At 64.0% G+C, this 53,876-nt stretch carries 56 protein-coding genes, 3 tRNA genes and 1 other RNA gene; 30 read left to right on the forward strand and 30 right to left on the reverse strand.

Annotation, left to right across the window (positions count from 1 at the left end):
• Positions 1 to 75 precede the first annotated feature (75 nt).
• Together AC0CMF_RS20300 and AC0CMF_RS20305 are read right to left on the reverse strand one after the other, a co-directional pair.
• Positions 76 to 150, reverse strand: a tRNA-Gly gene (locus tag AC0CMF_RS20300).
• A 66-nt stretch (positions 151 to 216) separates the two neighbouring features.
• Positions 217 to 291: transfer RNA gene (locus tag AC0CMF_RS20305), tRNA-Gly, on the reverse strand.
• A gap of 259 nt (positions 292 to 550) precedes the next feature.
• Here AC0CMF_RS20305 and AC0CMF_RS20310 point away from each other — a divergent pair.
• The 4 genes from AC0CMF_RS20310 (at position 551) to AC0CMF_RS20325 (ending at position 3,122) form a co-directional block, all read left to right on the forward strand.
• A complete protein-coding gene (locus tag AC0CMF_RS20310; RefSeq protein ID WP_019965362.1) occupies positions 551 to 1,072 on the forward strand; it encodes a prolyl-tRNA synthetase associated domain-containing protein in 522 nt (173 codons plus the stop codon).
• A gap of 98 nt (positions 1,073 to 1,170) precedes the next feature.
• Complete coding sequence (gene trxA / locus AC0CMF_RS20315; protein WP_206110725.1) at positions 1,171 to 2,157, forward strand: thioredoxin; 987 nt, start codon at positions 1,171 to 1,173, stop codon at positions 2,155 to 2,157.
• 59 nt (positions 2,158 to 2,216) lie between these two features.
• On the forward strand, positions 2,217 to 2,894 hold the full coding sequence (locus AC0CMF_RS20320) for an LON peptidase substrate-binding domain-containing protein (RefSeq protein ID WP_122522814.1): 678 nt from the start codon (positions 2,217 to 2,219) through the stop codon (positions 2,892 to 2,894).
• 24 nt (positions 2,895 to 2,918) lie between these two features.
• The gene (locus tag AC0CMF_RS20325; protein ID WP_019965359.1) at positions 2,919 to 3,122 is read left to right on the forward strand and encodes a Trm112 family protein; all 204 of its coding nucleotides are present in this window, start codon (positions 2,919 to 2,921) and stop codon (positions 3,120 to 3,122) included.
• 21 nt (positions 3,123 to 3,143) lie between these two features.
• Here AC0CMF_RS20325 and AC0CMF_RS20330 read toward each other — a convergent pair whose 3' ends face one another.
• Both AC0CMF_RS20330 and AC0CMF_RS20335 read right to left on the reverse strand, forming a co-directional pair.
• Positions 3,144 to 3,467, reverse strand: a complete 324-nt coding sequence (locus AC0CMF_RS20330) for a DUF167 family protein (RefSeq protein WP_122522812.1) — start codon at positions 3,465 to 3,467, stop codon at positions 3,144 to 3,146.
• Positions 3,467 to 3,757: a YggT family protein gene (locus tag AC0CMF_RS20335; protein WP_055455798.1), complete on the reverse strand. Its 291-nt coding sequence runs from the start codon at positions 3,755 to 3,757 to the stop codon at positions 3,467 to 3,469. The genes AC0CMF_RS20330 and AC0CMF_RS20335 overlap by 1 nt, the downstream gene beginning before the upstream one ends.
• A gap of 238 nt (positions 3,758 to 3,995) precedes the next feature.
• Here AC0CMF_RS20335 and AC0CMF_RS20340 point away from each other — a divergent pair.
• From AC0CMF_RS20340 to AC0CMF_RS20365, 6 genes are all read left to right on the forward strand, one after another.
• Positions 3,996 to 4,071, forward strand: a tRNA-Ala gene (locus tag AC0CMF_RS20340).
• Positions 4,072 to 4,292: 221 nt separating this feature from the next.
• Entirely contained in the window at positions 4,293 to 4,775 is a 483-nt protein-coding gene (locus tag AC0CMF_RS20345; RefSeq protein WP_058898561.1) for a mobile mystery protein A, read from the forward strand.
• Entirely contained in the window at positions 4,775 to 5,362 is a 588-nt protein-coding gene (locus tag AC0CMF_RS20350; protein ID WP_374629114.1) for a mobile mystery protein B, read from the forward strand. Before AC0CMF_RS20345 ends, AC0CMF_RS20350 begins: the two co-directional genes overlap by 1 nt.
• 76 nt (positions 5,363 to 5,438) lie before the next feature.
• Entirely contained in the window at positions 5,439 to 5,843 is a 405-nt protein-coding gene (locus AC0CMF_RS20355; RefSeq protein ID WP_374629113.1) for a YchJ family protein, read from the forward strand.
• Positions 5,844 to 5,934: 91 nt separating this feature from the next.
• Entirely contained in the window at positions 5,935 to 6,396 is a 462-nt protein-coding gene (locus tag AC0CMF_RS20360) for a TspO/MBR family protein (RefSeq protein WP_374629112.1), read from the forward strand.
• A gap of 100 nt (positions 6,397 to 6,496) precedes the next feature.
• Complete coding sequence (locus AC0CMF_RS20365) at positions 6,497 to 8,125, forward strand: AMP-binding protein (protein WP_374629111.1); 1,629 nt, start codon at positions 6,497 to 6,499, stop codon at positions 8,123 to 8,125.
• Positions 8,126 to 8,168: 43 nt separating this feature from the next.
• Here AC0CMF_RS20365 and AC0CMF_RS20370 read toward each other — a convergent pair whose 3' ends face one another.
• From AC0CMF_RS20370 to AC0CMF_RS20380, 3 genes are all read right to left on the reverse strand, one after another.
• A complete protein-coding gene (locus AC0CMF_RS20370; RefSeq protein WP_374629110.1) occupies positions 8,169 to 9,050 on the reverse strand; it encodes an MBL fold metallo-hydrolase in 882 nt (293 codons plus the stop codon).
• 24 nt (positions 9,051 to 9,074) lie between these two features.
• Positions 9,075 to 9,512, reverse strand: coding sequence for a protein tyrosine phosphatase family protein (locus AC0CMF_RS20375; RefSeq protein ID WP_374629109.1), 438 nt, complete (start codon positions 9,510 to 9,512; stop codon positions 9,075 to 9,077).
• Between the two features lie 61 nt (positions 9,513 to 9,573).
• Positions 9,574 to 10,221 carry a peroxiredoxin gene (locus AC0CMF_RS20380; protein ID WP_374629108.1) on the reverse strand — a complete coding sequence of 216 codons (648 nt, stop codon included), beginning with the start codon at positions 10,219 to 10,221 and terminating at the stop codon, positions 9,574 to 9,576.
• 105 nt (positions 10,222 to 10,326) lie between these two features.
• Here AC0CMF_RS20380 and AC0CMF_RS20385 point away from each other — a divergent pair, with 105 nt between their 5' ends.
• Positions 10,327 to 11,229 carry a hydrogen peroxide-inducible genes activator gene (locus tag AC0CMF_RS20385; RefSeq protein ID WP_186392388.1) on the forward strand — a complete coding sequence of 301 codons (903 nt, stop codon included), beginning with the start codon at positions 10,327 to 10,329 and terminating at the stop codon, positions 11,227 to 11,229.
• A 62-nt stretch (positions 11,230 to 11,291) separates the two neighbouring features.
• Here the strand turns inward: AC0CMF_RS20385 and AC0CMF_RS20390 are convergent, their stop codons facing one another.
• From AC0CMF_RS20390 to xth, 3 genes are all read right to left on the reverse strand, one after another.
• Positions 11,292 to 12,401 carry a GNAT family N-acetyltransferase gene (locus AC0CMF_RS20390; RefSeq protein ID WP_374629106.1) on the reverse strand — a complete coding sequence of 370 codons (1,110 nt, stop codon included), beginning with the start codon at positions 12,399 to 12,401 and terminating at the stop codon, positions 11,292 to 11,294.
• A complete protein-coding gene (locus tag AC0CMF_RS20395) occupies positions 12,394 to 13,839 on the reverse strand; it encodes a lipopolysaccharide biosynthesis protein (RefSeq protein ID WP_374629105.1) in 1,446 nt (481 codons plus the stop codon). The genes AC0CMF_RS20390 and AC0CMF_RS20395 overlap by 8 nt, the downstream gene beginning before the upstream one ends.
• 63 nt (positions 13,840 to 13,902) lie before the next feature.
• Positions 13,903 to 14,712 carry an exodeoxyribonuclease III gene (gene xth, locus AC0CMF_RS20400; RefSeq protein ID WP_374629104.1) on the reverse strand — a complete coding sequence of 270 codons (810 nt, stop codon included), beginning with the start codon at positions 14,710 to 14,712 and terminating at the stop codon, positions 13,903 to 13,905.
• Positions 14,713 to 14,948: 236 nt separating this feature from the next.
• Here xth and AC0CMF_RS20405 point away from each other — a divergent pair, with 236 nt between their 5' ends.
• The 3 genes from AC0CMF_RS20405 to AC0CMF_RS20415 are packed head-to-tail and all read left to right on the forward strand — an operon-like array spanning position 14,949 to position 16,308.
• A complete protein-coding gene (locus AC0CMF_RS20405; RefSeq protein WP_082206042.1) occupies positions 14,949 to 15,683 on the forward strand; it encodes a glycoside hydrolase family 25 protein in 735 nt (244 codons plus the stop codon).
• A 54-nt stretch (positions 15,684 to 15,737) separates the two neighbouring features.
• Complete coding sequence (locus tag AC0CMF_RS20410) at positions 15,738 to 16,022, forward strand: type II toxin-antitoxin system RelE/ParE family toxin (protein WP_374629103.1); 285 nt, start codon at positions 15,738 to 15,740, stop codon at positions 16,020 to 16,022.
• Positions 15,994 to 16,308 (forward strand): HigA family addiction module antitoxin, encoded by a 315-nt coding sequence (locus AC0CMF_RS20415; protein ID WP_374629102.1) that lies wholly within the window; start codon positions 15,994 to 15,996, stop codon positions 16,306 to 16,308. The genes AC0CMF_RS20410 and AC0CMF_RS20415 overlap by 29 nt, the downstream gene beginning before the upstream one ends.
• A gap of 2 nt (positions 16,309 to 16,310) precedes the next feature.
• Here the strand turns inward: AC0CMF_RS20415 and folK are convergent, their stop codons facing one another.
• The 4 genes from folK to AC0CMF_RS20435 form a co-directional block, all read right to left on the reverse strand.
• Positions 16,311 to 16,814: a 2-amino-4-hydroxy-6-hydroxymethyldihydropteridine diphosphokinase gene (gene folK / locus AC0CMF_RS20420; protein WP_374629101.1), complete on the reverse strand. Its 504-nt coding sequence runs from the start codon at positions 16,812 to 16,814 to the stop codon at positions 16,311 to 16,313.
• The gene (gene folP, locus AC0CMF_RS20425; protein ID WP_374629100.1) at positions 16,815 to 17,636 is read right to left on the reverse strand and encodes a dihydropteroate synthase; all 822 of its coding nucleotides are present in this window, start codon (positions 17,634 to 17,636) and stop codon (positions 16,815 to 16,817) included. It lies immediately after the preceding gene.
• A gap of 102 nt (positions 17,637 to 17,738) precedes the next feature.
• Positions 17,739 to 18,935 carry a multidrug effflux MFS transporter gene (locus AC0CMF_RS20430; RefSeq protein WP_374629099.1) on the reverse strand — a complete coding sequence of 399 codons (1,197 nt, stop codon included), beginning with the start codon at positions 18,933 to 18,935 and terminating at the stop codon, positions 17,739 to 17,741.
• 149 nt (positions 18,936 to 19,084) lie between these two features.
• Positions 19,085 to 19,525: a MarR family winged helix-turn-helix transcriptional regulator gene (locus AC0CMF_RS20435; RefSeq protein ID WP_374629098.1), complete on the reverse strand. Its 441-nt coding sequence runs from the start codon at positions 19,523 to 19,525 to the stop codon at positions 19,085 to 19,087.
• A gap of 221 nt (positions 19,526 to 19,746) precedes the next feature.
• On the opposite strand from AC0CMF_RS20435, the gene typA reads away from it, so the two are divergent.
• Positions 19,747 to 21,567 (forward strand): translational GTPase TypA, encoded by a 1,821-nt coding sequence (gene typA, locus AC0CMF_RS20440; protein WP_374629097.1) that lies wholly within the window; start codon positions 19,747 to 19,749, stop codon positions 21,565 to 21,567.
• Between the two features lie 83 nt (positions 21,568 to 21,650).
• On the opposite strand, the gene AC0CMF_RS20445 is transcribed toward typA, so the two are convergent.
• The 5 genes from AC0CMF_RS20445 to AC0CMF_RS20465 form a co-directional block, all read right to left on the reverse strand.
• A complete protein-coding gene (locus tag AC0CMF_RS20445) occupies positions 21,651 to 22,199 on the reverse strand; it encodes a YbhB/YbcL family Raf kinase inhibitor-like protein (protein ID WP_374629096.1) in 549 nt (182 codons plus the stop codon).
• A gap of 99 nt (positions 22,200 to 22,298) precedes the next feature.
• Positions 22,299 to 23,114 carry a helix-turn-helix transcriptional regulator gene (locus tag AC0CMF_RS20450; protein WP_374629094.1) on the reverse strand — a complete coding sequence of 272 codons (816 nt, stop codon included), beginning with the start codon at positions 23,112 to 23,114 and terminating at the stop codon, positions 22,299 to 22,301.
• A gap of 17 nt (positions 23,115 to 23,131) precedes the next feature.
• The gene (locus AC0CMF_RS20455; protein WP_472482446.1) at positions 23,132 to 25,057 is read right to left on the reverse strand and encodes a DNA polymerase III subunit gamma/tau; all 1,926 of its coding nucleotides are present in this window, start codon (positions 25,055 to 25,057) and stop codon (positions 23,132 to 23,134) included.
• A gap of 206 nt (positions 25,058 to 25,263) precedes the next feature.
• Positions 25,264 to 25,361, reverse strand: an RNA gene (ffs, locus tag AC0CMF_RS20460) — signal recognition particle sRNA small type.
• A 121-nt stretch (positions 25,362 to 25,482) separates the two neighbouring features.
• Positions 25,483 to 26,673, reverse strand: coding sequence for a pyridoxal-phosphate-dependent aminotransferase family protein (locus AC0CMF_RS20465; protein WP_374629091.1), 1,191 nt, complete (start codon positions 26,671 to 26,673; stop codon positions 25,483 to 25,485).
• A 286-nt stretch (positions 26,674 to 26,959) separates the two neighbouring features.
• On the opposite strand from AC0CMF_RS20465, the gene AC0CMF_RS20470 reads away from it, so the two are divergent.
• On the forward strand, positions 26,960 to 27,805 hold the full coding sequence (locus AC0CMF_RS20470; RefSeq protein WP_374629090.1) for an N-formylglutamate amidohydrolase: 846 nt from the start codon (positions 26,960 to 26,962) through the stop codon (positions 27,803 to 27,805).
• Between the two features lie 147 nt (positions 27,806 to 27,952).
• Here AC0CMF_RS20470 and AC0CMF_RS20475 read toward each other — a convergent pair whose 3' ends face one another.
• On the reverse strand, positions 27,953 to 29,161 hold the full coding sequence (locus AC0CMF_RS20475; protein ID WP_374629089.1) for an acyl-CoA dehydrogenase: 1,209 nt from the start codon (positions 29,159 to 29,161) through the stop codon (positions 27,953 to 27,955).
• Between the two features lie 135 nt (positions 29,162 to 29,296).
• Between AC0CMF_RS20475 and AC0CMF_RS20480 the strand changes: the two genes are divergently transcribed.
• On the forward strand, positions 29,297 to 30,232 hold the full coding sequence (locus tag AC0CMF_RS20480; protein ID WP_374629088.1) for a LysR substrate-binding domain-containing protein: 936 nt from the start codon (positions 29,297 to 29,299) through the stop codon (positions 30,230 to 30,232).
• A 3-nt stretch (positions 30,233 to 30,235) separates the two neighbouring features.
• Here AC0CMF_RS20480 and AC0CMF_RS20485 read toward each other — a convergent pair whose 3' ends face one another.
• On the reverse strand, positions 30,236 to 31,162 hold the full coding sequence (locus tag AC0CMF_RS20485; protein WP_374629087.1) for an EamA family transporter: 927 nt from the start codon (positions 31,160 to 31,162) through the stop codon (positions 30,236 to 30,238).
• 125 nt (positions 31,163 to 31,287) lie between these two features.
• Here AC0CMF_RS20485 and AC0CMF_RS20490 point away from each other — a divergent pair, with 125 nt between their 5' ends.
• The 4 genes from AC0CMF_RS20490 to recQ all read left to right on the forward strand — a co-directional run bounded on the left by AC0CMF_RS20490 (position 31,288) and on the right by recQ (position 35,688).
• A complete protein-coding gene (locus AC0CMF_RS20490) occupies positions 31,288 to 32,187 on the forward strand; it encodes a LysR family transcriptional regulator (RefSeq protein WP_094463641.1) in 900 nt (299 codons plus the stop codon).
• A 64-nt stretch (positions 32,188 to 32,251) separates the two neighbouring features.
• The gene (locus AC0CMF_RS20495) at positions 32,252 to 32,629 is read left to right on the forward strand and encodes an MAPEG family protein (protein WP_374629086.1); all 378 of its coding nucleotides are present in this window, start codon (positions 32,252 to 32,254) and stop codon (positions 32,627 to 32,629) included.
• Between the two features lie 164 nt (positions 32,630 to 32,793).
• Positions 32,794 to 33,690 (forward strand): GNAT family N-acetyltransferase, encoded by an 897-nt coding sequence (locus tag AC0CMF_RS20500; RefSeq protein ID WP_122522758.1) that lies wholly within the window; start codon positions 32,794 to 32,796, stop codon positions 33,688 to 33,690.
• A gap of 111 nt (positions 33,691 to 33,801) precedes the next feature.
• Positions 33,802 to 35,688 carry a DNA helicase RecQ gene (gene recQ, locus AC0CMF_RS20505; protein ID WP_374629085.1) on the forward strand — a complete coding sequence of 629 codons (1,887 nt, stop codon included), beginning with the start codon at positions 33,802 to 33,804 and terminating at the stop codon, positions 35,686 to 35,688.
• Positions 35,689 to 35,902: 214 nt separating this feature from the next.
• Here the strand turns inward: recQ and AC0CMF_RS20510 are convergent, their stop codons facing one another.
• A complete protein-coding gene (locus tag AC0CMF_RS20510; protein ID WP_374629084.1) occupies positions 35,903 to 36,340 on the reverse strand; it encodes a cupin domain-containing protein in 438 nt (145 codons plus the stop codon).
• A gap of 3 nt (positions 36,341 to 36,343) precedes the next feature.
• The gene (gene gloB / locus AC0CMF_RS20515; RefSeq protein ID WP_163001455.1) at positions 36,344 to 37,117 is read right to left on the reverse strand and encodes a hydroxyacylglutathione hydrolase; all 774 of its coding nucleotides are present in this window, start codon (positions 37,115 to 37,117) and stop codon (positions 36,344 to 36,346) included.
• 135 nt (positions 37,118 to 37,252) lie between these two features.
• Between gloB and AC0CMF_RS20520 the strand changes: the two genes are divergently transcribed.
• Entirely contained in the window at positions 37,253 to 38,035 is a 783-nt protein-coding gene (locus AC0CMF_RS20520) for a class I SAM-dependent methyltransferase (protein ID WP_374629082.1), read from the forward strand.
• A 3-nt stretch (positions 38,036 to 38,038) separates the two neighbouring features.
• Here AC0CMF_RS20520 and metW read toward each other — a convergent pair whose 3' ends face one another.
• Both metW and metX read right to left on the reverse strand, forming a co-directional pair.
• The gene (gene metW / locus AC0CMF_RS20525) at positions 38,039 to 38,671 is read right to left on the reverse strand and encodes a methionine biosynthesis protein MetW (protein ID WP_058898539.1); all 633 of its coding nucleotides are present in this window, start codon (positions 38,669 to 38,671) and stop codon (positions 38,039 to 38,041) included.
• 1 nt (position 38,672) lies between these two features.
• Complete coding sequence (metX, locus tag AC0CMF_RS20530) at positions 38,673 to 39,923, reverse strand: homoserine O-acetyltransferase MetX (protein WP_374629081.1); 1,251 nt, start codon at positions 39,921 to 39,923, stop codon at positions 38,673 to 38,675.
• A gap of 248 nt (positions 39,924 to 40,171) precedes the next feature.
• Between metX and pheA the strand changes: the two genes are divergently transcribed.
• The 3 genes from pheA to AC0CMF_RS20545 all read left to right on the forward strand — a co-directional run bounded on the left by pheA (position 40,172) and on the right by AC0CMF_RS20545 (position 43,223).
• Complete coding sequence (gene pheA, locus AC0CMF_RS20535) at positions 40,172 to 41,041, forward strand: chorismate mutase (RefSeq protein WP_019965321.1); 870 nt, start codon at positions 40,172 to 40,174, stop codon at positions 41,039 to 41,041.
• Between the two features lie 62 nt (positions 41,042 to 41,103).
• Positions 41,104 to 42,210 carry a histidinol-phosphate transaminase gene (gene hisC, locus AC0CMF_RS20540; protein ID WP_123195350.1) on the forward strand — a complete coding sequence of 369 codons (1,107 nt, stop codon included), beginning with the start codon at positions 41,104 to 41,106 and terminating at the stop codon, positions 42,208 to 42,210.
• A gap of 77 nt (positions 42,211 to 42,287) precedes the next feature.
• A complete protein-coding gene (locus AC0CMF_RS20545) occupies positions 42,288 to 43,223 on the forward strand; it encodes a prephenate/arogenate dehydrogenase family protein (protein WP_186392371.1) in 936 nt (311 codons plus the stop codon).
• 111 nt (positions 43,224 to 43,334) lie between these two features.
• On the opposite strand, the gene AC0CMF_RS20550 is transcribed toward AC0CMF_RS20545, so the two are convergent.
• The gene (locus AC0CMF_RS20550; RefSeq protein WP_472482444.1) at positions 43,335 to 44,591 is read right to left on the reverse strand and encodes a hypothetical protein; all 1,257 of its coding nucleotides are present in this window, start codon (positions 44,589 to 44,591) and stop codon (positions 43,335 to 43,337) included.
• A gap of 360 nt (positions 44,592 to 44,951) precedes the next feature.
• Between AC0CMF_RS20550 and AC0CMF_RS20555 the strand changes: the two genes are divergently transcribed.
• Positions 44,952 to 46,880, forward strand: coding sequence for a putative bifunctional diguanylate cyclase/phosphodiesterase (locus AC0CMF_RS20555; RefSeq protein WP_472482445.1), 1,929 nt, complete (start codon positions 44,952 to 44,954; stop codon positions 46,878 to 46,880).
• 44 nt (positions 46,881 to 46,924) lie between these two features.
• Here AC0CMF_RS20555 and AC0CMF_RS20560 read toward each other — a convergent pair whose 3' ends face one another.
• On the reverse strand, positions 46,925 to 47,827 hold the full coding sequence (locus tag AC0CMF_RS20560) for a polyprenyl synthetase family protein (RefSeq protein ID WP_374629079.1): 903 nt from the start codon (positions 47,825 to 47,827) through the stop codon (positions 46,925 to 46,927).
• A 308-nt stretch (positions 47,828 to 48,135) separates the two neighbouring features.
• Here AC0CMF_RS20560 and mtgA point away from each other — a divergent pair, with 308 nt between their 5' ends.
• The 3 genes from mtgA to AC0CMF_RS20575 all read left to right on the forward strand — a co-directional run bounded on the left by mtgA (position 48,136) and on the right by AC0CMF_RS20575 (position 49,772).
• Positions 48,136 to 48,834, forward strand: coding sequence for a monofunctional biosynthetic peptidoglycan transglycosylase (mtgA, locus tag AC0CMF_RS20565; protein WP_374629150.1), 699 nt, complete (start codon positions 48,136 to 48,138; stop codon positions 48,832 to 48,834).
• Positions 48,835 to 48,979: 145 nt separating this feature from the next.
• Positions 48,980 to 49,165, forward strand: coding sequence for a 50S ribosomal protein L32 (rpmF, locus tag AC0CMF_RS20570; protein ID WP_026355869.1), 186 nt, complete (start codon positions 48,980 to 48,982; stop codon positions 49,163 to 49,165).
• Between the two features lie 187 nt (positions 49,166 to 49,352).
• Positions 49,353 to 49,772, forward strand: coding sequence for a hypothetical protein (locus AC0CMF_RS20575; protein ID WP_050473865.1), 420 nt, complete (start codon positions 49,353 to 49,355; stop codon positions 49,770 to 49,772).
• Between the two features lie 132 nt (positions 49,773 to 49,904).
• Here the strand turns inward: AC0CMF_RS20575 and AC0CMF_RS20580 are convergent, their stop codons facing one another.
• From AC0CMF_RS20580 to AC0CMF_RS20590, 3 genes are all read right to left on the reverse strand, one after another.
• Entirely contained in the window at positions 49,905 to 50,555 is a 651-nt protein-coding gene (locus tag AC0CMF_RS20580; protein ID WP_374629078.1) for a septation protein A, read from the reverse strand.
• Between the two features lie 230 nt (positions 50,556 to 50,785).
• Positions 50,786 to 51,514 carry an acetoacetyl-CoA reductase gene (gene phbB, locus AC0CMF_RS20585; RefSeq protein ID WP_058898531.1) on the reverse strand — a complete coding sequence of 243 codons (729 nt, stop codon included), beginning with the start codon at positions 51,512 to 51,514 and terminating at the stop codon, positions 50,786 to 50,788.
• A gap of 123 nt (positions 51,515 to 51,637) precedes the next feature.
• Complete coding sequence (locus AC0CMF_RS20590) at positions 51,638 to 52,819, reverse strand: acetyl-CoA C-acetyltransferase (protein WP_019965308.1); 1,182 nt, start codon at positions 52,817 to 52,819, stop codon at positions 51,638 to 51,640.
• Between the two features lie 332 nt (positions 52,820 to 53,151).
• Here AC0CMF_RS20590 and phaR point away from each other — a divergent pair, with 332 nt between their 5' ends.
• Positions 53,152 to 53,754, forward strand: coding sequence for a polyhydroxyalkanoate synthesis repressor PhaR (phaR, locus tag AC0CMF_RS20595; RefSeq protein WP_374629076.1), 603 nt, complete (start codon positions 53,152 to 53,154; stop codon positions 53,752 to 53,754).
• Positions 53,755 to 53,876: the final 122 nt, after the last annotated feature.

Raw genomic sequence — 53,876 nt, forward strand, 5'->3', positions numbered from 1 at the left:
ATGAGCACCGCACGGATTTGCAACCCGCTCTGCAGACATTAAAAAAGGCCGCCTTGCGGCAGCCTTTTTCGAAACTGGAGCGGGCGATGGGATTCGAACCCACGACCCCAACCTTGGCAAGGTTGTGCTCTACCCCTGAGCTACGCCCGCACAAATCCGGCAAGCCGGATGGGTATCCTCAATGACGCTGGACCAGATTGCCGATTGACCGGAAACTGGAGCGGGCGATGGGATTCGAACCCACGACCCCAACCTTGGCAAGGTTGTGCTCTACCCCTGAGCTACGCCCGCTTAAGCGCTGCAGAAAGCCGTCTTGCGAAGGCCCGCCGCTGAGGTGGGCTGTATATGAACCAAGCGGCCTGCGAATGCAACAGGCTTTTTTGACCCGGCTACGGCTTTTTCCGCCGTGTGGACGAGCTGTGGACAGAAGGCCGCAACGCGCCCTTTGCCTGCCCGCGGGAAGCCTTGCCGCGCAAGACCCTGATCAGCTAGAAGCATGGAAAGAGAGAGATTTTGCGGCCTAAGCGGCGGGCGGGAAGCGGGAGACGGCATGATGGCAACACGCAGCGAGCTGCTGGCATTTCTGGATGATCTTGGGCTCGAAACCAGCACCACGGATCACCGGCCGGTGTTCACGGTGGCGGAATCCGAAGACGTGCATGCCATGATCCCCGGCGCCCACACGCGCAACCTCTTCCTGAAGGACAAGAAGGGCCGCATCTTTCTGGTGGTGGTGCTGCATGATGCCACGGTGGATCTGAAGCAGATCCATACGCTGATCGGCGGACAGGGCCGCGTCTCCTTCGGCAATGCTGACCAGCTGATGGAATGCCTTGGTGTGGTGCCGGGCTCCGTCACGCCTTTTGGCCTCTACAACGACCGGGAAGCGCAGCGCGTGACGCCCATTTTCGACGCGGCGATGATGCAGCACGAGGTGCTGAACTTCCACCCGCTGTCGAACGATGCCACCACCACCATTTCCCGTGACGGCCTGCTGGCCTTTGCCCGCGCCTGCGGGCATGAGCCGCAGGTGCTGGCGGTAACGGAAGAGGCGAAGGCGCAGGGTTTGTAATTCCCCCGCCGCCGCGCCATGTTAAAGACAAAGCGAACTCCTGACGGCTCACGCGCCATGCTGTTGAGCCGTCCTTGTGACGACAAGGGAAAACGACGATGAGCGGTGGAAACTTCAGCATGGGCGGTCAGGCCGGCGGCTCCTTTGGCGGCAGCTACGGCAGTTCCGGTTATGGCAGCCAGCAGCCTCAGACCCCGGCTCCGGCGGCAGGTGCAGACAATCTGATCTTCGACGTCACCACCCCCACCTTTGCAAAGGCCGTTCTGGAGGCCTCGCGCAACCAGACGGTGCTGGTGGACTTCTGGGCCCCCTGGTGCGGCCCCTGCCGCCAGCTGACCCCGGCGCTGGAAGCCGCCGTCAAGGCCGCCAAGGGCGCCGTGCTGCTGGCCAAGATGAACATTGACGACCATCCGGAAGTGGCGGGCCAGCTCGGCATCCAGTCGATCCCGGCCGTCATTGCCTTCAAGAACGGCCAGCCGGTCGATGGCTTCATGGGCGCCCAGCCGGAAGGCCAGATCAAGGCCTTCATCGAGCGTGTGGCGGGCCCTGCCCCTGCCTCGCCGGTGGACACCTATCTGGCCGAGGGCGAGGCCCTGCTGGAAGCCAAGGATTACGGACAGGCCGCCCAGATGTTCGGCGGCGTGCTGCAGATGGACAGCGCCAACACCCGCGCCCTTGCCGGTCTTGCCCGCTGCTATCTGGGTGCCGGGGATCTGGCCCGCGCCCGGCAGGCGCTGGAGATGATCCCGGAAGAGGCCCGCAAGGACGCGACGGTCGCAGCTGCCTTTGCCGCGCTGGAACTGGCCGAACAGGCCGAACAGCTGGGCGATCTTGCCGGGCTGCAGGCGAAGGTGGAGGCAAACCCCGACGACCATCAGGCCCGCTTCGATCTGGCGCTGGCGCTGAACGGGCGCGGTGATCATCAGGGTGCCGTCGATCAGCTGATCGGCATCATCCGCCGCGACCGCAGCTGGAACGAGGACGGCGCGCGCAAGCAGCTGCTGCAGTTCTTCGAGGCCTGGGGCCCGAAGGAGCCGGCCACCAATTATGGCCGCCGCAAGCTGTCGTCAGTGCTGTTCTCCTGACCTATATGTCCCTTGGCGGGCGTTTGTCCGCCCAGGGACAATCCATGCGAGGTGACACGATGAAGGCGGGAAACGCGAGCTACACGAGTATCAAGGACCTGCCCGCGACGCTGCCCGTCTTTCCGCTGCCCGGCGCCCTGCTGCTGCCGCGCACCCAGCTGCCGCTGAACATCTTCGAGCCGCGCTATCTGGCCATGGTGGATGCGGCCCTTGCCGGCCAGCGGCTCATCGGCATGGTGCAGCCATCCATCACTGACGTGCAGGACGGATCAAAGCCCGCGCTGTCCCGCGTCGGCTGCGCCGGGCGGATCACCTCGTTTCAGGAAAGCGGCGACGGCCGTTACCTGATCTCGCTTCAGGGTATCGCCCGCTTCCGCATCACCGAAGAGCTTCCGGCGATGACGCCCTTCCGGCAGGTGGCCTGTGACTTCCTGCCCTATCTGCCCGATCTGGAGACCGGCCGCGGCGAAGGCGAGGTGGACCGGGAAGGCCTGCTGCGCGCCTTCCGCGCCTATCTCGACGCCCATGACATGGAAGCGGACTGGGACAGCGTGGAGCGGGCCGAGACGGAAGTGCTCGTCAATGCCCTGTGCATGATGAGCCCCTACGGCCCGGCGGAAAAGCAGGCCATGCTGGAAGCCGCCGACCTCAAGACCCGCGCCGAGACGCTGGTCGCCATCACCGAGATTGACCTGGCGCGCAGTGCAGGCCATGAGGGTGGCCCGACCCTTCAATAAGACCCGAAAGACCGGAACGCCCAGATGACGGAAACCGCCGCTTCACACAGTGCCAGACAGATCGACCGCAAGATGCTGGAGCTTCTGGTCTGCCCGCTGACCAAGACCACGCTGGAATATGATGCGAATGCGCAGGAACTGATCTCCCGCGCCGCCAAGCTGGCCTATCCGATCAAGGATGGCATTCCGATCATGCTGCCGGACGAAGCGCGCAAGATCGAAGACTGACCACCGCTCGGCGAGAATAGCTTAACCGCCACATACCGCCTCAAGTGCGGCCATCAGCGTGTCCGGCTCGCCGGTCACATGCAGTGTCTTGATGCGGGCGGTGGAGCCTGCCGCGAGGGATACGGCGGATTTGGGCAGGCCAAGGGTTTTGGCCATCAGCACCTCAAGCGCGGCATTGGCCGCGCCCTTTTCCGGCACGGCCCGCACACGCGCCGCCAGCACCTGGCGGCCATCGGACAGGGCGGACAGGCCATCCACCCGGTCATGACCGGAACGCGGCGTCAGGCGCACATCGACGCTGACCCCGCCTTTGACCGGACGCCAGGGCCTATCCGGCCCCGTCATCAGAAGACGGCGGGGTAGATGTAGCGGATGATGACGTTCTGCAGCAGGAAGATCAGCAGCAGCAGCACGATGGCCGAAAGGTCCAGCCCGCCGACCGAAGGCACCACGCGGCGGATCGGGCGCAGCAGCGGCTCGGTGAGGGCATAGAGCGTCTGGCCGATGGTCGCCACGAACTGGTTGCTCATGTTCACCACATTGAAGGCATAGAGCCACGAGAAGATCGCGCTGGCGATGATCACGTAGGTATAAAGCTGAAGGACCAGCATGAGCACGTCCAGAATTGCACGCATGAATGAGTTCCGCTTTGTGATGGCGTTCCGTTCTCCATGATGTAGCGGCGCACAGGTGCCGCCGCAAGGCATCATGTTGAACAGGATTAAGTGACGGGCACTTGCGCTGCCCCTGGCTTGCGCGCCAGAGGCACCAGACAGCACCGCGCTCCCACCCGCACCAGCAGGACGCGGCAGGGCGTAAAACCACGTGCTTGACAGATCTTCGGAGCCCCTCCTAAATTCCGCCACCTGCTCAGGGGCCGTAGCTCAGATGGGAGAGCGCTGCAATCGCACTGCAGAGGTCAGGGGTTCGATTCCCCTCGGCTCCACCAGCAGGTTTTTTATTTTGATTTTCCCTTCAGTTTCAAATCTGTGACGCGGCAGGTCCAGCCACCTGCACGCCCATTCTGCGCGGCCTGCCATAAGCGCTCACAGGCAAATCTGATTGCTCTCTGACGCCCAAGCACGGCGCAATCACCGTTCATATATCGATATATATCCCCTTTGACACAAAATGGATATCAATCCATACTCTTTCAGCATCAGAAAGAATATGGATGAATATACCGTGCCAAGCGTCAAAGACACCGCGATGCGCCAGTATGCAAGGCTTCTGGACCGGGCGGGAGAGCAACTCGGGCAAGTGACCCCTCCTGCCGGCGGCTGGATTGCGGCCATGCGCAAGGCTCTCGGCATGTCCGCTCCGGCGCTGGCACGGCGGCTGGGCGTGACAAAGGCGGCGGTCTATCAGGCAGAACGCAAGGAACTGGAGGGCGGCGTAACCCTGCAGCACATGGAGAAGCTGGCCGAGGCTCTGGGCGGGCGCTTCGTCTATGCCATCGTGCCGGAGGGCAGCGTGGAAGAGATGCTCGAAGCCCAGGCCCGCAGCAAGGCGGAAAGCATCATCCGCCGCGCCAGTGCGCATATGGCACTGGAACAGCAATCCCTCACCCAAGATCAGATTCAGGCCGAGATCGGCCGGCTGAGCAGCGAGATCTTGCGTGAAAGGCCTTCGGACTTCTGGGAGAAACCCTGATGTTCAGGGAGCCTGAAGGCGCAACACCTCTCGATCCGGACGAGATGGAAGGGCTCAAATTCACGCATATCACAACGCGTGGAGAGCTGGATGAACTGGAGCAGGCCAACATCATCCAGGGCCTGCGCTGGCTTTCGCGCAGGCGCGGCGGCGATGTGCTGACCGATGACTTCCAGCGCACGCTTCACAAGCGGTTGTTTGGGGAGGTCTGGTCATGGGCCGGAACCTACCGGCTTCGCGAGAAGAACATTGGAATCGATCCGGTGCAGATTGCCGTGCAACTGCGCTATCTGCTCGATGACGCCGCTTACTGGGCGGAAAATGCGACATTCAGCCCACTCGAAGCCGCATCGCGGTTTCACCACCGGCTGGTGCAGATCCATCCCTTTCCAAATGGCAACGGCCGCCACGCCCGCATCTCTACAGATGTCTACCTGGAAAAGCGTTTCGGTCATCCCCCGGTCGAGTGGGCCAACGGCTTCGACCTGCAAGCAGACAACCTGCGCCGCACCGCCTATATTTCAGCATTACGGGCCGCAGATGCGATGGATATGGAACCACTCCTTCGCTTCACGGGAGCAGTGTAACACCTCCCACCTCGACGCCCCCTCCCATCCGCGCTAGATATCAGCCCTTGATCCTTTCCATTGCGGGCCTCCCCTCATGACTGATGCATCCCCCTGCCCCTGCGGTTCTGGCCAGGCCCTTGCGCTGTGCTGCGGGCCGGTGCTGGCGCGCAAGGTTGTGGCGGGGACGGCGGAGGCGCTGATGCGTTCGCGCTATAGCGCCTATGTGATGCAGGACATTGCCTATCTGAAGGAAACGCTCTGGCCGAAATATCAGCCGGGCTTTGATGAGGCGGCCACCGCCCGCTGGGCATCGGAGAGCCGGTGGACGGGCCTCAAGGTGCTGAAGACCACCGGCGGCGGACCGGATGACCGGGATGGAACGGTGCTGTTCGAGGCGCGGTATCTGTCTTGTGCACAATTGCACATCCACCGGGAACTCAGCCGTTTCCGCAAGAAATCCGGCCGCTGGTACTATGTCGACGCCATGGAGGAGACATGAGCGCGGCAACTCGCCACGCCGGTGCTGACTGATCTGAGGGAACAGACGGAACGGGACGCGAACCCCATTTCCAAACCTCTGGAGACACGTAATGACACGCAAGCCACCGCTCCCCCTTCTCACCGTCTTCCTTCTCATCAGCGTCGGCGGCGGACTTCTGATCGGCGCCACGAACCTGCCCGGCGACTGGTATGCCGGTCTCACCAAACCCTCCTTCACCCCGCCCAACTGGCTCTTCGGCCCGGCCTGGACCGTGCTCTACATCCTCATCGGCATTGCCGGCTGGCGCAGCTTTGGGGCCTGTGCAGGCTCCACCCTGTTCCGGCTGTGGGCGCTGCAGATGGTGCTGAACTTCGCCTGGAGCCCCACCGTCTTCACCCTGCACCGGCTGGATGCGGGGCTCGGCATCATCCTGGCGCTGCTGGCGGCGATCCTCGCCTTCATTGCGGTGGGCTGGCGTCGTGACAGGCTGGCGGCCCTGCTCTTCGTGCCCTATGCCGCCTGGGTCGGCTTTGCCACGGCGCTCAATCTTGCGCTGGTGCAGCTGAACTGACCCCGCCTTTGGCTGGATGGACTGTCAGCTTTACCAAGGTTATTGCACCGCAGCACGGAGGGGGATAGGCTCCGCCTCCGGTTTGTGACGGGACAAGGCCATGCTTCAGCGGGCAGCAGATTTCGGCAGCTTGCGGCGCCAGTTCACCTGGCAGCTGCCCGAGCGCTACAACATCGCATCTTCCACCTGCGAGGCATGGGCCGCCGCTGAACCAGAGCGGCTGGCCATCCGCGAGATTGGCGAGGACGGCAAGGCCACGGACTGGAGCTATTCGGCGCTTGAGCGCGCCTCTGCACAGCTTGCCAACGCGCTGTCTGCAAAAGGCATATCGCAGGGCGACCGGGTGGCCCTGCTGCTGCCGCAATGCGCCTGGACGGCGATTGCCCATCTCGCCATCTACCGCATGGGTGGCATTGCCGTGCCGCTGGCGGCCCTGTTCGGCCCCGAGGCCCTGCGCTACCGGCTGGGCGATTCCGGTGCGCGGGCGCTGATCACCAATGATCAGGGCCTTGCCAAGGTGCTGCCGCTCAAGGCAGATCTGCCGGGGCTGGAACTGCTGATCACCACCGGCGCGCCGGACGGCGGCAGCGAGAACCTCTCCGCCCTTTGCGCCAGGGCACGGGACAGTTTCGCAACCCTGGACACCAGCCTCCATGATCCGGCACTGATGATCTACACCTCCGGCACCACCGGCCAGCCCAAGGGCGTGCTGCATGGCCACCGGGTGCTCTTGGGCCATCTGCCGGGCATCGAGCTGTCACAGGAATTTCTCGGCCAGCCGGGCGACCTGCTGTGGACGCCGGCCGACTGGGCCTGGGCGGGCGGGCTGCTGAATGCACTGTTCCCGGCCCTGCATCTGGGCGTGCCGGTGATTGCGAATGCTGCGCGCAAGTTTGACCCGGAGGCCGCCTTCGCCCTGATGGAGCGGGAGGGCGTGCGCAATGCCTTCATCCCGCCCACGGCGCTGAAGATGCTGCGGGCGGTGGACAGCCCCGCCAAGCGCTTCCGCCTTGCCCTGCGCAGCATCGGGTCTGCGGGCGAGTCACTGGGCCGTGAGGCCTATGACTGGGCGAAGGCTGAGCTGGGCCTGCCGGTGAATGAATTCTACGGCCAGACCGAATGCAACGCGGTGCTCGGCTCTTGCGCGGGGCTCGGCATCAGCCGGGCGGGCGCCATCGGCGTTGCCATTCCCGGCCACGAGGTGGCGGTGATCGATGAGGCGGGCAATCCCCTGCCGCCCGGCACGCTGGGGCAGATCGCCATCCGCCGGCCCGATCCGGTGATGTTCCTCAGCTACTGGAACAAGCCGGAGGCCACGGCGGAAAAGTTCATCGGCGACTGGATGACGACCGGCGATCAGGGCGAGATGGACGCCGATGGCTATGTCCATTTCACCGGGCGCGATGATGACCTCATCACCTCCGCCAGCTACCGCATCGGCCCCGGCGAGATCGAGGATTGCCTGTTGACCCATCCGGCGGTGGCGCTGGCTGCCGTCATCGGCAAGCCGGATCCGCTGCGCACGGAAATCGTCAAGGCCTATGTGGTGCTGGCAGATGGCCACAAGCCGTCGCCAGAGCTGGAAGAGGCCATCCGCATCCACGTGCGTGACCGCCTCTCGGCGCATGAATATCCGCGCGAGATCGCCTTCATCAAGGAATTGCCGATGACCACCACCGGCAAGATCATCCGCCGCACCCTGCGGGATCTGGCAAGGAACGGCGGTTAAGCAAGGTCAAGGCGCGATGTGTCAGGCTCATTGAAGGCCGGTATCAGCCCCAGTCTGCGCCCGAAAGCACATCAAGCGGCAGTTTCATGTAGCGTCGGCCGTTTGCTTCCGGCTCGGGCAGGCGCCCGCCATTCATGTTGACCTGCAAGGCATGCAGGATCAGCTTGGGCATCGGCAATGTTGCATCCCGCGCTTCACGGGCAGCCACGAACCCGGCCTTGGACCGGTACTTGGCCATGTGAATATTCGCGGCCTTCTGCGCTGCCACCGTGGACTCCCACTGCGGCTCACGCCCACCCGGCTGATAGTCATGGCCGGTGAATATCCGCATCTCGTCCGGAAGCGCCAGAATTGCCTGGATCGTGTCCCACAGCGCCTCCGCGTTGCCACCGGGGAAATCGGCCCGTGCGGTGCCGCTGTCCGGCTGGAACAGCGTGTCATGCACGAAGGCTGCATCCCCGATCACATAGGTGACCGAAGCCAGCGTATGCCCCGGCGAGAACATCACTCTGGCCGGGATTGAGCCCACCATGAATGTGTCCCCATCAGCAAACAGCCTGTCCCACTGATGGCCATCGGCAGGGAAATCCGGCCAGTTGTAGAAGCCTTTCCAGAGGTTCTGCACCGCGGTCACCTTTTCGCCGATGGCGGTGGGCGCTCCGGTCTTTTGCTTGAGATAATGGGCGGCAGAAAAATGGTCAGCATGCGGATGAGTGTCGAGGATCCAGGTTACGCGGTAGCCCTTGTCAGCCACAAAGCGCAGGATCTCATCGGCATGGTCTGTGCCGGTCTGGCCGGACTTTTCGTCATAGTCATAGACCGGGTCGATGATGACGCAGTCTTTTGTGATGGGATCTGCGGCGACATATTGCACTGACCAGGTCCGGGGATCGAAAAAGCCGGTCACTTCGGGTTTTGCGGTCATGGAAAGGCTCCTTTCGGGAAAAGCTCAGGGATGGGCGGCGGTGCTGGCGGCAAGCCAGTTCAAGGCGCCAGTCGAATCGCAGCCAGCGCGGCCCGCCAGATCCGTCAGTTCTCCGGCGCTCATGCGTCCGGACAGGACTTCGCCGATGGCCCAAAGGGTGAAGGACCTTGCGCCTGAGCGGCAATGCGCCAGCACAGGACCGGATGCAGTGTCGAGCGCGGCGCCAAAACCAAGCGCCGCTTCTGCGCTCAAGGTGGCGTCCGTCACCGGCAGGTAGACATAGCCAAGCCCGGCTGCCGTGCCTGCACGGCCAATTTCGTCCTGTGCGGGCTGACCGGCTTCTTCACCGTCCGGCCGGTTGTTGACTATGGCAACAAACCCGAGGCGCCGGATTTCGGGGATGTCTGCGGCAGAGATCTGGCCTGTAACAGACAATTTGCTGGTGATGCGGATTGGGGTCATTTTGCTGGTTCTCACGGAAGGGCGGTTGGCTGGCGGAGGCGGAACCGCCTCCGCATACCGGTCAAAGGCTGCGGGTCGAGAAGTACCAGTCGACGGTGTTGTAGCCTTCGCCAGCGCGGGCTTCGGCTTCTTCCGGCGTTTTTGGGGCAGGCACGATGACCGGCTGTCCCGGCACCCAGCCCTCGGGCACGGCGCAGCTGTTGGCATCGGCCGTCTGCAGGGCCACGACAAGGCGGTGAATTTCCGCGACCGCGCGGCCCGCGTTCATCGGGTAATACAGCATGGCCCGCAGGATGCCCTCGGGGTCGATCACGAAGGTGGCCCGCACCGCCGCCGTGTCAGAGGCCCCCGGCATGATCATGCCGTAGTCATGGGCAACCTTCATGCTGAGATCGGCAATGATGGGAAACCCGATATCCGTGCCGAAGTTCTGCTTGATGTTGCGCGTCCAGGCGATGTGCGAATGAGTGCTGTCGATGGACAGGCCTAGGAGCTGGGTGTCAATCGCGTCGAACTGGTCCTGCAGTTTGGCAAAGCCAATGAACTCGGTGGTGCAGACCGGCGTGAAATCGGCCGGATGCGAGAACAGAACCAGCCACTTGCCCCGGAAATCCGCCAGCGTCTTGCGCCCGTGGGTCGTCGGGGCATCAAAATCCGGGGCAGGCTCGTTGAGACGGGGCAGGCCTTGCGTCGTGGTGGTGGAAGACATCTGGGAACCTCTCTGTTTCATGCTGTCGGTGACAAAGAGGTAGACGGCCCCCAATAATATATGAAATTGATTATATGACTAAGTCTTATTGAGATTTTCAATGATATGCCCAGCCTTCGCCAGCTCCGCTTCCTGACCGCTCTTGCTGATACGCTGAATTTCTCGCGTGCAGCTGAAATGTGCCACGTCACGCAGCCAACCCTGTCCACGGGCCTGAAGGAGCTTGAAGGACGCCTTGGCGTGGTCCTGGCCGAACGGACCCGCCAGTCCGTGATGCTGACGCCCGCAGGCAAAGACATTGCAGCCCGGGCGAGGATCGTGCTCGCCGGGATCAAGGATATCGAGACCGCGGCACAGCAGCGCAGCGGCGCCCTGCAGGGAGAAGTCCATCTGGGTGCGATCCCGACGGTCGGTCCTTTTCTTCTGCCCCGCGCCTTGCCGCAGATCCGGCGCAAATGGCCGGACTTGAGGGTTTTCCTGCGCGAAGAACTCACGGAGAGCCTTGCAGCAGGGCTTGCAGACGGCCGGCTTGACGTGATCCTGGCTGCCCTTCCACACGATCTCGGTGATGCGGTTGTCGAGCCCCTGTTCCAGGACGGCTATCAGCTTGCAGTCAGCACAAGCCATCCTCTGGCGGCGCAAGGACCGGCCAGCCCAGAGGATCTGTCCCAAACTCCGCTGCTGCTGCTCGAGCGCGGCCACTGCCTGCAGCGCCATGCACTTTCAGCCTTTCCCGGCATCGATCTGCGGCCGGACGAAAGCTTCGCGGCAACCAGTCTGCCCACGCTGGTCTCAATGGTCGAGGAAGGGCTCGGCATCACCCTGCTGCCCAATCTGGCGGTTGATGCCGGAGTGACACAGGGCCATGAGCTTGCATTGCTTCCATTGCCCGGCACCTGCCCGCGTCAGGTGGTGCTGGCATGGCGGCCCGGCTCTCCCCATTCGGCAATCTTTCTGGAGATGGCCGCCCTGTTCAGGCAGGTGCATGCCGCGGCACAGCGCATGTGACGTCCGCCAGCATATATTTTGCCGGCTTATGATCCATATTTCAGGTCCGCTTTCCGGATGCTCTAACGCCGCCGCAAAACCCGCCGCGCCAGCGCCTTGGCGGCGCGGAAGGCGAAGGCATCCAGCTTGTGCAGCCGGTGCAGCAGAGCGCCCGCCGCACCGCGCATCAGCACGGGATGGGCATAGGCCATGCGCCCGCGCCACAGGGGCTCGATCATCGGATGGCCGGGCACGGCCAGCGAATCCCCGCCGAGCGGCAGCGCCGGATCGGCAAGCGTCGTCCGCATGGCATGCAGCGCCAGATGCTGGCCGGGCGAAAAGCGGGCAAAGCCTTCGTCAAAGGCAATCTTCCAGGCAAAGGCACGCCCGCCTGACGTGATAACCGCGAGCAGGGCCAGCGGCTTGCCATCGAGCCGCATCCGGTCCAGCCGCAATCCATCCAGGCCCGCGAGCCGGGCGGCAAATCCTTCCGCAAAGCGGCGCGTCGCCTCGCGGCTCGCCAGCGCCGTCGCGCCCCTGCCCTTCCAGCCGGAACGCTCCAGCGCCAGAAACTCTGCCATTGCGGCCAAGGCTTCAGCGCCGATCAGGCTGTCGAAGACCAGTTCACCCTCTTCCGAGAGGCGGCGCTTCAGCCGCTCCATCTCCTTGCGGCGCTTGGTGGTCAGGGCGGCGGCAAGCTGGGCCTCGCCCTCTGCACCGCCATCGTGGGACGCGCGCTCTTCCACAGGCCCTTCCAGCCAGCGCCAACTGACGGCGGCCGCCGTCAGCCGCTCCGTCACGGCACCGGCCACGGGCAGAAACGGCAGGCGCAGGACCGGAGACCCGGCGGCAGCTGTCTCCAGCAGCAAGGCCAGCGCTTCATCCGGCGCCTGCGGATGCACCAGAGGAACACCAAGCGGGCCATATTCTGCCGCCCAGAACGTCCGCTCCCGGAAGAGGAAACCGCAGCGCCGTAGCGCAACGGGAGCCGCTGCCAGCCAGTGCCCGCCACCCCTTTCGCGCACCACGGCAAGCCTCAGGTCAGACGGCCCGAGATGGGCGGCATAAGGCACAAGAAAGGCCGGGGAGAAGAAGGGGTTGGGGCTCAGCGCCTCGCCGGCAAGTGCTTCCCATTCCGGCGCATCGGCCACCGGCAGCAGCAAGCCTTCCAGTTTTTCAGCCGTTTCAACCATTGCGCCCCTCCCGGCGCAGCGCGAGGGAGAAGGCGAAGGGCGCAAAGGGCAGCACGCCAAGGCGGCGGCGGGCCACAAAGATCAGCGCCAGCGCCTCGCCGGTGATGGCAAGGGATGTTGCAACAGCCGCGCCCATCAGCCCGAAAGGCGGGATCAGCAGCAGGTTCAGCCCCACATTGAGCACGAAGACGCCGGAATAGATGGCCGCACAGGCCTTCTGCAGGCCGCACATGGTGAGCAGCACATCCGCAGGCCCGGCGCTGGCCCGCGCCAGCACGCCGATGAGCAGCACGGCGATCAGCGGCGTGCCCGCCTCGAACCCCGGCCCGAACAAGGCCAGCAGAAAGGGCGCGGCGGCGATCAGCACGCCGGCAGCCCCAACCGAGGGCCAGAAGGTCCAGAACCCGGCCCGGCGCACATAGGCCTCAAAGGCGCTGCGGCCCGCGGCCTCATGAGAGGCGCCATGCAGGGCGGCGAAGCGGTGGGCGGAGGCGGCACGCACGGCGAAATAGATGAAATGCACCAGCGCCAGTGTTTTTGAGGCAGCAAAATAAACCGCCACTTCGTCGGGGCTCTGCCAGAAGCTGACCATGATCACATCGGCGCTGGTGACGAGCTGTAGAAAGCCCTCCACCAGCAGCATGGGCAGGGAAACCGCCAGCCACAGGCGCGGCGCATGGGCCCGCGGGCCCGCGGGCAGCTGCCGGCCAATCACCCGGTTCAGCCGCCACAGCTGGTCCAGTGCCACCAGAGCACTGGCAACGGCCCCGGCCAGCACCGCGGTGGCGGCATTCACCGCAAGCCCCGCCTGAAGGGCGAGGAACAGCAGCAGCAGGATCAGCAAGGGCCGCCAGATGAAGCTGGGCATCAGGCCCAGATCCGGCCGGTCATGCACTCTTGCAATGCCATCCTGCACACCTGCGAGCGCAAAGGACGGCAGGGCCAGCATTGCCAGCATGAGGGGCTGCACATAGGCCGGATCGAGAATGGGACGCAGCAGCAGCACCATCAGCGCCACGGCCGCGCCGATGACGCAGGCCACCAGAAAGACAATCACCCGGCTGGCCGTGAGATAACCGCGCAACAGCGCCAGCGCGCCCTCACCCCGGTAAAGCGGGATGAAACGGCCGGGTGACGAGGAAAAGCCGAGGCAGGCGAACAGGGCGAGGATCATCACCACGGTCCAGACGACCGAATAGATGCCGTAGTCAAATGCGCCCATCCAGCGGGCCATCAGCACTTGTGCCACATAGGCGAGCGCAGCACCGGCAACGCGGATGGCCAGCGTCACCAGCGCGGCCTTGCGGGCGCCCCCGCCTGCAAGGCGCAGCCAGAGCCGCTGAAGACCCGTTGCCTGTTGCCCGGCCTTTCCGCCGCCGTCTTGCGCCTGCACCAGATCCAGCCCCCAGCCCCTGCCCCTGCCCCATTGCACATCCATTGACCGCACGATCCTGCCACGGCGGACTTAAGATTATGCCAAGGCCGGATCTTCTATCCGGCGTCAGACCTCCAGCCGCGCAATCACCGGAACGTGGTCGGAGGGCTTTTCCCAGCCTCTCGCAGCACGCAGCACTTCGATGCCGCGGGCGTGCGGGGCAAGGCTCTGGGTCATCCAGATGTGATCGAGACGGCGGCCCTTGTCGGCAGCATCCCAGTCCTTCGCCCGGTAGCTCCACCAGGTGTAGAGCTTGTCGGACATGGGCACGTGCTGGCGCATCACATCCACCCAGTTGCCGCCGGTGCGGATGGCTTCCAGCAGTTCCGTCTCCACCGGCGTATGGCTGACGATCTTCAGCAGCGCCTTGTGCGACCAGACATCATGCTCATAAGGCGCGACGTTGAGATCCCCCACGACAACGCCCGGGCGTGACGCCTCGTCCCCGGCCAGCATTGCCTTCATCTCGGCCATGAAGTCGAGCTTGTGGCCGAATTTCTCGTTGATCGTCCGGTCCGGCTCGTCGCCGCCTGCCGGCACGTAGAAGTTATGCAGGCGGAACGAACCGCCATTGAACGGCACGCTGGCGGCAATGTGCCGGGCATCGCCCTTGCCGCAGAAATCCCGCCGCTCGACAGCCTCCAGAGGGCGGCGCGAGACAATGGCAACGCCGTGGTAGCCCTTCTGGCCACTGATCTCCACATGCTCATAGCCCAGCTTGCGGAACGCGCCGAACGGGAAATTGGCATCCGGGCACTTGGTTTCCTGCAGGCACAGCACATCCGGCGCGTGGGTGCTGAGAAAGGTTTCGACAATCGGCATGCGCAGCCGGACGGAGTTGATGTTCCAGGTGGCAAGGGTCAGGCGGTCGGTCATGAAGAGGTCCGTAGGTGTGAGCCGGGACAGGCTGTGCGGCGGGCGTGACAAGTCTGGACAAGCACGTGACCCGGTGTTGCCCCGCCCGTCAAGCCGGTTTCAGAGCGCAAAGACGGTGCACCACAGGCGGGGTAACCGCAAATGCCCCATTCCCGCCACGATTTTTCTACGATCCGTTAGGACTTTTCGCGCAATTTGACGCTAGGTGTTTGTAATTCGTTAACCCGGAGGAACACGTGTTCCGGCGCCCGCGCTTCCTTGCCATGCTTGCCCTTACCGCGCTTCTGTCCTCCTGTTCGGGGGTGGAGTACCGCGATCCCATGCCGCAGGACTTCCCTGTCCACGGCATCGACGTGTCCCGCTGGCAGGCGGAGATCAACTGGCATGAGGTCAAACGGGACGGTGTCGAATTTGCCTTCATCAAGGCGACCGAGGGCGGTGATTTCATCGACCCGATGTTCGTGACCAACTGGTATGCGGCCAAGGAGGCCGGTGTGCCGCGCGGTGCCTACCACTTCTATTATTTCTGCCGCCCTGTCGAAGAACAGATCGCCTGGTTCATCCAGAATGTTCCGCGCGATCCGCAGGCCCTGCCGCCGGTGCTCGACATGGAGTGGAACCACATCTCGAAAAACTGCCCGAAACCGCCCCCGGCCGACAAGATTGCCGCAGATGTTGGCGTGTTCCTGGATGCCGTCGAAGCCCATTACGGCAAGCGCCCGATCGTCTACACCACCATCGACTTCCACCGGGACGTTCTGGTCGGCAAATACACCGCCCACGACTTCTGGCTCAGGTCGGTCGCCAGCCATCCGAGCTACAAATACGACCGGCGCGACAACTGGGTCTTCTGGCAATACACCGCGCAAGGCACCATCAAGGGCATCAAGGGCCCCGTCGACCGCAATGTCTTCTTCGGCACCCGGTCCCAATGGCAGCAGTGGCTGCGTGGCGAACTGCGGCGCAAGTGATCGCAGCCTGAAATAACGCATGGCGCCATATAACGTCATGCGTTATAGTTACCCATGATCCAGAGCTTTGCCGATCCTGAAACGGAACTCATCTGGTCGGGGCGCGTGAGCCGGCGCCTTCCGTCCGCCATACAGTCCGTTGCATTGCGCAAGCTCCGCATGCTGAATCAGGCAAGGGTCATCAATGACCTGCGCGTGCCACCGGGCAATCGTCTGGAGGCCCTGAAGGGCGATAGAACCGGCCAGTTCAGCATCCGCATCAATGATCAGTGGCGCATCTGTTTTGTCTGGCAGGAAGGAGGTCCGGCACATGTCACCATCACCGGCTACCACAGCTGATCTTTTGCCGAACCCGCATCCGGGCGAGGTTCTGCTTGAGGACTTTCTCAAGCCGATGGATCTCAGCCAGAATGCCCTTGCGCGCGCGCTGGATGTGCCGCCGCGGCGCATCAATGAAATCGTGCTCGGCAAACGGTCCATCAGCGCTGACACGGATCTGCGGCTTGCGCGCTATTTCGGCGTCTCGGAAGGGTTTTTCCTTGGCCTTCAGGCAGACTATGACCTGATGCAGCGGCGCCGTGAAATCGCAGAAGATCTGGCTCAGATCAGTCCCCGCGCCGCATAGGCTCAATCCGCCAGCAGGACAATTTCCTCGCGGCCTTCGCAGGTGGCGAGGGCCTGCACGGCGGTGCGGCCGCCGCCGATCGGAGCATCCGGCCAGATTTCGGCCAGCGGCACCAGCACGAAGGCCCTTTCGCCCATGCGCGGATGGGGAATGGAGAGATGCTCCTCCTCCACCTGTTCACCGCCATAGATCAGCACGTCGATATCGATGATGCGCGGGCCCCAGCGCACGTCCCGCACCCGGCCCAGTTCCCGTTCGATCTCAAGGCACCGGCCCAGCAGGTCACGCGGGCTCAGCACTGTTTCGATGACGAGGCAGATGTTGCGGTAGTCATCCTGCGGGATCGGCCCCCACGGCGGTGTGCGGTAGGCAGACGAAACGGCGCGGACGGAGATGCCCTCGCTCGCATCAAGCCGGGCGATGGCGGCGGCCAGATTGGCCTTCGGATCGCCCATATTGGAGCCGAGGCCCAGCGCCGCGCGCACCGCGTTGTCAGCAAGGCTCATTCAGACGGCTTCCCTTTTCATGGCAGCAAAGATCTTCGCCGCCTCCACATGCGGGCGGACATCGTGGGCGCGCAGGATCGCCGCGCCCCGTTCCAGCGACAGAAGATGCACCGCCAGCGAGCCGTAAAGCCGCTCCTGTGGCAGCACATCCAGCACCGCGCCGATCATGCGCTTGCGCGAGGCGCCGCTCAGCAGCGGCAGGCCATGCTTGCGCAGGCTTGCGAAGCGGTTGAGGACGAGGAAATTCTGGTCCACCGTCTTGCCGAAGCCGAAGCCCGGATCGAGGATCATCTTTTCCCTCGCAATCCCGGCGCGCTCTGCCAGCTCCATCGAGCGTTCGAAGAAGCGGTCGATGTCGGCGAGAATGTCGATGGCGGGATCTGCGGCCTCGCGGTTGTGCATCATCACCACATGGACGCCCGCTTCGGCCACAACATCTGCCATGGCCGGATCTTTCTGCAGGCCCCAGACGTCATTGACGATGACCGCACCGGCGCGGCAGGCGCGGCGGGCGGTTTCCGCCTTGTAGGTGTCGATGGAGACCGGGCAGCCCAGCGCCACGACGGGCTCGAGAACCGGAGCAAGGCGGGCCCACTCGTCGTCGAGCGAAACAGGAGCCGCCCCCGGCCGCGTGCTTTCGCCGCCGATGTCGATGATATCGGCGCCTTCGGCAATCATCTGCCGGGCATGGGCGATGGCCGCTTCCGCTGCCGTGTGCTGCCCGCCGTCGGAGAAACTGTCCGGCGTGACATTGAGAATGCCCATCACATGCGGGCGGGCAGGACCGGCAAGGTCCGGCAGCTGATAGGCAGCCTGTGTCATTGAGGAAGCTCCCGCAAGATCGAAGGCGCTATGTCGCGCTTTGCCGGGGAGAGGTCAAGCTGCAGGACGGTTGCGGCACAGAAAACGCCGCAAAGACGCCGGTCAGCTTTCGCCCTCACCGTCCTTCGCCCTCGCCAGCGGCGTCAGAGCCAGGTAGAGCCCCGCCCCCAGCAGCATCATGCCCGGCGCGACGATGATCAGCGCCAGCACCGGATCCCCCAGCCACGCCGCCACCAGACTGCCGAGAATTCCGGTGCCGAACTGCAGAAACCCGGTCAGCGAGGAGGCAGAGCCCGCGAGCTGCGGAAAGCCCTGCAGCGCCGCCGTGGTGGCAGCGGGCAGAAGGCAGGCCAGCGAGAAGGAGAACAGGCCCACCGGCAGCATCACGCTGAGAAAGCCCGGCGCAAACAGCGCGTGGGAGACGATGATCGCCGCGGCAGCCAGCGCCATGCCGCAGAGCGCGGGCGGCACCAGCAGGCCCGCATCATGCCGCCGCAGCACCCGCGAGGCGACAATGGTTGCCGCCATGAAGGAACCGGACTGGACGATCATGCCGAGGCCGAATTCGCTGGGCGTCAGCTTCACGTGGTCGATCAGCACGAAGGGCAGGATGGTGGCCAGCGTGTAGATGGTGCCGATGCCAAACCCCACCAGCAGACTGGGCCGCAGAAAGGAGGGGGTTTTCAGCAGCGTCAGATAGTTGATGACAAGCCGCGCAGGCTGAAGATTGGCCCGGTCGATGTAGCGGTTGGTCTCCGTCATGAAGATCCACACCGCCGCCAGCAGGACCGCGCCATAGACGATCATGAAATAGAAGATCTCACGCCAGCCGAAGAACTCCAGCGTCAACCCGCCGATGGTGGGCGAGATGGCCGGGCCGATAGCCAGCATCATCGCCACCGTGTTCATGATCCGCGCCGAGGTCTGCCCGGTGAACTGGTCGCGCACGATGGCGCGGGACACGGAAACGCCGATGGCCGCGCCAATCCCTTGCAGCGCGCGGGCGGCAATCATGCCCTCGACACTTGGCGCGAAGGCCGCCAGCAGGGTGGAGGCGAGATACAGCAGCAGGAAGGCAATGGTGACCGGACGGCGGCCGAAGGCATCCGTCAGCGGTCCGCAGATCAGCTGCGTCAGGGCAAAGCCGGTGAAATAGGCCGTCAGCGTCAGCTTGATCATCGAGCGCGTCGTCTCGAAAGCATCCGCCAGCACCGGCATGGCCGGTGTATAAAGCGCCATGGAAATTGGCCCGATGGCCACCAGCGCCGCGCCGATCAGGGCGGTGCGCCTTTCGCTCATGGGAGGTGTCACGCTGTCCCGCATCTGATCCATCCGTTGTGCGGGCCCCTCCCTGCCCGGGAAATCCGAATTCCATCCTTCTGGCTTCTGGCTGCAGGCTTCTGGCTGCAGGCTTCTGGCTGCAGGCTTCTGGCTGCAGGCTTCTGGCCTCAGGCCCGGTCTGCAGCCTCCGCCAGATTGCTGCGCACCTGAAGCAGGACCCGCACCGCGGCTGCGGTTTCCTCCGGGGTCATGCCGTGGCTGATTTCCGCGCGCACTTGCAAAAGCGCCTCGTCAATCTTGGCCAGCACACTCTGCGCCGCTTCGCCCAGAACGATGATCTTGGCGCGCCTGTCCTGCGGGTCGGCCTCCCGGCAGATCAGGCCCGCCTGTTCCAGCCGGTCGAGATGCCCCACCAGCGTCATCGGCTCGATGCCGAGGATGCCTGCCAGCACGCTCTGGCGCTGATCTGGCAATTGCCGCACCATGTTAAGCGTCCGGGCCTCCGCCGCCGTCAGACCGCAGTCCACGCCGCTCAGCGCCGCCTCGAAGCGCTGACGGATCAGCCGGCCGACGTCGGCGACAAGAAAACCAAGGGTCGGATCAGCCACGCAAGGCACCACGCAGATTTCATAAGAAAGACATATAGTAAGGCTACCTTACAATTAGAGCGGCAGCTGATTTGCGTCAAGATGCGCTGCCGCGTTGCACAAATGGCCGCCGCAGACTATACAGGGCGCGAATTTCCGCCCGTGAGCACCAGCGGGCGTCAGCCACAATTTGAAGACAAGCACTGCGGGCACCCTGCCCGCAGTGTCTTTTGGAGCCCTTAATGAAGCTGCGCAATATCGCCATCATCGCCCACGTCGACCATGGCAAGACAACCCTAATCGACGTCCTTCTGAAGAAGTCGGGCTCCTTCCGCGAGAACCAGCGCACGGAAGAGCGCATGATGGACTCCAACGACCTGGAGCGTGAGCGCGGCATCACCATTCTGGCGAAGGTGACTTCGCTGGTGTGGGGCGACACCCGCATCAACATCGTGGACACCCCGGGCCACGCCGACTTCGGCGGTGAAGTCGAGCGCATCCTGCACATGGTGGACGGTGTGGTTCTGCTGGTGGACGCCGCCGAAGGCCCGATGCCGCAGACCAAGTTCGTGCTCGGCAAGGCCCTGAAGCTCGGCCTCAAGCCGATCGTCGCCATCAACAAGATCGACAAGCCGGAGCAGCGCGCCGAAGAAGTGCTGGACGAAGTGTTCGACCTCTTCGCCGCCCTCGACGCCAACGAAGAGCAGCTCGACTTCCCGGTTGTCTATGGCTCTGCCAAGCAGGAATGGATGGCCAATGACCCGGCCGGTCCGGCTGAATCCATGGGCCCGCTGTTCGACCTGATCATCAGCCACGTTCCGGCACCGACGGCAGAGGAAGGCTCCTTCCGCATGCTGGCGACCACCATCGAAAGCAACCCGTTCCTGGGCCGCATCCTGACGGGCCGCATCGTTGCCGGTGAAGCCATTCCGAACATGCCCATCAAGGCCCTGTCGCGTGAAGGCAAGGTGGTTGAGAGCGGCCGCATCTCCAAGGTGCTTGCCTTCCGGGGCCTCGAGCGCCAGCCCATCGAAAAGGGTGAGGCCGGTGACATCGTCTCCATCGCAGGCCTGCAGGAAGCAACCGTCGCCGACACGCTCTGCTCCATGGACGTGAACACCCCGATCATGGCTCAGCCGATCGATCCGCCTACCCTCTCCATGACCTTCTTCGTCAACGACAGTCCGCTGGCCGGCACCGAGGGCGACAAGGTGCAGTCGCGCGTCATCCGCAAGCGTCTGATGGACGAGGCGGAAGGCAACGTTGCGCTGAAGATCGAGGACACCCCGGAGGGCGACGCCTTCATCGTGTCCGGCCGTGGCGAACTGCAGCTCGCCATCCTGATCGAAAACATGCGCCGCGAAGGCTTCGAGATCTGCGTCGGCCGTCCGCGCGTGGTCTTCCAGTTCGACGAGAAGGGCAACCGCCTGGAGCCGATCGAGGAAGTCACCATCGACGTGGATGAGGAGCATTCCGGCGTCGTGGTGCAGAAGCTGTCCGAGCGCAAGGCCGAGCTGCGCGAAATGCGCCCCTCCGGCGGCGGCCGCACCCGTCTGCAGTTCTTCGCCCCCACCCGTGGCCTCATCGGCTATCAGGGCGAGCTGCTGTCCGACACCCGCGGCACGGCGATCTTCAACCGCGTGTTCCACGAATACGCCCCCTACAAGGGCGACATTCCGACCCGTCACACCGGCGTGCTGATCTCCAACGGCGACGGTGAAGCCGTGGCCTATGCCATGTTCAACCTGGAAGACCGCGGCCCGATGATGATCGATCCGGGCGTCAAGGTGTATCAGGGCATGATCATCGGCGAGCACACCCGTGGCAACGACCTGGAAGTGAACGTGCTGAAGGGCAAGCAGCTGACCAACATCCGCGCCGCCGGCAAGGATGAAGCCGTCAAGCTGACCACCCCGATCCGCCTGTCCCTCGAAGCGGCGCTGTCCTACATCGCCGACGACGAGCTGGTGGAAGTGACGCCGAAGAACATCCGCCTGCGCAAGGCCCTGCTGGACCCGAACGACCGCAAGCGCGCCGAGCGTGCTGCATCCAAGGGCAGCTGAGCCTTTCAGCCATTCAAAATAGCAAAGGGCAGCCTTCATCGGCTGCCCTTTTCGTTTTCATGGCCCGGCGGGCGATTATCGCATCACCGGTTATAGACAGCCGTGATCTTTGCCGATGCAATCGCGTTGGCGCGGATCATGAAGCCGGCCAGGGCGTTGCTGGCGTTTTCCGGCAGATCAAGCCGTTCCACCGGCAGGGCATGAACGGTGAAGATATAGCGGTGCACTTCGCCGGGAGGCGGGCAGGCGCCGCCAAATCCCGCCGCGCCATAGTCATTGGCAAGCTCGGTGGCGCCCGCTGGCATCTTGCCGGCGCCACTTGCGCCAGCCTCAAGCGAGGTGACGGAGGCGGGAATGTTCACCGCAGTCCAGTGCCACCAGCCCGATCCGGTCGGTGCGTCCGGATCATAGACGGTGATGGCAAAGCTCTTCGTGCCAGCCGGCGCACCGGTCCAGGACAGTTGCGGGGAGGTGTTGCCGCCTTCGCAGCCGAAACCGGCGAAGACATGTGCGGGCGCCAGTTGCGCACCTTCGGCAATGGACGTGCTCGTGAGCTTGAAATCCTGCGCGCTGGCGGCGGTCACCATGGCGGCGGCCAGCATCAGGCCGGAAAGAGAAAGCTTGGCAAACATGATCCGGTGTCCTTTCTTGACGGTTGATCATGTGAACAGGAGTAGCCCCGCGAAGCCCTGCCAGCTTCCGGCTCACGCTCAAAAACTATCGAAAAACGATCAATCCTCGCGCTGACGGATCTGTCTCGGCTTGATTCCGAATCTTTTCCGAAAGGCATCGGAAAAATGCGAGGGCGTCTGGAAGCCGCAGTCGAGCGCGATGCGCGATACCGGAAGGTCCGTTCCCTGCAACAGGGAGAGACCTCTCTCGAGCCGCGTGTGCAGCAGCAGCTGCGCGAAGCCGGGCCCGGACCTTGCCAGCCAGCGCCGGAACGTTGCCTCGCTCATGGCGAAATGCCGGGCCACCTCGGGAAGCCGCCAAGGGTAACTGATATCGCCCTCGATCAGGTGGCGCACCTTGCTCCAGGGCTGCTCCTCATCCCCTGCCGGAAGCTCCACACCGTTGTGGCGCAGCCAGAGCAGCGGTTCCAAAAGCCTGTGCGCGCGCAGCGGTTCCGGCAGCCTCTCGCGGGAGAGCGTATCCTTGATCAGCGCAAGCATGTCCGAGGGATGATGGGGAACCGCCCGCAGCACCTGAATGCCGGGCGCAGCATTGCGCGCCGGATGCTCCCCGAAAACCGTGTCCACCAGATCGCGGGCGATGCTGACGCCCTCGGCCCGGTAGTCCGCATCCGCAACCGGCCGGTTCTCCATGTTGACCACGGAACCGGCCGGAAAGATCATCACGTCACCCGCCTCGCCGGTCAGCTCGCCGTTCCGGGGACAGATGACCCGTTTCGAGCCGGCCTGAATGAAGAAGAGGAACGTCAGCCTGAAATACAGGCCGGTGAAGGTCGCCCGTGTCGCCTGCGTGACGGGGAAGACCGACAGCCCGGCTTCGTCAATACCCGGCAGAGCTTGGGTCTGCTGCGGCACCGGCGCGATGTCCCCTATCACAGGTCGTCGTCATCCGTGCCGAGGGCTTCGGCCAGAAGCGGATCGTCGATGCTTTCCTCTTCCTCGTTGACGCGCACATCGACGACGCGGGCGCCGGGGAACTCGGCCAGGAGCGCAGCGACAGTCGGATGCGAGCGGGCGTCGGAGAGAAGCTGGGCCTGCGTTGCCTCGCGCTCCTCGTGGATCGTCGGCCGGCCCTGCTCGCGGCTGACGGAAACGATCCAGCGCATGCCGGTCCATTCGGTCAGCTTGCGGCCGAATTCACCGGCCAGATCCGCGCCTGCGTCCTTTGTTGGCTGGATTTCGATCCGCCCCGGCTCGAACTTCACCAGCCGCATCTGCCGCTCGATGGAGACCTTCAGCGGAATGTCACGCCGCTCGGAGGCAAGCGCCGCACAGTCGGCCAGCGAGCGCAGCTGAACGGCAGGCGCCTGCTGCACGGCAGGCTGCTGGGCGGGCTGCGGCGCAGACTGGGCCACGGATTGGGCAGCGCCTCCGGCAATGGCCGAAAGGCGCGGGCCGTTGCCGCTCATCGTGGGGCCGGCATAGCCGCCCTGCCCTGCAGGCCCACTCTGGCCGCCCGGCTGCCCCATCTGGCCACCGGCCTGCGGCTGCATGCCGCCATTTTGGCCACCACTTTGGCCAGAACCTTGCTGACCTGCTCCCTGCGGCGCGCCGCCTGCGGACAGGGACGGGAAGCCGCCGCTCTTCAGCAGCTTCAGCGCCTCTTCCGGGTCCGGCAGATCCGCCGCATAGGCAAGGCGCACCAGCACCATGTCGGCAGCCGCCAGCGGCTTGGGCGCGGCCTGTACCTCGGAAATGCCCTTCAGCAGGATCTGCCAGGCCCGCGACAGGGCGCGCATCGACAGCTTTTCAGCAAATTCCCGCCCGCGCAGGCGCTCGGTTTCGGTGACGGAGACTTCCTCACCCGCCTTGGGCACAATCTTCAGCCGGGTCACGAGATGGGTGAAATCGGCCAGATCCGTCAGCACGACGGCGGGGTCTGCGCCAATGGCATATTGCCCGGCCAGCTCTTCCATCGCTTCGGCAATCCGGCCTGACATGAGATGACCGAAGAGGTCGATCACCCGCGCCCGGTCGGCAAGGCCCAGCATCTGCCGCACCTGCCCTGCATCAATGTGACCGCCGCCATGGGCAATCGCCTGATCCAGCAGCGACAGGCTGTCACGCGCCGAGCCTTCGCCCGCACGGGCAATCAGCGTCAGCGCATCATCGGAAATATCGATGGATTCGGCGTTGGAAATGCGCCGCAGCAGGCCAACGAGCTTGGGCTGCTCGATGCGGCGCAGGTCAAAGCGCTGGCAGCGGGAGAGCACCGTCACCGGAACCTTGCGGATTTCCGTGGTGGCGAAGATGAACTTCACATGCTCCGGCGGCTCTTCCAGCGTCTTCAGCAGGCCGTTGAAAGCCGCGTTGGAGAGCATGTGCACTTCGTCGATGATGTAGACCTTGTAGCGCGCCGAAGCGGGGCGGTAGCGCGCTGCATCCGTGATCTCGCGGATATCGTTGATGCCAGTGTGCGAGGCGGCGTCCATCTCGATCACATCGACATGGCGGCCTTCCATGATGGCGCGGCAATGAGTGCCTTCGCGGGTGAGCTGCACCGTCGGGCGCTCCACCTCACCGGGGATCTCATAATTGAGGCCGCGCGCCAGAATACGGGCGGTCGTCGTCTTGCCGACACCGCGCACGCCGGTCAGCATCCAGGCCTGCGCAATGCGCCCGGTGGCAAAGGCGTTTTCCAGCGTCTGGACCATCGGCTCCTGACCGACGAGATCGTCAAAGGTCTGGGGGCGGTACTTGCGCGCCAGCACCCGGTAGGCGCCAGACTGCTTCCCTTCGCCAGCAGGCGCAGGTGCGGGAGCAGAAGGGGCAGGTTCAGCCGGAGCATCGCCGAACATGGAGATCGTAAGATCATCCCGCTCATGCTCAGCAACCTGATCAAGGCCGTTGCCTCCGGGGCTGTCACCGTCCATGCCGCTCATCCAGCCCGCCTGTCCCCGTCTTGAATTCATGGAACCGGCGCCTTCACGAACGACAGCCGGAAGCCCCGCCGCGCCTGAGGCACGCGACGCGACGCCGTGGTGCATCTGCGCGGGGGAAAAGGGTGGGAGGCTGGCACGGCGACCCGTGCCGGAACTCGTTGGGGCTGCTTCCTTCCGGACCTGACCCGGTTGGCGAGTGGCTCGTCCACCACCAACCTCCCGAGCCCCTTATATCAGAAGCACACGCCCCTTTGGCAAGGCCTCATATGCCAAAGGGGCAAACTTCGTGTCCGGAAAGAAATATATCCTTTCCGGACAATAACTTACAGGAGTGGAAGAGGTCAGTTTGCGCCCAGCACCCTGTCGATCACGGCAATGGCGGCCTCCACACCACCGCTTTCATGCGGGATGCCGAGGCGCCGCAGCCCCAGTTCCATGGCGGAAAGCGTGCCCAGCACCATCGCCGCATTCACATGGCCCATGTGGCCGATGCGGATGCCCTTGCCGGCGAGATCGCCAATGGCGATGCCGATGGTGATGCCGCAGACGTCCTTGACGAAACTGCGCAACGGCGCCGGATCGACGTCGTTGAAGCAGATGACCGACACGCTGTCCGAACGCTCTTCAGGCTTGAGAATATTCATCTCGAGCACGCCCTTGCGGCCCCAGACCTCGACAGCGGCACGCACCGCTTCGGCGAGGATCGCATGGCGGCGCCAGACGCCTTCCAGCGTTTCCTCCTCGATCAGCTCCAGCGACTTCTGGAAGGCGAAGAGCAGATGCTCCGGCGGCGTGCCGCAATATTTCATGTAATGTTCCGGACCGTCCCGGAATGTCCAGTCCATATAGGCATTGCGCAGCCCTGCCGTCTTGTGGGCGGCCAGCGCCTTCTGCCCAGCCACCACGAAGGCAAGGCCCGGAGGCGACATCAGGCCCTTCTGCGAACCGGCCATGGCGACATCCACGCCCCATTCTTCCATTTCAAACGGCACGCAGCCGAGCGAGGCCATGCAGTCCACCATCAGAAGAGCGCCGTGGCCGCTGGCGTCCATGGCACGGCGCAGAGCCGGAATGTCGTTGAGCACGCCGGATGCCGTATCCACCTGCACCACCAGAACGGCCTTGATCGCGCCTTCCGTATCAGCCCGCAGCCGGGCTTCGAGCGCCGCCGGGTCAACCGCCTTGCGCCAGTTTCCCGGCAGGATTTCAACCTCGATGCCGATCAGCTCTGCCGCCTCGCCCCAGCCGATGGCAAAGCGGCCCGATTCGAGCACCAGCACCTTGTCACCGCGCGACAGGGTGTTGGACAGCGCCGCATCCCAGGTGCCGTGGCCGTTGGCGATGTAGATATAGGGCTTGCCGGTGGTGCTGCGGAACACGCGGGAGATGCCCTTCAGGCAGTCATCCGTCGTCTGCAGCAGCGGGCCTTCATAGATATCGACGGCCGGGCGGTGCATGGCCCTCAGAACTTCATCCGGCACGTTTGTCGGGCCCGGGATCATGAGGAATTCCTTGCCATAACGCAGCGTCATTTTTATTTGCCTTGAAGAAATTATCCGGAAGGTGAGACAGGCAGAATAACTTTCCGCCCGGCGAACTCAAGCTGCATGTCATCCGTCCGGCGAGAGACCGGTAAAATCATACAGATCTGCCGCGCGCGAAGTTTCTGGGGATTACGCTGCGGGAAATCAAGCTCACCTGCGACGGTTTGCGGCAGACGTGGCAAAAGTTAAAAAAAGCTTAAAATAAACACCCTTGCCCGCAGTGCCCCGCGCATCACGGCGCTGTGGTGACCCCATCCCGGCAGGCCCATCACCCATGATTGCCGTAAAGGAACGTTCTGCACCGCTGATCCTCTGCATTGGCCATTCCGGCCTGCGGATTCCGTCGGCTATCGACAAGCGCCTTTCGGCAACGGGACGGCTGCAGGCGGATGCCTCCTGGCACATGGACCAGCTGTTGGATTTTGCCGAAGACATTCAGGCGACGGTGATCTCGACCCCCATTTCCCGGCTTGTTGCGGACGTGGATGGCGACCCGGCCAGCTTTGGCCGCCCGTTCGAGGATGGCGCCCTGTCCATCTGCCCGGTGCTGACACTGGAGGGCAAGCGCGTCTATCTGCCTGACGAAGATCCGGGCCGCTTCGAGATGGACGAGCGGCGGCGGCTCTATCATGCCCCGTTCCACGATGCGCTCAGCGCCCAGATCCGGCGGCTGCGCGCCATCCATGGCCGCATCACGGTGATCAGCCTGCAATCCATGCGCAGCCGCATCAAGGGGCGTTATCCGGGCGATCTGCCGCTGGTCAACATCGGCACCCTGCATGGCCGCAGCTGCCACGAGGATGTGGCCAGCCTCAGCATGACCATGCTGCATGACTTCACCGACAAGACATTCTCGGAAAATGACGCCGTGGGCGGCGGCTATATCGCCCAGACCTATGGCAACCCCTCGGACGGCGTGCATGTGCTGACGCTGGCGCTGGCGCTCCGGTCCTATATCCGCCACGAAAACCCGCCCTTCGAGATGGACAGGGAACGCTGCCGCCAGACCCGCCTTGCCCTGCGCAATTTCTGCCAGAAGCTGATCGAATGGGCCAATGGCAAGCGCAAGGCCCCCGCCCGCGTGCTGCTGGACCATCTGCCGGACCTTCTAGAGGACTGAAAGCCCGGCCGGTCCGTGAACGGGAAAAGCTTCCGGCCGGAGCAGTCCGGGTTCCGGTGGTGGGGACCAGAACACAGGGCCGTCCGGCCGGAACGAGGCAAGCGGCACGGAAAGTGCCGCTCTCCGTGTGAATTCTGAGACCAGCCCTCAGAAGAAAGCCTGAAGACCGGTCTGGGCGCGGCCCAGGATGAGGGCATGCACATCATGCGTGCCTTCATAGGTATTGACGGTTTCCAGGTTCTGCGCGTGACGCATCACGTGATATTCTTCCTGAATGCCGTTGCCGCCGTGCATGTCGCGGGCCTGACGGGCGATATCCAGCGCCTTGCCGCAGTTGTTGCGCTTGATGATGGAGATCATCTCCGGCGCCACCTTGCCCTCGTCAAACAGACGCCCGACCCGCAGCGAGCCCAGCAGGCCGAGGGAGATTTCCGTCTGCATGTCGGCGAGCTTCTTCTGGAACAGCTGCGTCTGGGCCAGCGGACGGCCGAACTGCTTGCGGTCGAGGCCATACTGGCGGGCGCGGTGCCAGCAGTCTTCGGCGGCCCCCATCGCCCCCCATGAAATGCCGTAGCGGGCCCGGTTGAGGCAGCCGAACGGCCCCTTGAGGCCCGAGACATTCGGCAGCAGTGCATCTTCCGAGACTTCCACCCCGTCCATGACGATTTCGCCAGTGATCGAGGCGCGCAGGGAGAGCTTGCCGCCGATCTTCGGCGCGGACAGCCCTTTCATGCCCCTCTCCAGCACAAAGCCGCGGATGGCCCCGTCATGGGCTTCGGACTTGGCCCAGACCACGAAGACATCGGCGATCGGCGAGTTGGAGATCCACATCTTGGAGCCCTTGAGCCGGTAGCCGCCGTCGATCTTTTCGGCGCGGGTGCGCATGCCGGCCGGATCAGACCCTGCATCCGGCTCGGTCAGGCCGAAGCAACCGACGAACTCACCGGACGCGAGCTTGGGCAGATACTTCTTGCGCTGCTCTTCCGAGCCATAGGCATAGATCGGGTACATCACCAGCGAGGACTGCACCGAGTTCATCGAGCGGTAGCCGCTGTCGACGCGCTCGATCTCGCGGGCAACGAGACCGTAGGAAACGTAGGATGCACCGGCGCAGCCATATTCTTCCGGCAGGGTGACACCGAGCAGGCCAAGCTCACCCATCTCGTTGAAGATCTCGCGGTCGGTCTTCTCGTGGGCATAGGCTTCCAGCACGCGCGGCTGCAGCTTGTCCTGTGCATAGGCGCGGGCGGTTTCCATGATGAGGATCTCGTCCTCGCTCAGCTGCTCGCGCAGCAGGAAGGGATCGTCCCAGGCAAAGGTACCGCCACCGGTGGGATCGGACTTGAGAGCTGCCATCACATTCCTCCGTCTCATGTGCAAGCCAACGGCGCCACATCTTGGAACAAGATAAACGCCGGAATTGCGCGGACTATGCCTGCTGACAGGAGACACGGGAAGAGATAAGTTCTCCGCAAGTCATGAGCCAGTGGAATGAACCTGATGGTCAAACGCGCCTTTCTGCCGCCCGCCGATGCCCTCATCGCCTTCGAATGCGCCGCCCGGCATGAAAGCTTCACCCGCGCGGCGGAAGAGCTGCATCTGACGCAGGGCGCGATTTCCAAGCAGATCCGCCATCTGGAGCAGCGGCTGGGTGTGCCGCTGTTTGCGCGCATCCGCCAGCGTGTGGTGCTGACCGATGCTGGGCGGCTTTACCTGCATGAAGTCCGCGGCGCACTGGACCAGCTGGGCGATGCCACACGGCAGGTCATGTCCTTTGCCGGCAGCGCCGATGTGCTCAATCTGGCGGTTCTGCCCACTTTCGGGGCCCGCTGGCTTGCCCCGCGCCTGGCCGAATTCCTGCGGCGCACGCCAAAGGCGGCGCTCAATTTCTCCATCCGGCTGCGGCCTTTCGACTTTGCCGAAGAGCCCTTCGACGGCGCGATCCACCATGGTGACCCGATCTGGGCAGGGGCCATTGTCGAGCCGCTGTTCCCGGAGGAATCCGTGGTCGTGGCCTCGCGCGCCTTTCGCGACCGGCACATGATCAGCGAGCCGCGAGACCTGCTGAAGGTGCCGCGCCTGCAGCTCTCCACGCGGCCCATGGCCTGGCGCGACTGGTTCGCCGCCATGGGGGTGGAGACGGACAGCGCCTATCAGGGCCCGCGCTTCGAGCAGTTCGGCATGATCGCGGAAGCCGCCGCCCATCATCTGGGCGTGGCGCTGATGCCCCGGCTCTTCATCGACGAAGAACTGGCGAGCGGCCGGCTGGTGCGCCTGTTTGGCCAGCCGCTGGACCAGAAGACCGCCTATCACTTCGTCTATCCGCAGGACCGCACCCTGCGCCCGGTCGTCGCCGCCTTCCGCGCCTGGCTGCACGAGGAAGCGCGCATCTCCCGCACCAGCCGCGAAAGCCAGCTGCCGGGTTGACCCTCAGCCTCGCTCGTTTGCAGGCGTACCCTCAGGACGGGAAACCGGACGCCGCTGGGCAAGCTGCCCGGCATGCTGGCCCACCAGAACGCTGCCCAGCACCAGCACCATGCCGGCGATCTGCACCGCACTGAGCGTCTGGTCCAAAATGGCCCAGCCGAGGATCACCGCCATCAGCGGACTGAGCAGGCCCAGCGGCGCGATTGCCGAAGGGCCAAGCAGGCCAATGCCCCGGAACCACAGAAGATAGGTCAGGCCTGCGCCAATGAAGGTCATGTAGGCAAAGCCCGCAATGTTCCAGCCCGTCAGCGGCGGCAATGCAGGTTCCGTCAGGAGCGCTGCAGGAGCAAGCAGCAGGGCACCGGCAGCCAGCTGCCAGGCAGTCAGGGTCAGCGGGCTCACCTCCGGCTTCCAGTAGCGGGTCATCACCGTGCCCAGCGCCATAGAGACCGCGGCGGCGCCTGCCGCCAGAAGGCCGATGGGATCAAGCGCCGCCGCAGGCTTCAGCATCAGCATGCCGACGCCGACAACCCCGGCAACACCCGCCAGCACGGCCAGAAAGGTCAGCCGCCCGTTGAGCAGGAAGCGCGCCAGCACCAGCACGATGAGCGGCTGCATCGCCCCAAGCGTTGCCGCCACACCGCCCGGCAGGCGGTAGGCCCCCACATTCATCAGCGCCCAGAAGATGGAGAAGTTGAGCGCCCCCAGCACCAGCACCCGGAAGATCCAGCGCCCGCGCGGCAGCTGCCGGACGATCAGCAGCAGAAGAAGAGCCGCGGGCAGCGCCCTGAGCAGCGCCAGCGTCAGGGGCCGGTCCAGCGGCAGCATCTCGGTGATGACGATATAGCTGCTGCCCCAGATGGCCGGGGCAAGCGCGGTGAGGAGCAGCGTCATGTGGGCGTTCAGGCGTGAGTTCAGGCGGGAAATCATGTCAGGTCCAGTGCAGAGCGGCCCGGCCCGGGATGGCCGCCGCTGGAGATCAGTGGTAATTCACCCGGCAGAAGATGATAATATGCAAGTTGAACCATTCATCCGTAACCTGAAGTGAATAATCAATGGATGGCATTCTCCGCCTCCGCCTGTTCCGCAGCATTGCCACACTCGGCAGCTTTGCCGCCGCTGCGCGCAGCCACGGCCTGTCTCCGGCCGCCGTCAGCAAGGCCATGTCGGAGCTGGAGGGCGATCTTGGCGCAAGGCTCTTCCACCGCACCACCCGCCGCCTCAGCCTGACGGAGGCGGGCACGCTCTATCTCGACCAGATCCGCCGGGTGCTGGAGGATCTGGAAGAGGCGCAGCAGTCTGTCGGCAATCTCAGTTCAGAACCTTCTGGCCTGCTGCGAGTGAGTGCGCCCATGACATCCAGCCTTGTCCTCATCACCAGCCGCATCCCGGAGTTTCTGGCACGCTACCCGAAAGTCTCGCTCGACCTTGACCTGGACGACCGGCGCGTGGACCTTGTCCGAGACGGCTTTGACATGGCCCTGCGCGGCGGACGCCGGGATGAGGACCGGGAGCTGATCGTCAAGAGGCTCGGGGCGCTGAAACACGTTCTCTGCGCTTCGCCCGCATACCTTGCCCGCGCCGGCACGCCGCAAGAGCCTGCCGACCTTGCCCGGCACGAGTGCATCCGTTTCACCTTGTCCGGCCACGCGGACGAATGGACCTTCTTCCGCAATGGCAAGGAGCACCGGCAGCGGGTGGCCGGGCGCTACAAGGTTTCCTCCAGCCTAGCCGTCATGGATGCCCTGCGCGCCGGCTTCGGCCTCAGCCTCATTCCGCAGGCCTATGTGGCGGCGGACCTGGCAGCGGGAACGCTTGTCCGGCTGCTGCCGGAGTGGGGCATGAGCGAGGTAACGATCAACGCCGTCTATCCCTCGCGCCGCCACGTCCCGGCCAAGGTTCGCGCCTTCGCCGGGTTCATTGGCGATGTGCTGCGTGACACCTTGAGAGATTGACCGGGCCGCTTAAAACGTTACCTCTCCACACAGAAATTCCAGCAAACGCCAAAAGGATCATCCCATGCCCGTCGCAATCTGGTGCGTGCTCGTTGCCGCATTCCTGCCCATCCTGTCGGTGTTTCCCGCCAAGCTCACCAGAGACTTCAGCAATGCCCGCCCGCGTGACCCGGCCTTCTGGGCAGAAGGCTTCAGGGCACGGGCGCAAGGCGCGCAAGCCAATGGCTTCGAGGCCTTTCCACTCTTTGCCGTTGCCGTACTCGTGGCTTATCAGCAGGGCGGCGACCCGTTCTGGATCGATGTGCTGGCGGCAGCCTTCATCGGGCTGCGCGTCCTTTATGTGCTTTGTTACTGGATGGACAAGGCCACCCTGCGCTCGCTCGTATGGATTGCGGCAACAGCCTGTGCAGTTGCCATCTTCACCAGTCCCGTCTGGAGCTGATGGGCGGACGGGCGCCCACCGCGACAAAAAATGCCCGCTTTGTGACAGAATGCTGTCACAGGGCTCTGCGAGGCTGACGGTTCATGGCCATTGCAGGTTGCCGTCTGGATCTGTAACCATCAGGCCGTTAAGGGCATATTTCGCCCGCCTTGAGGATTGTGCCCGTGCCGCGTTTCCAGCACCCTGATTCGGCCCTCCTGACACAGAGCCACACAGATGAGACCAGCGGCTCCGCCCGCCATATCGTCGATGTGCTGATTGCCGAACGGGGCAAGCACGTGATGGCCGCCCCCTGGTGGCCGCTGTTCCGGCCCCTCGCCTACCGCATGCTGCGCTACTTCGATGCGCTGGAAATGGCAGACGCCATCTCCAACCTGCCGGCGGAAGAGGTCTTCGTTTATCTGTCCAATCTGTTGCAGGTGAAGCTGACCGTTGAGGGACTGGACCGCATTCCGGCAGAAGGGCCCTGTATCCTCGTCTCCAACCACCCGACAGGCATCGCCGATGGTGTGGCGCTCTATGACGCGGTGAAGAGCCGCCGCAGGGACATTTCCATCTTCGCCAACCGGGATGCGGTGCGCGTCAACCCGCGCCTTGCCGACATGATCGTGCCGGTGGAATGGCGCGCAGGCTTCAAGACCCGCGAAAAAACGCGTGAAACCCTGAAGAACGCCGCCTCCGCCTTCGAGCGCAACCGCGCCGTGGTGCTGTTCCCCTCCGGCCGCCTTGCCTACATGAAGGATGGCAAGCTGACGGAGCGGCCGTGGATGACGTCGGCACTGGCTCTGGCCCGCCGCCATCAGGTGCCGGTCATTCCCATTCACATGGGCGCGCGCAACTCCCGCCTGTTCTACTTCCTTGCAAAGGTCTCGATCGAACTGCGCGACATGACCGTCTTCAACGAGCTTCTGAACAAGAAGGGCGCGCACTTCCGCTTCCACGTGGGCGAGCCGCTGGCACCCGGCCAGCTGGACGGCGACCTTGCCGAAGTCACCAACAAACTCCGCATCCACTGCGCCGAGACGCTGGCGCAGGACCCGGATGCGCGGTTCAGCCTGTGAAGCCCCTCCCGCTGCAAAAAACCTCGCGGTCTTGCACAGGTCATCCACAGGCTGACATTGCCCGGGGCGGGCGAATAGGGGATGGTGCGGCGACGAAGGAATCACCTGTTCATGCCGCAAGCACAGCCTCGTCTCGCCGGGACAGAGTACACAGCAGCGTCTGAGGGCACCGCAAGGCCCGCAGCGAAGGATCCTGCACAGGTTCTGGCGGATGTGTTCGGCTATCCGAGCTTCCGCGGCCGCCAGCGCGAGGTGGTGGACACGCTGATCGCCGGGGACGATGCGGTGGTGCTGTTCCCCACGGGGGCCGGCAAATCCATGTGCTTCCAGATTCCCGCGCTCTGCCGCCCCGGAACGGGTGTGGTGATCTCTCCCCTCATTGCGCTGATGAAGGATCAGGTCGGTGCGCTGACGGGTGCGGGCGTACGCGCAGCCGCGCTCAATTCCTCCGTTCCGCCGGAGGAGCAGGCGCGCATTGCCGCAGAGCTGCGCAACGGCACGCTGGATTTCCTCTATGTGACGCCTGAACGGGTGGCGACGGCCGGTTTCTCCCGCCTCCTGGATGGTGCGGCCATCTCGCTCTTTGCCATCGACGAGGCCCATTGCGTCAGCCAGTGGGGGCATGATTTCCGGCCCGAATATCTGCAGCTGGCGAGCCTTGCGGACCGCTATCCCGGCGTGCCGCGTGTGGCCCTGACCGCCACCGCCGATCCGCATACGCAGGAAGATATCCGTGTCCGCCTGAAGCTGGAGACGGCGCAGGTCTTCACCACTTCCTTCGACCGGCCCAACATCCGCTACGAGATTGTCGAGCGGGTGAACCAGCGCCAGCAGCTGCTGGATTTCCTCAAGCGCCACAAGGGCGAGAGCGGCATCGTCTATTGCCTGTCCCGCGCCAAGGTGGAGGACATCGCCGGCTGGCTGAACGAAAAGGGCATCCGCGCCCTGCCCTATCATGCGGGGCTCGACCGGGAGATCCGCGAAGCCAATCAGGACGCTTTCCTGCTGGAAGAAAACCTCGTGCTGGTGGCGACCGTTGCTTTCGGCATGGGCATCGACAAGCCGGATGTGCGTTTCGTCGCCCATCTCGACCTGCCGTCTTCCGTCGAGGCCTATTATCAGGAAACCGGACGTGCCGGCCGTGATGGCGCGCCGGCCGAAGCCTGGATGGCCTATGGCATGGCTGACATGGTGCAGCGCCGGCGCATGATTGCCGAAGGCGAAGCGCCGGAAGAGGTGAAGCGGGCGGAAACCGCCAAGCTCAACGCCCTTGTCGGCATCTGCGAAACCGCCGGATGCCGCCGTCAGGCGCTGCTGGCCCATTTCGGCGAGACCTATCCCAAGCCTTGCGGCAACTGCGACACCTGCCTGTCACCGGTGGAAACCTGGGATGGAACGGAAGCTGCCGCCAAGTTCCTCTCCGCCATCTACCGCACCGGCCAGCGCTTTGGCGCAGGCCATGTGATCGACGTGCTGCTGGGCAAGGAAAACGACAAGATCTCCCGCTTCGGCCACGACAAGCTGTCGGTTTATGGCATCGGCAAGGAGCTTTCACCCAAGACCTGGCAGTCGGTGGCGCGCCAGCTGGTCGCCATGGGCCTTGTCGGCGTCGATCATGCCAATTACGGCGCGCTGGTGCTGACGGACGAATGCCGCGCCGTATTCCGCAACGAGCGCAAGGTGCTGCTGCGCCGTGACCGCGCCGCCGCCAGCCTCAGAGCCTCGCGCGGGGAACGGTCGGCCAGTCTGGCCGATGATCTTGATCCGGAAGACCGGCTGCTGTTCGAGCGCCTGCGCCGCCTGCGCACCCAGATCGCCCGGGAAAACGAAGTACCGCCCTATGTGGTGTTTCCGGACGCGACCCTTGCCGGCATCGCCATCGCCCGGCCCGTGACCTCCCATGCGCTGCTCGCCGTCTCCGGCGTCGGCCAGTCGAAACTCGACCGCTACGGCTCGCAGATCATCGATCTGGTCGAGGCCTTTGAAGCGGGCGTGTGAGCCGGGCACGCCACTTTTCTCCCCCTCTCAATCGTCATCCCGGACGCAGCGAAGCGGAGATCCGGGACCGGTGAGCCGGGGTGTAAGTTGGTTGTCCCAAGAGCCAGAGCCGACAGGCCTTGGCTCACCGGTCCCGGATCGCGCAAGGCGCGTCCGGGATGACGATGGAGGGGCTTCATGCCGGAAGGAACGGCATGTAGAATCTGTCACCCCCTCACGGCTGCCAGCCTTCCGGGGCCATTTCGAAGCCGTCGAAGGTGAAGCCGGGGGCGACCGTGCAGCCGACGAGGGTGAAGTCACCGAGGCTTTGCGCCTGCTGCCAGGCGTGGCGCGGCACCACCGCCTGCGGGCGCTGCCCGGCGGCCAGATCGGACCCGAGGGTCACAAGCTCAACCGGCCCTTCTCCGTCACTGATCAGAAGCTCCAGCGGCGCGCCGCCGTACCAGTGCCACACCTCCACCGCATCCACCTTGTGCCAGCGCGACAAGACTCCCTCCGGCAGCAGGAAATAGATTGCCGTCGAGGCCGGACGGCCTGATGCATCACAGACCGGATCGCGGAAGGTCTCGGCATAATAGCCGCCCTCGGGATGCGGCTGCATGCCCAGCGTTTCGATGATTTCGGCGACGGTGAATCCGGTCAGCGGTCTCATGGCTCAGAACCTGTCCTTGCGTCCCCGCAGTTCCGCGAAGACTTCGGCAGGGCTGGCCCCTGCCATGCCGAGGGCTGCGGCGAGGGCCGGATCACCCGCCCGCAGGAACGGATTGGTGGCCCGCTCCCGCCCCATCGTGGTGGGCAGGGTGGCCATGTGCTCCGCCCGCAGCCGCTCGACCTCTGCTACCCTTTCCTTGAGCGCAGCGTTATCCGGATCAACACTCAGCGCGAAACGGGCATTGGACAGAGTATACTCGTGGCCGCAGTAGACAACCGCATCATCCGGCAGGCGGCGGTTCAGCTTGTCGAGCGAGGCCCACATCATTTCCATGTCGCCCTCGAAGACGCGCCCGCAGCCCAGCGAGAACAGGGTGTCGCCCGTGTGGATGACCCCCGCCTGTTCGAACCACCAGGAGATCTGGTCCAGCGTATGGCCCGGCGTCGAGATGGCCTCCACCTTCAGCTCGGCGATGTGGAAGATGTCGCCGTCTTCCACCACTTCATCGAGACCGGAAATCTTGTCGCGCGACAGGCCGGGGCCAATGACCCGCGCGCCCGTGGCTTCCTTCAGCGGCACCAGCCCCTGCACATGGTCCCAGTGATGATGGGTGATGAGAATATGCGTGAGGCGCCAGCCGGTTTCGGCCAGTTCCGCCAGATAAGGCGCAGCATCCGGCACATCGATGGCGATCACCGATCCGCTCTCCGGATCGCGTGCCAGCACACCGTAATTGTCGGACAGGCAGGGAAACTGCCTGATCTGAAGCCGCGCCATCTTGTCTCTCCCGTTGATGAATCCGGCCTGCAGAGTGGCAAATGCCGCAGGCAGGGGCAAGGGCGATCGGGTCATCAGCCCTTGCGTCTTGGGTCAAGGCAAGGTTCAATCGCGCCGAATTGAACCGGGCAGGCCATGTATCTCGACGTTGCTGATCTCAGAACCTTTTACGACCTGCCGCTTGGCCGCCTGCTGCGCAGCCTCATCGGCGCGCGCGTGCGCTCTCTCTGGCCCAGCGCGAAAGGCGAAAGCCTGCTCGGCATCGGCTATGCGGGACCATTCCTGCGCCCCTACATGGATGAGGCGGAGCGCTGCGTTGCGGCCATGCCGGCGGCGCAGGGCGTCGTCCACTGGCCGCGCGAGCGGGCCAATGCCTCGGTGCTGGTGGAAGCGGATCAGCTGCCCTTTTCCGACAGTTTCTTCCAGCGCGCCATCATGGTGCATGCGCTGGACATGGCGGGCGATCCCGCCGCCCTGCTGCGCGAGGCCTGGCGCGTGCTGGTGCCGGGCGGCAAGCTGATCGTCATCGTGCCGAACCGGCGCGGTGTCTGGGCACGGGCGGAAACCTCGCCCTTCGGCTATGGCCGCCCTTTCTCCAAGAGCCAGATCCAGGCGCTGCTGCAGAGCTGCCAGTTCGACGTGATCTCGAAGGAAGAAACGCTCTACATTCCCCCGGTGAAATCGAAGGTCATCCTGCGCTCGGCCCGCACCTGGGAAACCGTGGGCCGCGCGCTCTGGCCGGCCTTTGCAGGTCTTCTGGTGATCGAGGCGCAGAAACGGCTCTACAAGCCCGCCCAGGCCGATGGCGGCAAACGCAGCGTGCTCAGGGTGCTGAGGCCCGTCTTCGTGCCGGAGGCCGGCGTTACCCCCGGCCTCAACCCGCACCGGCGCGACAGAACGCCGCCGCGCACCCGCTGAAGCTCAGCGGCGCAGCAGGAACACCGCCTGCTCGCCCACCAGATTCCACAGCCACCAGGGCGCATTGAAGGTGATGCGCGCGCCCTGCCCGTCGAGCGCAACGGCCTTCACCACCGTGGCATCCATCTCTTCCACCAGCGCCACGAAGTCGCGGATGGAACAGAAGTGGATGTTGGGCGTGTCATACCACTGGTAGGACAGATACTTGGTCACCGGCATGCGCCCGCGCAGCAGAAGCTGCATGCGGTTGCGCCAATAGGCAAAATTCGGGATCGAGACGACCACCTGCCCGCCGATGCGCAGCAGTTGCTCCATCACGCCCTTCGGATCGCGGGTGGCCTGCAGCGTCTGGCTGAGGATCACCACATCGAAGGCATTGTCCGGATAGTCAGCAAGATCCGTGTCGGCATCGCCCTGCACCACGGAAAGCCCGCGTGCCACGGCCTTGTTCACGCCGCCCTGCGACAATTCCATTCCGCGCCCGTCGACACGCCGCCGCTCGGCCAGGAGCTGCAGCAGCGCCCCATCCTCACAGCCCACGTCCAGCACCCGCGCGCCCTCGGGCACAAGGTCGCACATGACGAGGTGATCGCCGCGCGGCTGGTTCAGTGTTCCGCCCGTGTTGCCGTTTGCCATCTTACGCTCCTCCCGGTCCGGCAATGCCACGTGCCGCTGCTGCTCCCGTCAGGAAGCCGCGCACGGTGCGGAACATTTCCGGCTCATCCAGCAGGAAGGCATCATGGCCGCGATCGCTGCTGATCTCCACGAAGGAGACGTTGGCCGCAGCCGCATTCAGCGCCCGCACCACCGCCTTGCTTTCCGATGTCGGGAACAGCCAGTCCGAGGTGAAGGACATGACGCAGAAGCGGGTCGGCGTGTGCAGGAAGGCCTTGCTGAGAATGCCGTCATGCTCGGCCGCCAGATCGAAGTAATCCATCGCCCTTGTCACATAGAGATAGGAATTGGCATCGAACCGGTCGACAAAGGTCATGCCCTGATGGCGCAGGTAGCTTTCGATCTGGAAATCCGCATCGAAGCCGAAGGTCAGCGCTTCCCGGTCCTGCAGGTTACGGCCGAATTTCTGATGCAGAGACATGTCGGACATGTAGGTGATATGCGCGGCCATGCGCGCCACGGCGAGCCCCTTGCTCGGGCGGGTGCCATCAGCAAGGTAGCTGCCGCCGCGCCAGTCGGGATCGGCCATCACGGCCTGACGGCCCACCTCGTGGAAGGCGATGTTCTGCGAAGAATGGCGGGCGCCGGTGGCAATCGGCACAGCGGAGAAGACCCGCTCGGGGAAAAGCGCCGCCCATTGCAGCACCTGCATGCCGCCCATGGAGCCGCCGACCACGGCAAACAGGGTTTCGATGCCCAGATGATCCACCAGACGGGCCTGCGCGCGCACCATGTCGCGGATGGTCACCACCGGCATGGTCAGCGCATAGGGCTGGCCGGTTTCCGGATTGGTGGAGGCCGGGCCCGTGGTGCCCATGCAGCCACCCAGCACATTGGCGCAGATGATGAAGAAGCGGTCCGTGTCCACCGGCTTGCCGGGACCCACCAGCATCGTCCACCAGCCGGGCTTGCCGGTCACCGGATTGCGCGAGGCGACATACTGGTCACCGGTCAGCGCGTGGCAGATGAGAATGGCGTTGCTGCAGTCCGCATTGAGCGTGCCGTAAGTCTCATAGGCGATCTGCCAGTTGGCCAGCGTGCCGCCGGCATCCAGCGGCAGCGCCTGATCCGGCCCGAAACGCAGGCACTGGCTGCTGGGCGTGTCGATTTCCCGGCGCTGTGCCTTTTCCAGATCGGCAAGGCTCGCGGCCACGGCGGCAGCACCGGCAGCTGCACCGTCCTGCGGGATCGAAGTCTGAGGTGTATCGGTCATGCCGGACGCATCATCCCGTTTTCACTGGCCGCTTCAAGGGCCGTTCTCACGCGCCATTTTCCCGAGAGAGGCCTGCCCTGCCGGGCGGCGGAAGCCTCGCTGCGGCAACAGCGCGCCACCATCTTCAAGGGGTTGTTAGCTAGGGTTCGCGGGGCCATGGTGTCAACGTTTTCTTTTGCTTTCCGCCCGCTTGCTGCCTATGACTATCGCCGAATGCATCGCATGTTTCAGGAAGGCATTTCCCGCCCATGGCCAGTGACCACACCCAAGGCACCGCTCTCGACAGCCTGCGCCAGCGCATCGACGTGCTCGACGCCGAGCTGCACCGTCTGCTGATGGAGCGGGTGCGCGTCATCGACGGCATCGTTGCGGCCAAGCGCGCCAGCGGCGCAGATGGCGTGATGTTCCGCCCGGACCGGGAAGCCGACATGATGCGCCGCATGGTCGAGCGGCACGAAGGCAGCCTGCCGCTGACCAGCGCCGAGCATCTGTGGCGCGAGATCATCACCGCCTGCACCCGCCTTCAGGGCGAGTTTCAAGTGCATCTGGACGGGTCTGCCGACATTGCCGCCATGCGCGATGCCGCGCGCTTCTACTTCGGCTTTGCCGTGGAGATGGAAACGGCAGGCGATCCGGCCGATGTGGTCGGCACGGTTGCCGCCTCCCATTCGGACCTTGGCGTCATCGCCCTGACCGAGCGGGCCGAACTGCCCTGGTGGCGCGGTCTTGGACAGGACGGGGCGCAGATCATCGCCCGCCTGCCCTTCTTCGTCGCCGAGGAGCGCCCGGCGGATCTGGCTTCCATGGTCATCAGCCGTCCCATTCCGGGTTCCGGCACGCCGGACACGGCGGTCTATGATGCCCGCTGGCGCGGCGTTCTGCCCGGCAGCCTGATGGACTCGGGCCTCGAAATCCTGAGTTTCTTCCGCCATGCTGACGGCGTTGACGCCCTGCTGGCTGCCTCCGGCGACATCAGCGAAGACGAGGTTCTGACGCTCTGCCGCGAGGCCGGGGCCGAGCCAGACGTGCTGCGCTTCGTCGGCGGCTATGCCGCTCCCATCGACATCGATGAGGGCGAGGCGGACGAGCTTGACGATTTCAGCGAAGACGCAGACTGATATCCTGCCCCGCAGGCCTTTCACAGACAGCGGCCAAACACACGAGAGACAGAGACACTTCCATGGACAGCGCCAGCAAATCCCGCCCCCAACCGCGCGCAGGCATTCTCGACATTGCCCCCTACGTTCCCGGCAAGTCCAAGGCCTCGGGCACCGGCAAGGTGCACAAGCTGTCCTCGAACGAATCCCCGCTGGGCGCCAGCGAAGCCGCAAAGAAGGCCTATGCGGAAGTCGCCTCCAAGCTGGAGCTTTATCCGGATGGCGCGTCCACGGCCCTGCGTGACGCCATCGGCGAGGTGGTGGGCATCAATCCGGAGCGCATCATCTGCGGCGCCGGGTCGGACGAGATCCTGACGCTCATCGCCAACACCTATCTGGCGCCGGGCGATGAGGCGATCTATTCCGAGTTCGGCTTCCTCGTCTATCCGATTGCCATCCGCGCTGCCGGTGCAACGCCCGTTGTCGCCCCGGAAAAGAACCTGACGACGGATGTGGACGCGATCCTTGCCCGCGTCACGGAGAAGACCAAGATGGTCTTCCTCGCCAACCCGAACAATCCGACTGGCACCTACATTCCCTTTGACGAGGTGCGCCGCCTGCACGCGGGCCTGCCCTCCCATGTGGTGCTGGTGCTGGACGCGGCCTATGCGGAATATGTGCGGCGCAATGACTACGAGAGCGGCATCGAACTGGTGGCGACCTCGAACAATGTCATCATGACGCGCACCTTCTCCAAGATCTACGGCCTCGCCAACCTGCGCCTCGGCTGGTGCTTCGGCCCGGCAGAGATGATCGACGCCATGAACCGCATCCGCGGGCCGTTCAACGTCTCGGGACCGGCCATGGCGGCCGGCATTGCCGCGATCCGCGACCGTTCCTTCGTGGACGCAGCCATCGCCCACAACGAGACCTGGATGACCTGGACGGCGGCAGAGATCGAAAAGCTCGGCCTCAAGACCACGCCCAGCGTCGGCAACTTCCTGCTCATCCACTTCCCGGATGAGGACGGCAAGCGCGCCGCCGATGCAGATGCCTATCTGTCGGAGCATGGCCTGATCCTGCGGATGGTCGCCAATTACGGCCTGCCGGGCGCGCTGCGCCTGTCCATCGGCACCGAGGAAGCCAACAAGGCGGTGGTTGCCGCTCTTGCCGGTTTCATGGCGCGCTGAAAGCGCCAAGCCCCTGATGGCCCGGCCCAGCCCCAGCGGCAGCCGGGCCAAACCCATTTGAAGACACCAGACGAGACATGTCAGATCCCCATTTTCAGCGCGTTGCCCTGATCGGCATCGGCCTCATCGGCTCCTCCCTCGCCCGCGTCATCCGCGAAAAGGGCCTGGCGGAGACCATCACCATCTCGACCCGCTCGGCGCAGACGCTGGCCCGTGCGGAAGAGCTGGGGCTTGGGGACCGATACTGCCTCTCGGCAGCGGATGCGGTGAAGGATGCGGATCTGGTGGTGGTCAGCGTGCCGGTCGGCGCTTCGGAAGAGGTGGCAAAAACCATCGCGCCGCATCTGAAGCCGGGCGCGATCCTGACGGACGTTGGCTCCACCAAGGGCTCGGTCGTGTCGCAGATGGCCCCGCATGTGCCGGAGGGTGTGCATTTCATCCCCGGCCACCCCATTGCAGGTACGGAGCACTCCGGCCCGGATGCAGGCTTTGCCGCGCTGTTCCAGAACCGCTGGTGCATTCTGACGCCGATGCCGGACACGGATGCCGGGGCGATTGAAAAGCTCGCGGCCTTCTGGACCGCCTGCGGCTCCAATGTGGACACCATGGACCCGCAGCACCATGACCTGGTGCTCGCGATCGTGTCGCACCTGCCGCATATCATCGCCTACAACATCGTCGGCACCGCCGATGATCTCCAGACGGTTACCAAGTCGGAAGTGATCAAATATTCCGCTTCCGGCTTCCGCGACTTCACCCGTCTGGCTGCGTCCGACCCGACCATGTGGCGCGACGTGTGCCTGCACAACAAGGATGCAATCCTTGAAATGCTGTCGCGGTTTTCGGAGGATCTGTCCGCCCTGCAGCGGGCGATCCGCTGGGGCGACGGGCAGGCTCTGTTCGACCTGTTCACCCGCACGCGCGGCATCCGCCGCTCGATCATCGAGGCCGGCCAGGAAACCCCGGCGCCGGACTTCGGCCGTCAGGCCGCAGCCCCCGGCGCAGGCGAATAAGACCAAGGTTTGATGAGATGTCTCATCCAGGTTTGGTCAAGCCCGTGCGGCGTTTGAGCATTTCAAGGCGTGATGCGTCAGCATCGTCAGACTTGGTCTAAGGGCACTTCCTCAGACAGTCACATCCGTCTGCAGCACAAGGCTGACGGATGTGGACGACAGGCTGACGGCCGTCGTGTTGATGGACACCGAAACGCCCACCGTTCCGGCCGGCATCGCACTGTCCGCAGGTGTGCCCATTCCGGGGAAGAGATTGGCAAGGCCGCCCGCGCTTCCCTCGACGCCCGGCATGCCCTGTTCCTGCAGCTGCGACGCGCGGAACTCGTTCAGCGCCTTGCGGCCTTCCTCGATCTCGCGCTTGGCCTTGGCCAGTTCCTTGCGCTCTTCCCTGTCATTCTTGTTGGCAAGGCCTTCGATCTGCTTCGCCAGAAGATCGATCTGTTTTTCCATGTCGCGCAGCTTGTCATAGTCGGCCTGTTTGCGGGCGCTGCCGTCATAGGCGCTGCCATAGGCCTTCACCGTCACCTGCGTGCTGTTGTAGGAGGCGATGGCCTCGCGCACTTCCAGCAAAAGCCGGGCCGAGGGCTCCTGTTCTGCGCCAGACTCTTCTCCCGAATCTTCTGCAGAATCTTCCCCGGCGGCTTGCGGGCCAGCCGCGGCAGGGCCGGAGGTCTTGTCCGTGGCCGGAGCGTCCTGCCCGGATGCTGCATCTGCCTGCTCCGCCGGTTTGCCGGTTGCAGCAGCTGTGCCGGATTGCGCCTTCGCAGAAGCACTCTGTTCTATGGGCTTTCCCGTCAGAACGGACGCCACTTCCAATGCGGCAGAGCCCTCCAGCAGGACAGCTGAAGCCGATGCTTCGGAGTAGGAAGCTTCAGAAGAGGATGCAGACAGGGTGATGGAAGAACCGGCCGTGGCCTGTCCGGCCACCGCCTTGCTGCCGCCATCCGACAGCGACTGGGCCGCCAGTTTGAAATCCTGACCCAGTTTCTTCAACTCGCGGATCAGGGCCTTGGCCTGCGCCGGGCTGGCAAACTTCAGCCGTTCCTTGAGGGCATCGATGCGCTGCTGCAATCGGGCGATCTTGTCCGCACGCTGGTCGTCCTTGGCCTTGGCCATGGCGTCTTGCAGCGAGTTGCCGAGTTGCAGGGAGCCCTCGACCTCCTTGAGGAATTCCTCGGAGAACTCACCAAGAATCCCATCCTTGGCGATCGACAGGAGCTTTGCATCCTGCTTGTCGAGACGGCCTTGCGCCACATTGCTGGACGTCCCGCCCTTTTGCTCCATGATCGTCATGGACTGAGGCCTGGACGGTGCCCGCTGAGAAAGCCCAGCCGCCGGGCTGGCAGTGGCGGCGAGAGATGCAAGCATTGCGTCTTCTCCTTGGAACCGCGTTCATTCATCCAAAGGCTGCGGCTGGAGGATGGAAGCAGGACCAGTCATAATTCCGGCGCAACAGCAGAAATCTGCGCTAACCCGGCAACTGAAACCATCTTGAATTGTATCAATCCAATTCTTAACAAAGCATTAACTTTTTACAACCATGGGCAGAGGAAGGCCTCGGCATTTACCACTCTAGGCATCACGCTCTGGATAGGGAAAATTAGGGAGTTTCTGTCTAGCTTCTTCCGGGGTGGAGCGGGGGTGATGATGAGAAAGCCGGAAAGATCTGCAGATTTTCAGCTGATTGGCGGGTCTATACTTATAGCACTCATCTTTGTCGCAATCGCGATGTCTGTGCTGGGAACGGCGGTCAGCCACTGGGTCCGGCAGGATGCCAGGATCCAGAGCGCAGCACTTGCAGAAGCACTGGCCGGTAAGCTGCCTGATCTTGCCGGAATTGTCAGTGGCACGGCACCCTCACAACAGGAAACTCAAGCCCTTGCGCTGATGCAGGCTCTCGGCCGGACCACACGTATCATTCTGGCAACGCCGGATGGAGATCCTGTCCTGCGGGTCGAAGACCGGCGGGTCGAGCTTCTGCGTGGCCCATCCGCGCCAGAGACCCGGCTGACGGCCGCCAATACCCCGGACCGTCTTCACACAACGGTCGAAAGAAATTTGCTGGCAGGCCGGATATCGATCACGGCGGTAACGACCTTGCCCGTTCAGCAGGAAGGCCGGACGGTTGCATTGCTTGAGACAGTCATCGACGAATCCGAACTGGCGGCAGGCTTCCGCAAGGATCTGATCCTTGCAAGCCTCGTGCTGGCATGCCTGCTGGGGCTGGCCTTTGCCATCTGCTTTTCCTGGATCATGACTGCGGTGCGCGCCCGCAATGCCTCGGAAGAACGGGCCGAATTCCTGGCCAGCCACGACCGGCTGACCGGGTTGTTGAACCGCACGGCCTTCCAGGCCCGCCTGGAAACAGCCTTGTCGGAACTGGACCGGGGCCGTTCAATCGCGCTGCATCATCTCGACATCGACCGGTTCAAGCGGATCAACGACGAACTGGGGGAAGATGGCGCCGATGGGCTGATCCGGCTGGTGGCGCTGCGCCTGAGCGAAATGGTGCGGCCGGGCGACTTCGTTGCCCGTCTGGGCGGTGATGAACTGATCGTGGCCCAATGCGGCATCACGTCGGCGCAACAGGCAGAGGCCATGGCCGCGCGGCTCGTTGAACAGCTTTCTGAAGTTTACGCCCTGGAGGGCCGTGAAGTTCAGATCTCTGTCAGCGCCGGAACCAGCCTCGCCCCGGCGGACACGACTGTTGCCAATGAGCTGATGACAAAGGCAAGCATGGCGCTGCAGTTCGTCAAGTCCACCGACAGCCGTGGCTCGGGCTTCTTCAGCGACACGATGGAAGAGGAGCTGAACAGCCGCCGCCAGCTGGAGCAGCTGTTGCGCTCCGCAATCCAGAACAATCTCCTCAGCCTCAATTTCCAGCCGATCCTCAGTCTGTCGCAGAACCGGATCTCAGGCTTTGAAGCCCTGATGCGGATGAGCGACGGGAGCGGCGCCCCTGTCTCGCCTGCACTCTTCATTCCCGTTGCAGAAGAACTGGGCCTGCTGCCGGAGTTTGGCGAGTGGGCCCTGCGGCAGGCCTGCGGAGCAGCGGTGGGCTGGGGCGGTGACATTGCCGTCGCCGTGAACCTGTCTCCCACCCAGTTTGCCTCTGGCAACCTGCCGCAGAAGGTGGCTGACGCTCTTCAGGCCTCCGGGCTTCAGGCCAGCCGGCTGGAACTGGAAATCACCGAAGGCATCCTGCTGCAAGACACCGGCGCCATCCTGCAGCAGCTGACCGATCTGAAAGCGCTCGGTGTCAGCATCGTCATGGATGATTTCGGCACCGGATATTCCAGCCTCAGCTATCTGTGGCGCTTCCCCTTCGACAAACTCAAGATCGACCGCAGCTTCATGGAGGCCTATTCCCATTCGGGCGAGACCATCCAGCAGATCCTCAAGGCCATCGTGGCCCTTGGCCGGGCGTTGAAGATGCAAGTGACGATCGAAGGCATCGAGACCGTGTTTCAGGCCCGTGTCATCCGGGATCTGGAGATCGACAATGTGCAGGGCTACCTGTTCGGCAAGCCCGTCACCGCAGCGGAAATTCCCGGTGTGATGCTGCGGGACATGGCCAAGGCGATGAACACGGGTCAGGATACGGCCCCCAGCGCCACGCCAGGCCCAAAAGCCTGCCCCAAAACGGCCTCAAGCTGAGGTCCCGCAACCTGCGGGGGCCGGGCACGGCTCAGGCCTGACGATCAGCGGTCGCGGAAGGCGACGAAAGCTGCGATTTCCGCCAGACGCCTGCCGCCCTCGCCGGCGCCCGCCACCAGCTGCTCCGCCTCGGCGACAAGGCCTTTGAGAATGGCACGGGTGCGTTCGGGCCCGTAGAGGCTGACCAGTGTCGCCTTGCCCGCCTCGGCATCCTTGCCCGTCGCCTTGCCCATCACCTCCGGCGAGGCCTCCAGGTCCAGAAGATCATCCGCCAGCTGGAAGGCCAGGCCGATGATCTCCCCGAACCGGGTCATGCGCGCCATATCGTCAGGGGCAGCCCCGGCCAGAATGGCACCGGCACGGCAGGCATAGCGCAGCAGCGCGCCGGTCTTCATCGCCTGCAGGGTGCGGATCTCGTCTTCGGACAACTGCCGGTGCTCTGCCGCCAGATCCAGCATTTGCCCGCCCGCCATGCCGCCAACACCGGACGCGCGCGCGAGTTCCTGCGACAGCTGCAGCCGCACGGCCGGGTCGGCATGGACCTCCGGCTCCGCGATCAGATCAAAGGCCAGGGTCAGCAGCGCATCGCCCGCCAGAATGGCGGTTGCCTCGTCAAAGGCCTTGTGAACGGTCGGCTGGCCCCGGCGCAGGTCGTCATCATCCATCGCCGGAAGATCGTCATGCACCAGTGAATAGCAATGGACGCATTCCAGCGCGGCAGCCGCCAGTAGAACGCCCTCGTCCCTGCGGCCGAAGGCAGCGGCGGTTTCGGCAACCAGCAGCGGACGCAGACGCTTGCCTCCGTTGAGCGAGCCATGGCGCATGGCCGCAAGCAGGCGCTCCGGCCGCAGAACCTCGCCCGGCCGCGGTGCGTCCGACAGCACCTTGCCCAGAACCGCATCCATCTGCTGCACCATCTGGCGCAGGCTGTCCTCAAGCCACGTCATTGCATCTGCCCTTCACGCAAGGCTCCAACCGGATGCCCTCGTCACCCGAAACCGGTCCGCCGTCAAGACGGCTTGCACATCTTCCGCCCGGCTTTGACGCAGGACCCAACCGCATGTAGAAACGGCAGGAAGGCACGAGGCGGCATGCACCCGCCGCAATGGTGAGGAGCAGCGTTCCTTTGGCCCAGGAAGATGGCTTGCCAGGCAGCACGACCAGTCCGCCGGAAACGCGGCATCCGGGCACGCTGGACACGGGTGCGCGCGAGACAGACGCGCCCGGAACCAGCGATGGGGATGAGGCCGCAAGAATGCCGCGCAACCGGACAAGACACAGCCTGAAGATCACCCGGATCATCGTCTGGACGCTGTTGCTGCTTGTCCTGGCGCCGCCGCTGCTGACAGTCATTTATTCCGTCGTACCCCCGATCAGCACGCTGATGATCGGCCGCTATGCGCAAGGCCTCTGGGTGGACCGGCAATGGCGGTCTCTCGATCAGATTTCCCCGCATCTGGTGCGGGCTGTGATCACCTCCGAGGACGCCCGCTTCTGCGAGCACCGGGGCGTGGACTGGGATGCCCTGCATGGGCAGATCCAGAAGCTCAATGCCGGCCAGGAAGCACGCGGGGCCTCCACCATCACCATGCAGCTGGCCAAGAACCTGTTTCTCTGGGGCGACCGCAGCTTCATCCGCAAAGGGCTGGAACTGCCCACCGCGCTGATGATCGACCAGATCCTGACCAAGCGCCGGATCATGGAGCTTTATCTCAATGTCGCCGAATGGGGCGAAGGCATCTTCGGGGCGGAAGCGGCGGCGCAGGCCTGGTTCGGCAAGTCAGCCGCAGACCTGACGCAGGCCGAGGCCTCGCGCCTTGCCACGGCCCTGCCCAATCCGATCCTCAGGAATCCCGCCAGACCCGGCCGGGGACACGCCCGCTTGGCCGACACGAATCAGCGCCGGATCGCGAACGCGGGCAACATTTTCGGCTGCGTTCTGGCCAGCCGCTGAGGCGGTGAAGAAAAATTCTGTTATGGACTGGCAAAAGCTTTCAGTTGCCTGTATAACCCCGCCCATTCTTACACGCTGCGTGATGCCACGCCCCGGGCAATCCCGGTCCGGGCCGCGCTGACTATGGACCACGGAGAACAAAAAAATGGCCGTTCCGAAGAGAAAAACCTCGCGCATGAAGCGCGGTTTTCGCCGTTCCGCGGACGCCCTGAAGCAGCCGACCTACGTCGAGGACAAGGATTCGGGCGAACTGCGCCGCCCGCATCACGTTGACCTGAAGACCGGCATGTACCGGGGCCGTCAGATCCTGCAGCCGAAGGCCGACGTCTGAGGCAAGGATCGCGACTGCGATCTCAAGATCAAGGCTGGTGGCAACACCGGCCTTTTTCGTGTGCACCGGAGAGCGGATCAGGCCGGTGCAGCACCTGCGCAAGTGCAAGGCATGATGCGCCGGCAGCGAAAGAGTTGGTATAAGACAGGCTGCATCACTGCAGAATCGAGTCTCCAAGGAGAGGCGCATGTCCAGGTTCCTGTCCCTTCCCCTGACGCTCATCCCCCTCGCGCTTTACAATCTGACCGCCTTCGGCTTCTTCGGAAGCCCTGCCGGGGATCCGTGGTTCCAGCCGATGCTGACGCTGGAGCTGGTATCGGGCGCAAGGTTCTCGCTGGTCTCGGGCGACCTGATGATCCTCTGCGGGCTGGTGGTGCTGTTCCTTGAAATCCTCAAGGCCACCCGTACCGGCACGGCAGCCCTCTCCGACCACATCCTGTCGATGATGGTCTTTGCCGTCTATCTGGTGGAGTTCCTGACCGTGCCGCAGGCCGCCAGCTCGGTTTTCTTCATCCTGACGGTGATCGCGATGATCGACGTGATTGCAGGCTTCACGGTCAGTCTCACCGGCGCCCGCCGGGACATCAGCCTCGACGGGCGGGACTAACACCAACGCTCGATGAGCTTGACTTATCGAGCATTGGTGAAGCCCGTGCGGCGTTTGAGCATTTTCAAGGCGTGATGCGTCAGCATCTCAGAGCCTTGGCATAAACCGCCAGCACGCGCTCCGGACTGGCTGTCAGGCGTCCGTCTTGCCGCTGCCCTCTTCGGGCAAGGCATGGCGCTGGATCAGCGGCAGCTGGGTCATGGTGAAGATCAGCGTGATCGGCATCATGCCGAACACCTTGAAGCTGACCCAGAAATCCGTCGAGAAATTGCGCCAGATCACTTCATTCAGCACCGCCAGCGCCAGAAAGAACAGCCCCCAACGCAGGGTGAGAATGCGCCAGCCCTCGTCCGTCAGGCGGAAGGCGCTGTCGAAGACATAACCCAGCAGCGATTTGCCGAAGAAAAGCCCGCCCAGCAGGATGACGCCGAACAGGGTATTGATGATCGTCGGCTTCAGCTTGATGAAGAGATCATCATGCAGCCACAGGGTCAGCGCACCAAAGACGAAAACGATGATGCCGGAGACGAGCGGCATGACCGGCAGGCGCCGCGTCAGATAGAGCGACACAGCCAGCGAAATGGCAATGGCCACCATGAAGGCGGCGGTCGCCAGAAAGATCGGCGCGCCAAAGACGCTGAGCGCCGGAAAGGCCGCCGCGATCTGCTCGCCGCGCGTGTTGAACAGGAAGAAGACCGCCAGCGGCCCCAGTTCCAGCGCCAGCTTCAGCAGCGGCGCCATGTCCTTGTGTGCAGGGTCGTTCGGGGCCCGTTCAAATTCCATGTTCACTCCACCAGCCGCAGGCTGTCATTGTGCCAAGGCTTTACGATGCTGACGTATCACGCCTTGAAATTGCTCCGGCGCCGCACGGGCTCGAGCAACACTTGCCTGCAGATAGGGACAGCGGGACCCCAAGGTCAAGGGCACAGCGCCCTGCCGATCGAGTTTCGGAATAGAAACCCCGCCGCAGCCTTCAGGGCCACGGCGGGGCTCAATCAAAACATCACGCTCTATCAGCCGTTGGCGATGTACTGGCCGCCGTTGATGGTCATCACCGCGCCGGTCATGAAGGCAGCCGCGTCGGAAGCGAGATAGACCACCGTCTGGGCGATTTCCTCCGGGTGGCCGAGACGGCCGACCGGGATGCCGGCGACGATCTGCTGCAGCACCTTTTCCGGCATGGCGGCAACCATGTCCGTGTTGATGTAGCCCGGGCAGACCGTGTTGACGGTGATGCCCTTGAAGGCATTTTCCTGCGCCAGCGCCTTGCTGAAGCCGATCACACCGGCCTTGGCGGCGGAGTAGTTGGCCTGGCCCATCTGGCCCTTCTGGCCGTTGATCGAGGAAATGTTGATGATGCGGCCCCAGCCCCGGTTGCGCATGCCCTCGATGACCGGACGGGTCATGGTGAACATGCTGTCGAGGTTGGTGGACATCACCGCGCGCCACTGGTCGAACGTCATCTTGTGGAACATGCCGTCACGGGTGATCCCGGCGTTGTTCACGAGGATCTCGACCGGGCCGAGCTCTGCTTCCACCTTGGCAATGCCTTCGGCGCATTCCTGCTCATTGGCCACGTCCCACTTGTAGACGTGAATGCCCGTGGCCGCCTTGAAGGCTTCGGCCTTTTCCGTGTTGCCGGCATAGGTGGCGGCAACCGTGTAACCGGCGGCCTTCAAACCCAGAGAAATGGCCTCACCGATACCGCGGGTGCCACCGGTGACCAACGCAACCTTGCTCATTCATCTCTCCCCAGACTACGGGCCTGTTTCTTCAGCCCTGTTCCCGATTGAACTTCCCGGCAGATAGCCCGCCGGGAAGAAACTGGACATGCAGGCTCTTGCGGCCCGCTTCACAGCAAAGGCTTAGCGCTCGACGCAGAGCGCCACGCCCATGCCGCCGCCGATGCAGAGCGTCGCAAGGCCTTTCTTGGCGTCGCGGCGGCCCATTTCGTGCAGCAGCGTGACGAGAACGCGCGCACCCGATGCACCGATCGGGTGACCGATGGCGATGGCACCGCCGTTGACGTTGACGATGTCCGGGTTCCAGCCCATGTCCTTGTTGACGGCACAGGCCTGCGCCGCGAAGGCTTCGTTGGCTTCCACCAGATCGAGGTCGGCAACGCTCCAGCCGGCTTTCTCCAGCGCCTTGCGCGAGGCCGGGATCGGGCCGGAGCCCATGACAGCCGGATCAACGCCTGCCGTTGCCCACGACGCAATGCGGGCGAGCGGGGTAAGGCCGCGGCGGGCAGCTTCGGCCGCGCTCATCACCACCAGCGCCGCAGCGCCGTCATTGATGCCCGAGGCATTGCCTGCGGTGACGGAGCCTTCCTTGTTGAAGGCCGGGCGCAGCTTGGACATGCTCTCCAGCGTCGCGCCATGGCGGATGTATTCGTCATCCTCGATCACCTTGTCGCCCTTGCGGTCGGCGATGGTGACGGGCGTGATCTCGTCCTTGAAGCGGCCGGCCTTCTGGGCAGCTTCCGCCTTGTTCTGCGAGGCGAGGGCGAAGGCGTCCTGCTCGTCACGGCTGATCTGCCACTTCTGGGCGACGTTTTCGGCCGTCTGGCCCATGTGGTAGCCGTTGAAGGCATCCCACAGGCCGTCCTTGATCATGGTGTCGATCATCTTGTAGTCGCCCATCTTGTAGCCAGCGCGCATCGGAGCGCAGTGCGGCGAGAGCGACATGTTTTCCTGGCCGCCTGCAATCACGATGCTGGCGTCGCCGCACATGATCTGCTGGGCAGCAATGGCCACCGTGCGCAGGCCGGAGCCGCAGACCTGGTTGAGCAGCCAGGCGGTGGAATCCTGGGAGAGGCCGGCGGCAATGGCGGCCTGACGGGCCGGGTTCTGGCCCTGACCGGCGGTGAGCACCTGGCCGAAGATCAGTTCGTTGACGTCGGCGGCATCCACGCCAGCCTTTGCCAGCGCTGCCTTGATGACGGTGGCACCCAGCTCATGGGCCGGTGTATTGGCGAAAGACCCGTTGAATGAACCCACGGCCGTGCGGGTGGCACTGACAATAACGACGTCTGTAGAAGCGCTCATGAAGACCTCCTGAAACTGATTCCTCCCGGGATATGGCGGGTCCGCCGCTTGTTTTTTCTGACAGGACCACACTCCCCGCTCCGTCAGACTAGAGACTGTGAAACGCGACAAGTCAACCGCCCTTCGCGCCCGCAACAACCCGTATAGCGTGCACCGCACACCCGCTTTCGCCCCGCAGCAGGAAAAGGCTGGCATGGGTGCCCGGCTTTGGCATAGTCTTGTCGCGGAGGACGCTGCAACACGGGGAAGATGTTGCAGCAAAAGAGGAACTTGCCGCCACCGGCCCCGCATGTCCGGGCAGGCAGGAAAGGCAACCGGGAGCGACAGACGAGATGGCCAAGACGACCGAGCCCACGATCATCAAGAAATACGCCAACCGCCGCCTCTACAACACGGGCACCAGCACCTATGTGACGCTGGAGGATCTGGCCGTGATGGTGAAGGGCGAAGAGGATTTTGTGGTTTTTGACGCCAAGACCGGCGAAGACATCACCCGCTCCGTCCTCACCCAGATCATTTTCGAGCAGGAAGGCAAGGGCGGGCAGAATCTGCTGCCGATCACCTTCCTACGCCAACTGATCCGCTTCTACGGCGACAGCATGCAAGGCCTGGTGCCGAGCTACCTGGAATTCTCGATCTCCTCCCTGACCAAGGAGCAGGACAAGCTGCGCGCCCAGATGAGCGAAGCCTTCGGCGCCAGCGCCTTCGAGATGATGGAAGAGCAGGTCAAGCGGAACACCGAGATGTTCGAGCGGGCGATGAAGATGTTCATGCCCTTCTCGCTGCCCGGCGCCGCCGCCCCCGGCACGGCTGCAGCCCCTGCCGCAGCACCGGAAAAGCAGGCCGCCTCCTCCGGATCGGATCTGGACGACATGAAGAAGCAGCTGGCCGCCATGCAGAAAAAGCTCGACGCGATCAGCGGCAGCAAGGACTGAGGCAGCCCCCCCGGCGCGCCGTCTCACCAGACCGCGCTCACGTCCGCGAAATACCCTGGACGTGAGACGGCAAGGGCCGCGGGCACCTCTCAGACGGCAGTGTTTGAACCGGGCTGCCGGCC

This window comes from Pannonibacter sp. CBAS1226, assembly GCF_055685825.1.

Excerpts from the sequence above, each read along its gene's own strand:
- AC0CMF_RS20310 (WP_019965362.1), top strand. The coding sequence starts at position 551 with ATGATGGCAACACGCAGCGAGCTGCTGGCATTTCTGGATGATCTTGGG.
- trxA (WP_206110725.1), top strand. The coding sequence starts at position 1,171 with ATGAGCGGTGGAAACTTCAGCATGGGCGGTCAGGCCGGCGGCTCCTTT.
- AC0CMF_RS20320 (WP_122522814.1), top strand. The coding sequence starts at position 2,217 with ATGAAGGCGGGAAACGCGAGCTACACGAGTATCAAGGACCTGCCCGCG.
- AC0CMF_RS20325 (WP_019965359.1), top strand. The coding sequence starts at position 2,919 with ATGACGGAAACCGCCGCTTCACACAGTGCCAGACAGATCGACCGCAAG.
- AC0CMF_RS20330 (WP_122522812.1), bottom strand. The coding sequence starts at position 3,467 with ATGACGGGGCCGGATAGGCCCTGGCGTCCGGTCAAAGGCGGGGTCAGC.
- AC0CMF_RS20335 (WP_055455798.1), bottom strand. The coding sequence starts at position 3,757 with ATGCGTGCAATTCTGGACGTGCTCATGCTGGTCCTTCAGCTTTATACC.
- AC0CMF_RS20345 (WP_058898561.1), top strand. The coding sequence starts at position 4,293 with ATGGATGAATATACCGTGCCAAGCGTCAAAGACACCGCGATGCGCCAG.
- AC0CMF_RS20350 (WP_374629114.1), top strand. The coding sequence starts at position 4,775 with ATGTTCAGGGAGCCTGAAGGCGCAACACCTCTCGATCCGGACGAGATG.
- AC0CMF_RS20355 (WP_374629113.1), top strand. The coding sequence starts at position 5,439 with ATGACTGATGCATCCCCCTGCCCCTGCGGTTCTGGCCAGGCCCTTGCG.
- AC0CMF_RS20360 (WP_374629112.1), top strand. The coding sequence starts at position 5,935 with ATGACACGCAAGCCACCGCTCCCCCTTCTCACCGTCTTCCTTCTCATC.
- AC0CMF_RS20365 (WP_374629111.1), top strand. The coding sequence starts at position 6,497 with ATGCTTCAGCGGGCAGCAGATTTCGGCAGCTTGCGGCGCCAGTTCACC.
- AC0CMF_RS20370 (WP_374629110.1), bottom strand. The coding sequence starts at position 9,050 with ATGACCGCAAAACCCGAAGTGACCGGCTTTTTCGATCCCCGGACCTGG.
- AC0CMF_RS20375 (WP_374629109.1), bottom strand. The coding sequence starts at position 9,512 with ATGACCCCAATCCGCATCACCAGCAAATTGTCTGTTACAGGCCAGATC.
- AC0CMF_RS20380 (WP_374629108.1), bottom strand. The coding sequence starts at position 10,221 with ATGTCTTCCACCACCACGACGCAAGGCCTGCCCCGTCTCAACGAGCCT.
- AC0CMF_RS20385 (WP_186392388.1), top strand. The coding sequence starts at position 10,327 with ATGCCCAGCCTTCGCCAGCTCCGCTTCCTGACCGCTCTTGCTGATACG.
- AC0CMF_RS20390 (WP_374629106.1), bottom strand. The coding sequence starts at position 12,401 with ATGGTTGAAACGGCTGAAAAACTGGAAGGCTTGCTGCTGCCGGTGGCC.
- AC0CMF_RS20395 (WP_374629105.1), bottom strand. The coding sequence starts at position 13,839 with ATGGATGTGCAATGGGGCAGGGGCAGGGGCTGGGGGCTGGATCTGGTG.
- xth (WP_374629104.1), bottom strand. The coding sequence starts at position 14,712 with ATGACCGACCGCCTGACCCTTGCCACCTGGAACATCAACTCCGTCCGG.
- AC0CMF_RS20410 (WP_374629103.1), top strand. The coding sequence starts at position 15,738 with ATGATCCAGAGCTTTGCCGATCCTGAAACGGAACTCATCTGGTCGGGG.
- AC0CMF_RS20415 (WP_374629102.1), top strand. The coding sequence starts at position 15,994 with ATGTCACCATCACCGGCTACCACAGCTGATCTTTTGCCGAACCCGCAT.
- folK (WP_374629101.1), bottom strand. The coding sequence starts at position 16,814 with ATGAGCCTTGCTGACAACGCGGTGCGCGCGGCGCTGGGCCTCGGCTCC.
- folP (WP_374629100.1), bottom strand. The coding sequence starts at position 17,636 with ATGACACAGGCTGCCTATCAGCTGCCGGACCTTGCCGGTCCTGCCCGC.
- AC0CMF_RS20430 (WP_374629099.1), bottom strand. The coding sequence starts at position 18,935 with ATGAGCGAAAGGCGCACCGCCCTGATCGGCGCGGCGCTGGTGGCCATC.
- typA (WP_374629097.1), top strand. The coding sequence starts at position 19,747 with ATGAAGCTGCGCAATATCGCCATCATCGCCCACGTCGACCATGGCAAG.
- AC0CMF_RS20445 (WP_374629096.1), bottom strand. The coding sequence starts at position 22,199 with ATGTTTGCCAAGCTTTCTCTTTCCGGCCTGATGCTGGCCGCCGCCATG.
- AC0CMF_RS20455 (WP_472482446.1), bottom strand. The coding sequence starts at position 25,057 with ATGTTCGGCGATGCTCCGGCTGAACCTGCCCCTTCTGCTCCCGCACCT.
- AC0CMF_RS20465 (WP_374629091.1), bottom strand. The coding sequence starts at position 26,673 with ATGACGCTGCGTTATGGCAAGGAATTCCTCATGATCCCGGGCCCGACA.
- AC0CMF_RS20470 (WP_374629090.1), top strand. The coding sequence starts at position 26,960 with ATGATTGCCGTAAAGGAACGTTCTGCACCGCTGATCCTCTGCATTGGC.
- AC0CMF_RS20475 (WP_374629089.1), bottom strand. The coding sequence starts at position 29,161 with ATGGCAGCTCTCAAGTCCGATCCCACCGGTGGCGGTACCTTTGCCTGG.
- AC0CMF_RS20480 (WP_374629088.1), top strand. The coding sequence starts at position 29,297 with ATGAACCTGATGGTCAAACGCGCCTTTCTGCCGCCCGCCGATGCCCTC.
- AC0CMF_RS20485 (WP_374629087.1), bottom strand. The coding sequence starts at position 31,162 with ATGATTTCCCGCCTGAACTCACGCCTGAACGCCCACATGACGCTGCTC.
- AC0CMF_RS20490 (WP_094463641.1), top strand. The coding sequence starts at position 31,288 with ATGGATGGCATTCTCCGCCTCCGCCTGTTCCGCAGCATTGCCACACTC.
- AC0CMF_RS20495 (WP_374629086.1), top strand. The coding sequence starts at position 32,252 with ATGCCCGTCGCAATCTGGTGCGTGCTCGTTGCCGCATTCCTGCCCATC.
- recQ (WP_374629085.1), top strand. The coding sequence starts at position 33,802 with ATGCCGCAAGCACAGCCTCGTCTCGCCGGGACAGAGTACACAGCAGCG.
- AC0CMF_RS20510 (WP_374629084.1), bottom strand. The coding sequence starts at position 36,340 with ATGAGACCGCTGACCGGATTCACCGTCGCCGAAATCATCGAAACGCTG.
- gloB (WP_163001455.1), bottom strand. The coding sequence starts at position 37,117 with ATGGCGCGGCTTCAGATCAGGCAGTTTCCCTGCCTGTCCGACAATTAC.
- AC0CMF_RS20520 (WP_374629082.1), top strand. The coding sequence starts at position 37,253 with ATGTATCTCGACGTTGCTGATCTCAGAACCTTTTACGACCTGCCGCTT.
- metW (WP_058898539.1), bottom strand. The coding sequence starts at position 38,671 with ATGGCAAACGGCAACACGGGCGGAACACTGAACCAGCCGCGCGGCGAT.
- metX (WP_374629081.1), bottom strand. The coding sequence starts at position 39,923 with ATGACCGATACACCTCAGACTTCGATCCCGCAGGACGGTGCAGCTGCC.
- pheA (WP_019965321.1), top strand. The coding sequence starts at position 40,172 with ATGGCCAGTGACCACACCCAAGGCACCGCTCTCGACAGCCTGCGCCAG.
- hisC (WP_123195350.1), top strand. The coding sequence starts at position 41,104 with ATGGACAGCGCCAGCAAATCCCGCCCCCAACCGCGCGCAGGCATTCTC.
- AC0CMF_RS20545 (WP_186392371.1), top strand. The coding sequence starts at position 42,288 with ATGTCAGATCCCCATTTTCAGCGCGTTGCCCTGATCGGCATCGGCCTC.
- AC0CMF_RS20550 (WP_472482444.1), bottom strand. The coding sequence starts at position 44,591 with ATGCTTGCATCTCTCGCCGCCACTGCCAGCCCGGCGGCTGGGCTTTCT.
- AC0CMF_RS20555 (WP_472482445.1), top strand. The coding sequence starts at position 44,952 with ATGTCTGTGCTGGGAACGGCGGTCAGCCACTGGGTCCGGCAGGATGCC.
- AC0CMF_RS20560 (WP_374629079.1), bottom strand. The coding sequence starts at position 47,827 with ATGACGTGGCTTGAGGACAGCCTGCGCCAGATGGTGCAGCAGATGGAT.
- mtgA (WP_374629150.1), top strand. The coding sequence starts at position 48,136 with ATGCCGCGCAACCGGACAAGACACAGCCTGAAGATCACCCGGATCATC.
- rpmF (WP_026355869.1), top strand. The coding sequence starts at position 48,980 with ATGGCCGTTCCGAAGAGAAAAACCTCGCGCATGAAGCGCGGTTTTCGC.
- AC0CMF_RS20575 (WP_050473865.1), top strand. The coding sequence starts at position 49,353 with ATGTCCAGGTTCCTGTCCCTTCCCCTGACGCTCATCCCCCTCGCGCTT.
- AC0CMF_RS20580 (WP_374629078.1), bottom strand. The coding sequence starts at position 50,555 with ATGGAATTTGAACGGGCCCCGAACGACCCTGCACACAAGGACATGGCG.
- phbB (WP_058898531.1), bottom strand. The coding sequence starts at position 51,514 with ATGAGCAAGGTTGCGTTGGTCACCGGTGGCACCCGCGGTATCGGTGAG.
- AC0CMF_RS20590 (WP_019965308.1), bottom strand. The coding sequence starts at position 52,819 with ATGAGCGCTTCTACAGACGTCGTTATTGTCAGTGCCACCCGCACGGCC.
- phaR (WP_374629076.1), top strand. The coding sequence starts at position 53,152 with ATGGCCAAGACGACCGAGCCCACGATCATCAAGAAATACGCCAACCGC.